The organism is Streptomyces sp. NPDC031265 (assembly GCF_055570295.1).
Map to the genome: position 1 here is coordinate 1 of NZ_JBVIHM010000010.1, position 57,671 is coordinate 57,671.

The window sequence follows — 57,671 nt, forward strand, 5'->3', positions numbered from 1 at the left end:
TCGATCGACGACGGGTAGGCAAGCACGCGAAGCTCCTGGCGGACATGGGTGATCTTGGTTGAGAACCCGTCTACCAGGAGCTTCGTCGTTGCGTACAGCCCTTGGCCCTCAACAGGCCGACACCGCAGTCAGATTGGAAAAGGCTCAGTGATACCGATCTCGAGGAGTGGTGATCGATGCCGGAGTTCATCCGTAGAGGAAGACTGTTCAGGGTTGTCAGCTTCAACCCTTCGCATCGTCAGCTGATGTTGTGGAGCGAAGCTACCGTGATCGACAAGACCACTACCCGAGTGGAGGTCTACATCGGTCACGTGGAGCTGATGTTCCTCAAGCCGTACTACGAGGAGGGCCTTCACATTCGCCGAGCCACCGAGGCTGAGTTCGCAGTGCTGCGTGAGCGGCACGGCATCGAAGCGGACAAGGCCCAGTGGACGTGGATGCTTGAGCCGGGCGACGGGGGTAGCTTCGTCGTAGGTGGTAAGCCGGGCTGGCGGGAGGCCGAGTTCGACCTTCTGGATCGTGAGTCGCTCTTCGACTTCTCCAAGACATGGCCGCCGGAGTATCCGGCCGAGTGGGGCACGGTGGACTGACCGGAGAGGGGACGGACGCAAGCGCGGGGCTGCACGCGGATAAGACAGACGTGCAGCCCCACCTTCTTGGGTCTCACCCCGACCTAACGGCCCCGTCGCCTTCTGCCATCACGATGGTCGGCCAAGCCGCTCAACTCGGTGGTACCTCTGGCAGACAATCCACTGGACAGTCCGGTACGGATCGCTTCCGCCATGGCTTCTGCCAGCGATGCGGGGATCATTCCGAGCTCCACCCACGGCGTCCCTCTGCCGCTGACGATGGGCCTGAGTCGTTCCCGGACTCCCTCTGCGGCTCCGAGATCGTCCAGCGCTTTCCTGAGCGCTTCCGTAGCGTCGGAGGCGCGGGCCCATCCGGCTCGCCATTGCTGCATTTCCCTCATCACGAGCACCCCCACTGGGGTGCTCCGGCACGGGCGGCGCGGATATGGTCGCTCATGTCGTCTGCTCCTACGAGTTTGGTCGACGTGTCCCGGTGACCGGTACCACGGTCGTCGGGGCGTTTTCGTTGGGTCCGGGCTGCGGTGGTCTGATCCGTAACTCGAACCAGACTTCCTTTCCGGTTGATGTCAGCGCCGCGCCCCACGCGTGGGCCGTGCGCTCGATCAGGAAGAGGCCCCGGCCGCTCTCGGCCAGGAAATCCGGTTCCCTCATGACCGGCAGAGCGTGTGCCGTGTCGCTCACTGTGGCGCGGACTCGGTCGCCGTGGTGGTGGACGGTGAGCTGGCACTCTGAGGAGTCGGTGTGTTTGCCGACGTTGGCCAGCAGTTCGGTCAGGCAGAGGTTTGCCGGGTCGGCCAGGTGGCCGAGTCCCCAGGAGTCGAGGTGCGCGCGAATGGCTTGGCGGACGGCCGCGAGGACTTCCGGTCGGGCGTGGAGGTGCTGCTCGTAACACTTTGGACTGTGGTCTGCCGTGGGGTGCATGGAGCCTCCAGGGCGGTGCAGTTGGCCAGGGAGCAGCACTCATCGAGTGCGCTCCATCGCAAGGCGTCGGTCAACTTACTCATCGTGCAAGGCTGTCGCTGTAGAAATGAAAATTTTCACTCTTCCGTGCCAGGGGTGTGTCGCAGTGCTCCTGCGCCGTTGGCATGGTGATCGCAGGACGGTGCAGACTTGCCGCATCGACACGGGGACGTGGAGGGAAGTTGTGGATGAGTGCACCTACGGTTCGGCGGCGCCGACTCGGCTCCAAACTGCGCGCGTTCCGTGACGAGGCTGGGCTCACGCTGGAGGAGGTCGCCGCCAAGGGCGCGAAGCAGAAGCTCAACACGCCCAAGATTTCGCGTATCGAGTCAGCCCGAACGGCGGCCAAGGCAGCGGATGTTGAGGCACTGCTCGACATTTACGGTGTCAGTGACTCCGACCTGCGGGCGGCCCTGCTCACCCTCACTCGTGAGGGCAGCAAGCGGGGGTGGTGGCACTCGTACAAGGGCGCTCTGTCGCCGCTCTACGAGGACTTGATCAGTCTGGAGGCGGAGGCGTCCCGGATCAGTACGTTTCAGTACGGGCTGATCCCGGGCCTGCTCCAGACCGCCGCGTACGCGAAGGAGGCGATCGGCAGCACCGCGATGACGGCCGCGATCGAGAACAGGGTGGACGCACTGGTTGAGGTGCGGCTGGCTCGGCAGGTGGTGCTGACGCGCGATGAACCGCTCGAACTGTGGGCCGTCATCCATGAGTCGGCACTCAATGCGACTTGCCTGAATCCTTCGACAATGCGTGACCAGTTGCAGCGGCTGATCGACCGCGCGTTGCTCCCGAACGTGAGCATCCAGGTGCTGCCGGACGGCACTGCTCTGCATCCCGGTGTGACGGGCCCCTTCACGATCCTCGGTTTCGCCGAGCACCGGGACCTCGACGTCGTGCACCTGGAGAGCTTGGCTGACGCCCTCTACGTGGAAGACCGGGAGCGTGTGCAAATCTATGGCCAGGGCTTCGAACGGATGCAAGCTGCGGCGCTCTCGTTCGAGGACTCCCTCGCCCTGATCGCCGAGCTGAAGGACGCGAACCATGAGTAAGGTCATCCCGAACGCTTCGACGCTGCACGTGACTTGGATGAAATCCAGCTACAGTGCGGCGCAGAGCGACTGCGTCGAGACGGCCGAGGTGGGCGCAGCCCATGTCGCCATACGTGACTCGAAACGTCCCGCTGGACCGGCTTTGGTGATCGGGCGGGCCGTGCTGCGGGACTTCGTCGACGGGCTCAGGGGTGGGGCGTACAGCCCCGCCGACCATTGGTGATCCAGCGCAGCCAAGCGCAGCCGGTGGGCGCGTCCCTCCTGGCCGAGCCCGGCCGGAACGGGGCTGCGCCGGTCACCCCCTACCCCCTCCGCCGCATCCGCACCGGCCGCCGCCTCAACACCACATAAGCCACCCCCGCCGCCACCGCGGCCCCCGCGCCCAAGCCCGTCCAGCCAAGGACGCCCATCCCGGACGAGTCCGTCTTCGCCGCCGCCGTGCCCGCCGGCTTGGGCGGGGCCGTCGGCTTCACCGCGTCCAGCGTCCCCACCGGCTTCGCCCTGCCCACCGCCGTGAAGCCCCAGTCCAGTAGCGCGCGCGTCTCCGTGTACACCTTGTCCCGCTTGTTCTCCTGGGGGTTCATCACCGTCACCAGGATCGTGTGGCCGTCGCGGGTGGCGGCCTCGGCCAGGGTGTTGCCGGCGTGGGTGGTGTAGCCGTTCTTGCCGCCGATCAGGCCCGGGTACTTGGCCACCCCGTCGATGCCCGACAGCATGCGGTTGGTGTTGGAGATGCCGAACGGCTTGCCCTTGGTGTTCGGGCCGCCCGGGAACTTCGCGTCCGCCGTCGCGCAGTACTCCTTGAAGTCCTTGTTCTTCAGGCCCGAGCGGAGGAACAAGGACAAGTCGTACGCGGACGACACCTGGCCCTCCGCGTCGTAGCCGTCGGGGCTGCGGACGTGGGTGTCCTTGGCGCCCAGCGCGTCCGCCCTCGCCTGCATGTCCGTCACGGTCTTCGGTACGCCGCCGTTCATCGACGCGAGGACGTGTACCGCGTCGTTGCCGGAGCGGAGGAACACACCACGCCACAGGTCCGCGCCCTGGTAGGTCTGGCCGGGGACGATGCCCACCGCGCTGCTGCCGTCGCCCATGCCTGTGATCTCCGTCGGCTCCACCTTGTGGCTCGTCGTGCCCGGCACCACGGGCAGCACCGTGTCCGCGAAGAGCATCTTCAGGGTGGAGGCGGGCGGCAGCGGCCAGTGGGCGTTGTTCGCGGCAAGCACCTGGCCCGTGTCCGCGTCCGAGACCATCCAGGAGAGCGCGGACAGGCCCGCGGGCAGCGCGGGGGCGCCCTCGCCGGCCTGCGGGCCCGGGCGGCCCAGCTGCTCGCCGCCCAGCGTGGACATGGACGCCGGGGGCTGCTTGGGGGCTCCGGCGCGCGGTACCCCGGGGCTCGGCTTCCCGGGCGACGGCGTGCCCGGCTTCCCTGGGTGGGCCGCCGCGGGGGCGACACCGGAGACCACCGCCGCCGCGGTGAGGGCCGCGATGGCCAGCGGGCGGCTGAACTGCACAGTTATCGGGGCGCGCATGAACGCGAACGTACCCCACGGAATGTGTAGATCCTGTTGCGGGCACTCCGCGAGTGGGCAACGGACTCCGGATGACGGTCCCCCGCCGCGTACGCGCGAGGGCGGCACCCCGGACAGTTCCGTGGCGCCGCCCCCGCCCCTCACGTACTGCTGAGGACGCGTCAGCCCTTCTGGCCGCCACCCAGATGGTGCACCCGCACCATGTTCGTGGTGCCGGGGACGCCGGGGGGCGAGCCCGCGGTGATGATCATCGTGTCGGTCTCGTTGTACCGCTTGAGCTTCAGCAGCTCCGCGTCCACGAGGTCGACCATCGCGTCCGTGTTGTCCACGTGCGGGACGACGAAGGACTCGACGCCCCAGCTCAGCGCCAGCTGGTTGCGGGTGCCGGCCTCCGTGGTGAAGGCCAGGATCGGCTGGGCCGCGCGGTAGCGCGAGAGGCGGCGGGCCGTGTCACCCGACTTGGTGAACGCGACCAGCGCCTTGCCGTCCAGGAAGTCCGCGATCTCGCAGGCCGCGCGGGCCACCGAACCGCCCTGCGTACGCGGCTTCTTGCCCGGGACGAGCGGCTGGAGGCCCTTGGAGAGGAGCTCCTCCTCGGCGGCCTCGACGATGCGGGACATCGTCTTGACCGTCTCGATCGGGTAGGCGCCGACCGAGGACTCGGCGGAGAGCATGACCGCGTCCGCGCCGTCCAGGATGGCGTTGGCCACGTCGGAGGCCTCGGCGCGGGTCGGGCGCGAGTTGGTGATCATCGACTCCATCATCTGGGTCGCCACGATCACCGGCTTGGCGTTGCGGCGGCACAGCTCGATGAGGCGCTTCTGCACCATCGGGACCCGCTCCAGCGGATACTCGACGGCGAGGTCGCCACGGGCCACCATCACACCGTCGAACGCCATGACGACGCCCTCCATGTGCTCGACGGCCTGCGGCTTCTCGACCTTGGCGATGACCGGCACGCGGCGGCCGACCTCGTCCATGACCTTGTGGACGTCCTTGACGTCGTCGGCGTCCCGGACGAAGGAGAGGGCGACCAGGTCGCAGCCCATCCTCAGGGCGAACCGCAGGTCCTCGATGTCCTTCTCGGACAGGGCCGGGACGTTCACCGCCGCGCCGGGCAGGTTGATGCCCTTGTGGTCGGAGATGACACCGCCCTCGATGACGATGGTCTTGACCTGGGGGCCCTCGACCGAGGTCACCTTGAGCTCGACGTTGCCGTCGTTGATCAGGATCGGGTCGCCCTTGGAGACGTCGCCCGGCAGCCCCTTGTAGGTGGTGCCGCAGATCGACTTGTCGCCCGGGACGTCCTCGGTGGTGATGACGAACTCGTCACCGCGCACCAGCTCGACGGGGCCCTCGGCGAAGGTCTCCAGGCGGATCTTGGGTCCCTGGAGGTCGGCGAGCACGCCCACCGCGCGGCCGGTGTCCGCGGCGGCCTTGCGGACACGGTCGTACCGTTCCTGGTGCTCTGCCTGGGATCCGTGGCTGAAGTTGAAGCGGGCCACGTTCATACCGGCCTCGATCAGAGCAGTCAGCTGCTCGTAGGAGTCGACGGCGGGGCCCAGGGTGCAGACGATTTTGGAACGGCGCATGAGGCGATCCTATCGGTTTGTTTCGCTCCGGAATATTCCGTCTGGTGGAATGTACAAATGGGCGGAGGGGCGCTCAGGCGTGGCCCGGGAACCGGTCCTTTTCAGGCGCCCGCACCGCTCGCGCCGTCACCGGACCGGACCAGCGCGTACGTCTGCGTCGCGATCTCCAGCTCCTCGTCCGTGGGTACCACCGCCACGGCCACCCGCGCGTATTCCGGCGAGATCAGCCGCGGCGCGTCGGACCGTACGGCGTTGAGCTCGCCGTCGACCGCGAGCCCCAGCTCCTCCAGACCCGTCACGGCGGCCTCGCGCACCGGCGCCGCGTTCTCGCCCACCCCGGCGGTGAAGGCGACCGCGTCCACCTTGCCCAGGACCGCGTAGTAGGCGCCGATGTACTTCTTCAGCCGGTGGATGTAGATGTCGAAGGCGAGCGCCGCGCGCTGGTCGCCCTCGTCGATCCGGCGGCGGATCTCGCGCATGTCGTTGTCGCCGCAGAGCCCGACCAGGCCGCTCTTCTTGTTGAGCAGGGTGTCGATCTCGTCCGTGGACATCCCGGCGACCCGCTCCAGGTGGAAGGTCACCGCCGGGTCGATGTCGCCCGAGCGGGTGCCCATCACCAGGCCCTCAAGCGGCGTGAGCCCCATCGAGGTGTCCACGCACACCCCGCCCCGGACCGCGGACGCCGAGGCGCCGTTGCCCAGGTGCAGCACGATGACGTTGACCTCGGAGGGGTCCTTGCCGAGCAGCTTCGCGGTCTCGCGCGAGACGTACGCGTGCGAGGTGCCGTGGAAGCCGTAGCGGCGGATGCGGTGCGCGTCGGCGGTCTCCACGTCGATCGCGTACCGGGCAGCGTGCTCCGGCATCGTGGTGTGGAAGGCGGTGTCGAAGACGGCCACCTGCGGCAGGTCCGGGCGCAGGGACTGCGCGGTGCGGATGCCCGTGATGTTCGCCGGGTTGTGCAGCGGGGCGACCGGGACGAGCCGCTCGATCTCCGCCATGACCTCCTCGGTGATGACGGTCGGCGCGCTGAACCTCAGCCCGCCGTGCACCACCCGGTGGCCGATCGCGGCGAGCTGCGGCGAGTCCAGGCCGAGCCCGTCCTTGGCGAGCTCCTCGGAGACCGCCTTCAGGGCCGCCCCGTGGTCCGCGATCGGGCCGGTCAGCTCGCGCTTGTCGCCACCGGTCAGCGGGGTGTGCACCAGGCGGGAGGTCTCCTCGCCGATCCGCTCGACCAGGCCCACCGCGAGACGCGCTGAGTCCGCCATGTCGAGCAGCTGGTACTTCACCGACGACGAGCCGGAGTTGAGCACGAGGACGCGCGACGGAGTCGGGTCGGTGCTGGTCATGCGGAGGTCTCCTGCCCCTTTGCCTGCGCCTGGGCCTGGATGGCCGTGATGGCGACGGTGTTGACGATGTCCTGGACGAGGGCGCCGCGCGAGAGGTCGTTGACCGGCTTGCGCAGACCCTGGAGCACCGGGCCCACGGCCACGGCGCCGGCCGAGCGCTGCACGGCCTTGTAGGTGTTGTTGCCGGTGTTGAGGTCCGGGAAGATCAGGACGGTGGCCTGCCCGGCCACCTCCGAGCCCGGCAGCTTGGTCGCGGCCACCGACGGCTCCACGGCCGCGTCGTACTGGATCGGGCCCTCGATCCGCAGGTCCTCGCGCGCCTCGCGGACCAGCTTGGTGGCCTCGCGGACCTTGTCGACGTCGGCGCCCGAGCCGGAGGTGCCGGTCGAGTACGAGAGCATCGCGATCCGGGGGTCCACGCCGAACTGGGCCGCGGTGGCGGCCGCCTGGACCGCGATGTCGGCCAGCTGCTCGGCGTTCGGGTCCGGGTTGACCGCGCAGTCGCCGTACACGAGCACCTTGTCGGCGAGGCACATGAAGAAGACGGACGACACGATCGAGGCGTCCGGCTTGGTCTTGATGATCTCGAAGGCGGGGCGGATGGTGGCGGCGGTGGAGTGCACCGAGCCGGAGACCATGCCGTCGGCCAGGCCCTCCTGGACCATCAGGGTGCCGAAGTAGTTGACGTCCGCGACCACGTCGTACGCGAGCTCCACCGTCACGCCCTTGTGCGCGCGCAACTCGGCGTACCGCTCGGCGAAGCGCTGGCGCAGCTCCGAGGTGTGCGGGTCGATGATCTCGCACTTGGTGACGTCGATGCCGAGGTCGGCGGCCTTCTTGCGGATGACCTCGACGTCGCCGAGCAGGGTGAGCTCGCAGACGTCGCGGCGCAGCAGGATGTCGGCGGCGCGCAGCACGCGCTCCTCGGAGCCCTCGGGGAGCACGACCCGGCGGCGGTTCGCCCGGGCCTGCTCGATGAGCTCGTGCTCGAACATCATCGGGGTGACGCGGCCGCTGCGGGCCACCGACATCCGGGCCAGCAGGTCGGCGGTGTCGGTGTGCCGCTCGAAGAGGCCGAGCGCGGTCTCCGCCTTGCGCGGGGTCGAGGCGTTCAGCTTGCCTTCGAGGGCGAAGAGTTCACCGGCCGTCGGGAAGGAGCCGCCGGTCACGGCGACCACCGGGGTGCCGGGCGCGAGCCGGTCGGCGAGCTTGAGGATGGCCTCGCCGGGCCGCTCGTCCAGGGTCAGCAGGATGCCCGCTATCGGGGGCGTCCCGGCGCTGTGCGCGGCCAGCGAGCCCACCACCAGGTCGGCGCGGTCGCCCGGGGTCACCACCAGGCAGCCCGGGGTCAGGGCGTTGAGGAAGTTCGGCAGCATCGCGCCGCCGAAGACGAAGTCGAGCGCGTCCCTGGCGAGCCCGGCGTCGTCGCCGAGCAGCACCGTTCCGCCGAGCGCCGAGGTGATCTGGGCGACGGTGGGCGCGGCGAGGGCGGGCTCGTCGGGCAGTACGTAGCAGGGCACCGGGAGCTGGGCCTTCAGCCGGTCCGCGATGGCCTCGCGGTCCTGCGGGTTCACCCGGTTGACCACCATCGCGAGCACGTCGCAGCCCAGTGCCTCGTAGGCGCGGTGGGCGTTGCGCGCCTCGGCCCGCACCGACTCGGCCGGCTGGCCCTTGCCGCCGACCACCGGGATCACGGACGCGCCGAACTCGTTGGCCAGGCGCGCGTTGAGCGACAGCTCGTCGGGGAGCTGGGTGTCGGCGAAGTCGGTGCCGAGGACCAGGACCACCTCGTAGTCGCGGGCGACCTTGTGGAAGCGCTCGACCATCTGCGAGACCAGCTCGTCGGTGCCGCGCTCGGCCTGGAGCGCGGAGGCCTCGTGGTAGTCCATGCCGTACACGGTCGCGGCGTCCTGGGACAGCCGGTAGCGGGCGCGGAGCAGGTCGAAGAGGCGGTCCGGCCCGTCGTGCACGAGGGGACGGAAGACGCCCACCCGGTCCACTTGGCGGGTCAGGAGCTCCATGACTCCCAGCTCGACGACCTGTCGGCCGTCTCCCCGGTCGATCCCGGTCACGTACACGCTGCGCGTCACGCGTGCTCTCCCCTGTCTGTGTCGTCTGTCTGTGGCGTCGTAGCTGGTGGGCGGCTCGGGCGGTGCTTGCGGCGGGCGGCTCCGGCGGACGAAAAAAATCGCGACGGGGCAGCCTCGCCCTCTTGACAATACCCCTGCGGGTGGTTAAAGCGCCCGCCGGGCGGAGGTGTGGACGAAGGTCCCGGACCCAAGGGACCAAAGGCCTCCGGCGGAGCAGCGCGGCGGCGCTGGGAGGGCGGGGGCCGTGAGGTGCGTGTGACAATCGGGGCGTCGGCCCGGTTCCTCGCGCCGGCGGGCACGGCACCACAGAGCAGGAGACTGAGTCACGATGCGCATCGGAGTCCTCACCGCGGGCGGCGACTGCCCCGGCCTGAACGCAGTGATCCGGTCGGTCGTGCACCGGGCCCTGACCGGCCACGGCGACGAGGTCATCGGCTTCGAGGACGGGTTCAAGGGCCTGCTCGACGGTCACTTCCGCCCGCTCGACCTGGACTCCGTCAGCGGCATCCTCGCGCGCGGCGGCACCATCCTCGGCTCGGCCCGCCTGGAGCGCGCCCGGCTGCGCGAGGCCGCCGAGAACTGCGCGGAGCTGGCCCGCCGTTACGGCATCGACGCGCTCATCCCGATCGGCGGCGAGGGCACGCTGACGGCGGCCCGGATGCTCTCCGACGCCGGGATGCCGGTGGTCGGCGTACCGAAGACCATCGACAACGACATCTCCGCGACCGACCGCACCTTCGGCTTCGACACGGCCGTCATGGTCGCCACCGAAGCCATCGACCGGCTGAAGACCACCGCCGAGTCGCACCAGCGCGTCATGGTCGTCGAGGTCATGGGGCGCCACGCGGGCTGGATCGCGCTGGAGTCCGGCATGGCCGGCGGCGCCCACGGCATCTGTCTGCCCGAGCGGCCCTTCGAGGTCGAAGACCTGGTCAAGATGGTCGAGGAGCGCTTCGCGCGCGGCAAGAAGTTCGCGGTGATCTGCGTCGCCGAGGGCGCGCACCCCGCCGAGGGCGCCATGCCGTACGAGAAGGGCGCGATCGACCAGTACGGTCACGAGCGGTTCGCCGGCATCGGCAACCGGCTGGCCATCGAGCTGGAGCGGCGCCTGGGCAAGGAGGCCCGCCCGGTCATCCTCGGCCACGTCCAGCGCGGCGGCGTGCCCACCGCGTACGACCGCGTCCTCGCCACCCGGTTCGGCTGGCACGCGGTGGAGGCGGTGCACCGGGGCGACTTCGGCAACATGACGGCGCTGCGCGGCACGGACGTGGTGATGGCGCCGCTGGCGTCGGCGGTCACCGAGCTGAAGACGGTCCCGGCGGAGCGGATGTTCGAGGCCGAGTCGGTCTTCTGAGCCGGTGCCGGGCGGGCCGGAAGGCCCGCCTCCGGCAGGTCGGACGAGCCGATCCGCCCCGGGACCGCTCAGGGCTGGGCCAGGGCCCAGAAGTGGTCGACTATCCGGTCCAGGAACTCGCGGCCCGCGTCGCCCGCCGTCGACTCGGCGGTGGAGCCGCTCGACCCCCAGCTCATCGTCGACACCATCCGGCCCTGGTAGTCGGTGTGCAGCTGCTCCAGGACGTCCTGGAGGTGGTGGCGCGGAAGCGGCAGGAGCTTGGACGCCGGGCGGACGTACGCCTGCCAGCGCGTGGTGACCGCGCTGCGCAGCAGCTCCGCCAGGTCCTCGTGCTGCCCGGTCGCCGTGACGTACTCGCGCAGCGACAGGCCGAGCGCCTCCGCCAGCGCCTCGGACTGGCGCTCGTTGCCGCGCCACCGGCCCGCCTCCTCCATCCGGAGGTACGCCCCAGCGTCGAGTCCCACGCGCCGGGCCAGGTCCTCCGGGCTGAGCCCGCGCGCCATCCGGTGCTCGCGCAGGGTGGCGGCCGCGGCCATCAGATCGCCGGGCGAGCACCACAGCACTCCCGCCAGCGCGGTCAGCTCACGGGCGTCGGGCGTTTCGAAGCCCCGTTCCCAGGAGGACACGGTCTCGGGGGAGACCCGCAGCCCGTACTGGGCGTACAGGCCGTAGGCGACATGGCCGGGCGCCATGCCCAGCGCCTCGCGCAGACGGCGCATGGCGGGGGCGTTGAACGGCGGGGTGGGGTGCACGCGCACACCGTAGGTGCACAGGGTGACGGCTGACCACGGTGTGTTCACCCAAATCTGTCAACTCGTAGGAATGTACGTCTCCGCTTATCGGTGACGGGTCGTCGGTGACGGCTTCTCGCGCGACGGATTCCGACGTCTCACCCCTTGACCGCCCCGCCCAGCGCGAAGCCGCCGCCGAGGCGGTGGGCGATGACCACGTAGAGCAGCAGCACCGGCGTCGAATAGAGGATGGAGAACGCCGCCAGCTCGCCGTAGGCCACCGAGCCGTAGTTGCCGAAGAAGGTGAAGATCGAGACCGAGGCGGGCAGCCGGTCCGGCGAGAGCAGCAGCATGAAGGGGACGAAGAAGTTCCCCCACAGCATGATGAAGGTGTAGATGGTCACCACCGTCACGCCCGGCCCCATCAGCGGCAGCACCACCCGCCACAGCGTCTGCGGCATCGACGCCCCGTCCGTCCACGCCGCCTCCTCCAGGACCCTGGGCACGCCGTCCATGAAGTTCTTCATCAGCCAGATGGCGAACGGGAGCTGCGCGGTGGCCAGGAACAGGGCCGTGCCGTACACCGTGTCGATCAGGTCGACCTGCACGAAGAGCCCGTACACCGGGACCATCACCGCCGTGATCGGCAGACACGTGGTGAACAGGACGGTCAGGAGGTACGGGCGGGTCAGCCGGGAGCGGTAGCGGGAGAGCGGATAGGCGGCGAGCACCGCGCACACCACCGTCAGGACGGTCGCGCCGCCGCACAGCACCAGGCTGTTCAGCATCGGCGTGAAGGTGATCTCGTCGGTCCACACGGCGGAGAAGTTGTCCAGGGTGGGGGAGCCCGGCACCCGGGCCCGCAGGTCCGCGTCCGTGTCGAGCGAGGAGAGCAGCAGCCACAGCAGCGGCAGCGCGAACGCGGCGGCGACCGCGAACAGCGCGGCGTCGGCGGCCAGCCGCTCCCGGGTCCGGCGGCGCGGCCCGCGTCGGGGCACGCGCCGGGGCACGCGTCCGGGCACCGTGCGTCGGGGCACCCTCACACCTCCACCTTCATCAGCCGCAGATAGACGACGGAGAACAGCGCCCCCACCAGGAGCAGCAGCAGCGCCACCGCAGTCCCGTACCCGATCAGGCTCTTCAGGAACGCCTGGTCGTACATGAACACCGGGAGCGTCTGGCTGCGCCGGCCCGGGCCGCCCCGGGTCATCGCCCAGATCAGCCCGAACACGGAGAGCGTCTGGAGGGTGTTGAGCATCAGGTTGGTGCCGATGGAGCGGCGGATCATCGGCAGCGTGATGTGCCACAGACGGCGAAGCCCGCTCGCGCCGTCCACCTCCGCCGCCTCGGTGATCTCCTGCGGGATCTCGGCGAGCGCGGCCGAGTAGATCAGCATGGAGAAGGCGGTGCCACGCCAGACGTTGGCGAAGGAGACCGCCAGGATGGGGAGGCTGAACAGCCAGTTCTGGGTGGGCAGATGGAGCCAGTGGAGGATGGCGTCGAGGGTGCCCTCGCGGCGGAAGAAGGCGTACAGCAGGAACGCCGCGACGATCTCCGGCAGCACCCAGGCCGCGATCACCAGCGTCCCGGTGAGCGTGCGCACCGGCCGTGAGGCGCGCCGCATCAGGGCGGCCAGGGCGAGGCCCAGGGTGTTCTGCCCCAGGATCGAGGAGACCACGGTGAACACCACCGTCAGCCACACCGCGTTGCGGAAGCCGGGGTCGGCGAACGCCCGCCGGAAGTTGTCGAACCCGACGAAGCTGGTGCCGGACGAGCCGGTCAGCTGCATGTCGGTGAAGGCGATGTAGACGCAGTAGCCGATGGGTCCGGCGAGGAAGATCAGCAGGAGGAGGGTGGCAGGGGCGAGCGGCAGCCAGCGGACCGGCCGGGCCCTCACCGGGTCACCGCCCCCTCGGCGATCGTCCGCAGCTGCCCGTCGTACGCCTTGGCCGCCTTCTCCGTCGACGAGTCGCCCGTGGTCACCGCCTCCATCGCCTCCCCGATCGCGGAGGAGACCTGCGGATAGACCGGCAGGGCCGGGCGGTAGTGGGTGTACTTCACCAGGCCGGTGAAGAAGTCGATGCCCGGCATGGACTTCAGATACGCGGGGTCCTTCGCCACGTCGTCGCGCACCGCGATCTGCGCGTCCGCCACATCCCACTTCACCGCGTTGGCCGGGGTCTGCATCTGCTTGAGGAACTCCCAGGCCAGCTCCGGGTGCCCGGCCTTCTGCGGGATCGCCCAGGTCCAGCCGCCGGAGAGGGAGACCCGGCCGGGCGCCTGCCCGTCCTTGGTCGGCATCGCGGCCTGGCCGAGCACGGCCGGCCAGTCGGGCCACTCCTTCGCGCCCTTGGCTCCCCAGAACTGGCCCAGCCACGAGCCGTCCAGCGCGATCGCGAGCTTGCCCTCGGGCAGCCACTCGGTGGCGACGCGGGTGTTCACATTGGGGTCGAGCGCGTCGGAGACGTCCGGGCCGAGCTTCTCCCCGTACACCGTCCGTACGAAGTCCAGCGCGTCCTCGAAGCCCTGCGAGCCGGTGACCCACTTCTTGGCGGCCGGGTCGTACAGCGGGTTCTCGCCGGTTCCGTACAGCAGCATCTCGAAGCCCTGCATCACCGCTGCCTCGCCGACCGCCTTGCCGGTCAGGACGTTGAGCGGGATGACGCCGGGGACCTTCTTCCTGACCGTGCGGGCGGCGTCGAGGATGTCCGCCCAGTTCCGGGGCTGCCAGTCGGCGGGCAGGCCCGCCTTGGCGAAGAGCTGCTTGTTGAACCACAGGCCCCGGGTGTCGGTGCCGTCCGGGACGCCGTACGTCCTGCCGTCCTCCGCCTTGGCGGCCGCCTTCGCCGTCGGGACGAAGCGGCTCCAGGCGTCCCACTGCGCCAACTGGTCGTCCAGCGGTCTCAGGTACCCGGCCTTGATGTCGGAGTTGATGCGGAAGGTGTCCTCGTAGACCAGGTCCGGCGCGGTCTTCGCCGAGCGCATCATCTGCTGGGCCTTGGTGGCGTAGTCGTTGTCCGGGGCCTGGATGGGGACGAGTTTGACCTTCTTGCCGGGGTGGTCCTTCTCGAACTGCTCCTTCACCGACTCCAGGAAGGCGTCCTTGAAGCGCACCTTGTTGTCGGTGGAGCGGTTGTAGGCGACCTTGACGGTGGCGGAGTCACCGCCGGAGCCGCCGCCGCAGGCGGCGAGCGAACCGGCGGCGAGCGCGGTGGCGAGGACCAGCGGGGCAACGGCGTTGGGGCGCACGGCACGACCTCCTCGGGCCACGAACGGCTGCCCGGTGAACGTAAAGCCGCCCCGGGGCAAGGTCAATGGGGCCCGTCGGCCGCCGTGATCGTCTGACGGATCGTCAAGTCACTTGTCAGCGGCGGGAGTCGACCCAGCGGTACTGGAGCTCCGGGCGGCCGATCTGCCCGTACTGCGGGGTCCGCTCGGCGCGGCCCGTGGTGACCAGATGCTCCAGATAGCGGCGTGCGGTGATGCGCGAGATGCCGACGGTCTCGGCGGCGGCCGACGCGGTGACGCCCGTCGGCGAGGACCGCAGGGTACGGGTCACCGCCTGGAGCGTGGGCGCGCTGAGCCCCTTCGGCAGGGCCGCGGGCTGCGGGGCGCGCAGGGTGGACAGCGCCCGGTCGACCTCCTCCTGACCACTGGCCTCCCCGGCGGTCGCGCGGAACTCGGCGTACCGCACCAGCCGGTCGCGCAGGGTGGCGAAGGTGAAGGGCTTCAGGACGTACTGGACGACGCCGAGCGACACGCCCTCGCGCACCATCGTCAGATCGCGGGCCGAGGTCACCGCGATGACGTCCGCGCCGTGCCCGGCGGCCCGCAGCGAGCGGACCAGCTGGAGGCCGTGCCCGTCCGGCAGATAGAGGTCGAGCAGGAGCAGGTCGACCTCGACGCGGTCGAGCACCCGCAGCGCCTCGGCCCGCGAGTGGGCGGCCCCGGCCACCGTGAAGCCGGGCACCCGGCCGACGTACAGCTGGTGCGCGTCGGCGGCGACCGGGTCGTCCTCGACGACCAGCACTCTGATGGGCCCGCCGGCGGACCCTCCGGCGGCCGTCATACCGCCACCGCCCCGCTGCGCAGCGGCAGCCGTACGGTGAACTCGGCTCCCCCGTAGGGCCCTTGCGTCAGCTCCACGCTTCCACCGTGCCGCGCGGCCGTCATACGCACGAGCGCCAGGCCGATGCCGCGCCCCGGGCTCTTGGTCGACCAGCCGCGCTCGAAGACGGCGTCCACGGCGGCCGGATCGACCCCTTGCCCGCTGTCCGCGACCCGCACCACCAGCTCCTGGTCCTCGGTGGTGAGGGTGACCGCGACCCGGGCGCCGGCGCTGCCCTGCGCCGCGTCCACCGCGTTGTCCACCAGGTTGCCCAGGACCGTGACCAGGTCGCGGGGTGGCAGGGTGGGCGGCAGCAGCCCGTCCTCGATGGCGCTGCCCTCGGTCAGCGTCAGCTCGACGCCGTGCTCGTTGGCCTGGGCGGCCTTGCCGAGCAGCAGCGCGGCGAGCACCGGCTCGCCGACCGCCGTGACGACCTGGTCGGTGAGGGCCTGGGCGAGCTCCAGCTCGGCGGTCGCGAACTCCACGGCCTCCCCGGTCCGGCCCAGCTCGATCAGCGAGACCACCGCGTGCAGCCGGTTGGCGGCCTCGTGCGCCTGCGCCCGCAGCGCCTGGGTGAACCCGCGCTCGGAGTCCAGCTCGCCCGCCAGCGACTGGAGTTCGGTGTGGTCGCGCAGGGTCACCACGGTGCCCCGGCGGCCGCCGCTGGAGACCGGGCGGGTGTTGACCACCACGATCCGGTCGGCCGTCATATGGACCTCGTCCGCCCTCGGCTCGCTCGCGAGCAGCGCCCCCGCGAGCGGCGCGGGCAGCCCGAGCCCGGCCACCGACCGGCCCACCGCGTCCTCGCCGAGCCCGAGCAGCTCCCGGCCGCCGTCGTTGATCAGCGCGATCCGGCGCTGCCCGTCCAGCATCAGCAGTCCCTCGCGCACCGCGTGCAGCGCGGCCTGGTGGTAGTCGTGCATCCGGCTCAGCTCGGCCGCGTTCATCCCGTGGGTGTGCCGCCGCAGCCGCGCGTTGATCACGTACGTGCCGAGCCCGCCGAACGCCAGCACCCCGGAGGCGACCGCGAGCAGCGCGGCCACCTGCTTGCGCACCTGCTCGCTGATCTTGTCGATGGTGATGCCCGCGCTGACCAGGGCGGTGATCCGGCCGTGGTCGCGCACCGGCGAGACGACCCGCACGGACGGCCCGAGCACGCCCATGTGCGTCTCGCTGAACGTCTCGCCGCGCAGCGCGGGCCGGATGTCGCCGAGGTACTTGCGGCCGATCTCGCCGGGCACCGGATGCGTCCAGCGGGTCCCGTCCGGCGCGAGGATCACCACGAAGTCGACGCCCGAGGTGTGCCGCAGGGTCTCCGCGTACGGCTGGAGGACCGCCGTCGGGTCCGGGGAGCGGACCGCCTCCACCACCGAGGGCGAGGTGGCGACGGCGGTCGCGATCGCGGTGGTCTGGCGCCGGGCGGTCTCCTCCGCCTGGGCCCGGTCCTGGACGTACGAGTAGAGCGCGCAGCCCGCCACGATCGCCGCGACCAGCACCACCTGCATGGCGAAGAGCTGGCCCGCGAGACTGCGGGGACGGGGTATGCGCATGCCGGACAGTGTGCACCCGCGCAGGTCACCGTTCGGACAAGCGGCGTGAACGAAATGCACGCAAGGGTGACCGGCGTCACAGCCTGATGGATAGTCGCGGGGATCCATCGAGCCATCGGGACACAGACGCACGTACGCGGGACGCGTACGGAATCAGCAGGAGGCACCCCGTGACCGCAGCAGCCGCCCGGCGGGACCGCTCCCAAGGCCTCAAGGGCCAGGGAGGTACCCCCACGCATTACCTGTATCTCGCCGTGATCGCCGCGGTGCTCATCGGCATCACCGTCGGCTTCGCCGCCCCCGGGGTGGCCGTCGAGCTGAAGCCCATCGGCACCGGCTTCGTGAACCTGATCAAGATGATGATCTCGCCGATCATCTTCTGCACGATCGTGCTCGGCGTCGGATCGGTCCGCAAGGCCGCCAAGGTCGGCGCGGTCGGCGGACTCGCGCTCGGCTACTTCATGGTGATGTCGACCGTGGCGCTCGCCATCGGCCTGGTCGTCGGCAACATCCTGGAGCCCGGCTCCGGCCTGCACCTCACCGAGGCGGCCCGGCACGCGGGCGCCAAGCAGGCGGCGGGGGCCAGCGAGTCCACCGCCGACTTCCTGCTCGGGATCATCCCCAAGACGATGGTCTCCGCCTTCACCGAGGGCCAGGTCCTGCAGACCCTGCTCATCGCCCTGCTCGTCGGCTTTGCGCTCCAGGCCATGGGCTCCGCCGGCGAGCCGGTGCTGCGCGGTATCGGCCACATCCAGAAGCTGGTCTTCCGGATCCTGTCGATGGTGATGTGGGCGGCGCCGGTGGGCGCGTTCGGCGCCATCGCGGCGGTGGTCGGCGAGACCGGCACGGACGCGCTGAAGTCACTGGCCGTCATCATGATCGGCTTCTACATCACCTGTGCGCTCTTCGTCTTCGTGGTCCTCGGTACGCTGCTGCGCCTGCTGACCGGGGTGAACATCTTCCGGCTGCTGAAGTACCTGGGCCGCGAGTTCCTGCTGATCCTCTCCACCTCGTCCTCCGAGACGGCGCTGCCGCGGCTGATCGCCAAGATGGAGCACCTGGGCGTGAGCCGGTCGGTGGCGGGCATCACCGTGCCCACGGGCTACTCGTTCAACCTGGACGGCACCGCGATCTACCTCACGATGTCCTCGCTCTTCATCGCCAACGCGATGGGCAGCCCGCTCGGCGCCGGCCAGCAGATCTCGCTGCTCCTGTTCATGATCGTCGCCTCCAAGGGTGCGGCCGGAGTGACCGGCGCGGGTCTGGCGACCCTGGCCGGCGGCCTCCAGTCGCACCGCCCCGAACTCGTCGACGGCGTCGGCCTGATCGTCGGCATCGACCGCTTCATGAGCGAGGCCCGGGCGCTGACCAACTTCGCGGGCAACGCCGTCGCCACGATCCTGGTGGGCACCTGGACCAAGGAGATCGACATGGCGCGGGTCGAGGAGGTCCTGGCGGGGCGGGTCCCGTTCGACGAGGTGACGTTCGCGACGAGCGACGCGCACGGACCGGCCGAACCGGCGCCCGCGCCGCAGAAGCAGGAGGTCGCGCCGGCCAAGGGCGCCCCCGCCCCGGAGGTTCCCGAGGCGCGGGAACCCGCCACCCCCTGAACGCGTCCGGACAGGTGTCCACTACCGTGCGGGGCGTCCGTCCGGAAGCGGGTGGCGGGGAAAGCGAGCGGAATGAAGATCGACTGGGACCGGCGCACCTGTGCGCGCCGGGGGCATGTGACGTACGAGCCGAGCGAGGCGGAGCTGCGCCAGCGGCTGCGCGCCCACACCGGGCTCGGCGAGGCCTGGCGCTGTCTGCGCTGCGGCGACTTCGCCCTCGGCGCCCCGCACGGCTCGGGGCCCGCCGAGGACGCGCCGCTGGTGCCGCGCGGCAAGGTACTGCGGGATCTGTTCATCCTGCGGTTCCTGGCCGTGGAGCGGCTGGTGCGCGGGGTGTTCATCGTCCTGGTGGCGGCCGCGGTGTGGAAGTTCAGCAACAGCCAGGACGCGGTGCGCCGGCTCTTCGACGAGAACCTGGACCTCCTGCGCCCGGTGTTCCGGCACTTCCACTACGACCTCGACCACTCGCCCGTCGTGGGCACCATCCAGAAGTCCTTCGGCTACAAGCACTCCACGCTGGTGGCGGTGGCGGCGGCACTGCTCGTGTACGCGCTGATCGAGATCGTCGAGGCCGTCGGGCTGTGGCGGGCCGAGCGCTGGGCGGAGTACCTGACCGTGGTCGCCACGGCGGCGTTCCTGCCGCTGGAGATCTACGAGCTCACCGAGAAGATCAGCTATCTCAAGATCGTCACGCTCGGGCTCAATGTCCTCGCCGTGCTCTACATCCTGCTCTCCAAGCGCCTGTTCGGCCTGCGCGGAGGGCGGGCAGCCTTTGAGGCGGAGAGGCACAGCGCGTCGCTGATGGAAGTCGAGGCGACGGCAGGTCTCGTGGTGGGGACGAAGTGAAGGGAACCGGAACGATGAGCAAGAAGTTCGCAGTGGTACTCGCCCTGATCCTGGGCACGGCCCTGGTCGCCCCGGCGGCGGCCGAGGCGGCGCCGAGCGCGGTGGTGCGGACGGTGTCGGCGCAGCCGGCGTCCGACGCGCTCGCGCCCGCCGCCGCACCGGCGGCGCACCAGACGGCCGGCCACGCTTCCCATGTGACGCTCGCCAAGCCGAAGAAGAAGAAAAAGAAGAAGAGCTTCCTCAAGAAGCTGGGCATCTTCCTCCTGGTGATCTTCCTGCTCTTCGTGGCGCTGGTCGTCCTGGTGATCTGGCTGATCGTCCGCAAGATCCGCAGGCGGCGCACGGCCTGACGCACGCGCCCCTCACGGCAGCAGCGCCAGCTCCTGCCCGGTGAGGACCAGATCGGCGGCCGCCGCCGAGTCCCGTACGGACTCGGGGCGGCTGCCGCCCGGAATGGGGATCACGTTCGGTGCGCGGTCGAGCAGCCAGGCCAGGGCGATCTGCTGCGGGCTGACGCCACGGGCGTCGGCGACCGCGTGGAACCCGGCGTACGAGGAGTCGGCGGCCATGCCCGAAGCCCCGTCGAGCGAACTGCGGGAGATGCCGCCGAGCGGACTCCACGGCAGGAACGCGATCCCCAGCTCGGCAGTGAGCCGCAGCTCGGGCTCGGCGTCGCGGACGGCCGGGGAGTAGCGGTTCTGCACCGCCACCAGCCGGTCCCCGAGGATCTCCTCGGCCTGCCGGATCTGGTGCGCGTCGGCGTTGGAGATCCCGGCGAGCCGGACCGTACCGTCGTCGAGGAGCTCGCGCAGGGCGCCGAGCGAGTCCGCGTACGGGATCGCCGGGTCCGGCTTGTGCAGCTGGTAGAGGCCGATCGCCTCGGTGCCGAGCCGCCGCAGCGACTCCTTCGCGGCCCGCTTCAGCTGCTCCGGCCGCCCGTCGACGCTCCAGTCCCCGTCGCCGGTGCGCCCGCGCCCGCCCTTGGTGGCGACGAGGACGCCGTCCGTGTCGCCGCCGTACGAGGCGAGGGCGCGGGCGAGGAGCAGCTCGTTGTGACCTGGCTCGCCGCCGGGGGCGTAGTACGAGTCGGCGGTGTCGAGCAGGGTCATCCCCGCGTCGAGCGCCGCGTGGACGGTGGCGAGGGCGCGCGCCTCGTCGGGCCGACCTTCGATGGACAGGGGCATGGCGCCGTACCCGATGGCGCCGACCTTCACGTCCCCAAGTGCGCGGTACCGCATGTCAGTTGCTCCCCTTGAGCGTCTCGGCCACGGAGGCCGTGAGCCAGTCCTTGGTGTGCGAGAAGGTGAACCCGAGCTGTTCGGCGCGGCTGTTGTCCATGCCGTACGAGCGCCGGAAGGAGAACGGCGAGACCTCCCCGACCTCCACCGCCCGGTACCGTGCGGGCCCGCCGCCGATCGCGGCCACGATGTCCTCGGTGGTGAGCGGACCGTGCGAGGCGGCGTTCACGGGCCCGGTGAAGTCCTGCCCCGCCGTCCAGAAGAGGAAGTCGGCGATCTCGTCGACGTTGATGTACGTGGCGGGGTGGTTGGGGGTTGGTACGGCGAGGGGTTCGCTGTCGCGGAGACGGTCCGCGTAGTGGCTGACGCGCCCGGTGAAGTCGTCGGCGCCGCCGAGGACGTGGGCGACGCGGACGGAGACGTACGGGAAGCCGGGCGCGGCGGCGAACACGGCTTCGGCCTGCCGCTTGCCTTCCCCGTAATGGGATGCGAGGAAGTCGCCCTCCTCCCAGGGGAGTTCAAGGTCGACGGTGATGCCGAGGGGGTCGACGGCGACTTCCCGCACCGGCTGGGCCGAGTCCTCGTACTCGTACACCTCCACCGTCGACGTCATCACGTACCGGCGGGTGCGGTGGGCGAAGACGCGGCGGGCGGCGGCGGCCTGGCGCGGGGTGTAGCAGACCTGGTCGAAGACCACGTCGAACGTCCGGTCGCCGAGGGCGGCTTCGAGGGCGGCCTCGTCGTCGCGGTCGGCGACGAGGTGGACGGTGCCGGGCGCGGGTGGTGAGGATCCCCGGTTCAGTACGGTGACGTGGTCACCGGCGGTGACGAGCCGGGCGATGAGCCGCTTGCCGAAGTAACGGTTGCCGCCGATGACCAGCACGTTTCGGGTGTTCTGCGTCATGTCGTTTGCCATGTACACAGTGTTACGTGGACGGGCGGCGTCCTGAAGGGGGAAACATGGGAGAACTGTCCGCTGTACCGAAGGAACCACGGAGTTCAAGGGCGTTGACCCACGATTCCTCACCGGCCTTCGATCAGGTGGACCGGCAGCTCCTCGAACTGGTCCAGTCGGAGGGCCGGATCAAGCTGAGCGAGCTGGGCCGGAGGGTGCGGCTGAGCCCCGCCGCCGTCACGGAACGGCTGCGGCGGCTGGAGGCGAGCGGGGCGATCACGGGGTACGGGGCGCGGGTCGACCCGGCGCGGCTCGGCTACGGCATCCAGGCGTTCATCCGGGTCAACCCGCACGGTGGCTACACCCTGAAGCACCCCAGGACGCTGGAGCTGATGGAGCGCGAGGAGATCCGGGAGGTCCACCACGTGGTGGGCGAGGACTGCTGGATCATCAAGGTCGCGGTCGCGGACACGGTCCACCTGGAGGAGGTGCTGGGGGAGGTGTCGGCGCTGGGGCGGACCACGACGTCGATCGTGCTGTCGTCCCCGGTGAGCGGGAAACCGCTGCTGCCGCCGGAGTGACGGGGTGGGCGCTGTGTCGGTCACGACGTCACCCGTCGGCCTGCCGGTGACGCGGCGTGACCGGCCCCGGCTCGCAGGACTTCGGCGACCTTCTCGGCCAGGCCGGCGGGGATCATGCCGACCTCGACCCACGGCGTTCCTCGGCCGCTCACGACGGGCCGTAGCCGCTCCCGGGAGCGTTCCGATGCCCCGACGGCCCCGAGCGCGCCCCTGAGCGCGTCGGCGGCCTCCGCAGCTCGGTCCCAGCCACCCCTCCACTGCGGCATCTCCATGTCGGACACCTACTCGCCGTCCCTTCGTACGCTTCGGTCCGGCGAGCCTCTCGCCGGTCACGACGAGTGGGAGCTTCTCGGCTGACGCCATCGCATGGGCGGAGAGGCACAACGAAACCGGAGTCGCCCCCTTTCGTCGTGCTCTGGCCCGAGAGCCACTTGGAGACGCTCCTTGCTCGAAGGCCCCGCCTCGTCGCTTCGCACGGCCTGCGGTGACGGCAGTCAGGATCGCCTGCCGCAGGCACCCCGACAGCACGCTCCCCCGAACGCGGTCGCCGGCAAAATGCTTGCCTTGACGTCCGCGTCAAGGATTACCGTCGCCGCATGCGAATCGGCGAGTTGGCCGCGCGGGCCGGGACCACCACCCGGGCGCTGCGCTACTACGAGGCGCGCGGGCTGCTGACCGCGCGCCGGGCGGAGAACGGGTACCGCGCGTACGACGAGGACGACCTGCGACTGCTCACCCAGATCCGGACCCTGCAGGACTTCGGGTTCGAGCTGGAGGAGACGAGGCCGTTCGTGGAGTGCCTGCGGGCGGGCCACCCGGCGGGGGACACCTGCCCCGCGTCGCTCGCCGTGTACCGGCGCAAGCTGGCCGAGCTCGACGGGCTCATCGGGCAGCTCCAGTCCGTACGCGACCAGGTCGGGGCGCAGCTGGCCCGGGCCGAGACGGCCCGCGCCGAGCTGGAGGCCGGTTCGCTGGTGCCCGGGGTCCCCGGGTGCGAAATGACGGGTATCGAGGAGGGTTTGGGATGAGCGTGCAGGCTGTGGGGGTGGACATCGTGACGGATGCGACCTTCGACGTGGAGGTGCTGGCGGCGGATCTGCCGGTGCTGGTGGAGTTCACCGCAGAGTGGTGCGGGCCGTGCCGGCAGCTCGCGCCGGTGCTGAGCCAGATCGCCTTCGAGGAGGGCGACCGGCTCAAGGTGGTGCAGCTGGACGTGGACAAGGACCCGGAGACGACCGTGAAGTACGGCGTGCTGTCGATGCCGACGCTGATGGTGTTCCGCGCGGGCGAGCCGGTGAAGGCGATGGTGGGCGCGCGCCCCAAGCGCCGTCTGATGCAGGAGCTCGAAGACGTGCTGTAGAAAGTGCGGGAGAAACCAAAAAGCCCCGGTCCGATATTGCGGCCGGGGTTTTTCTCTGCGTATAGTGAGTTCTTCGTGTGCGTTCTCTTGGAAACACACGAAAAGCCCTTACAGAAAGCACTGTATCGCGTCAGGAGCGGAATTGTCAACCGAGGAAATTCGGAAAGAACAGCAATTCATCGACGGGCTCTACGCGCGCCTCGAAGACCTGCGCGAGCAGGCCGAGGTGTCGGTGCGGCGCGCCCTGGCGCAGGTCGGCACCGGTCTCCAGGCGCGGCTCGAACGCGATGTGCTGGTGGCCGAGCAGTCCGGGCTGCTCAGCGCGCTCGACGGCGGTGAGAACGGGCTCTGCTTCGGCCGGCTCGACTTTTCCGACGGGCGCGCCCACCACATCGGCCGCATCGGAATCCGCCGTGACGACCGGGAACGTACGCCCCTGGTGATCGACTGGCGGGCCGATGTGGCGCGCCCGTTCTATCTCGCCACCGGGTACACCCCGATGGGGCTGCGCCGCAGGCGGCACCTCACCACCCAGGGGCGCACGGTCACCGCGCTGCACGACGAGATCCTCGACCTCACGGACGCGGCCCGCACCGGGCACGAGGGTGCGGACGCCGACGCCGTGCTGCTCGCGGCGCTGGACGCGGCCCGCACCGGCCGGATGCACGACATCGTGCAGACCATCCAGGCCGAGCAGGACAAAATCATCCGCGCCCCGCGGCGCGGCGTCCTGGTCGTCGAGGGCGGGCCCGGCACCGGCAAGACGGCGGTCGCGCTGCACCGGGCGGCGTATCTGCTCTATGCCTACCGCGAACAGCTGGCCCGGCGTGCCGTGCTGATCGTCGGCCCCAACCCGGCGTTCCTCGGCTATATCGGGGAGGTGCTGCCCGCGCTCGGCGAGACCGGCGTGCTGCTCGCCACCATGGGCGAGCTCTTCCCCGGTGTGCACGCCACCGGCACCGACACCCCGGCCGCCGCCGAGGTCAAGGGCCGGAGCGAGATGGCCGACGTGCTGGCGAAAGCAGTGCGCGACCGGCAGACCGTGCCGCACACCGCCGCCGAGATCGACCACGAGGGGTACGGGACGCTCAGCCTCGACCGGGCCATGGCCGAGGACGCCCGCTGGCGCGCCCGCGAGTCCGGGCTGCCGCACAACCTGGCCCGCCCGCACTTCGCCTTCCACGTCATCGACGCGCTCACCGCGCAGCTCGCGGAACGGATCGGCGCGGATGTGTTCGGCGGTGACAACCTGCTCGGCCCCGACGACCTCGCCCAGCTCGGCAAGGAGATCGCCACCAGCCGCGAGGTGCACGCCGCCATCGACGAGTTCTGGCCCGTGCTCACCCCGCAGGGGTTCGTCGCGGACTACCTGGCCGACCCCGTCCATCTGCCGGAATCCGACGCGGAGTTGATCCGCCGCGAGGGCGGTGACTGGACGGCGGCCGACGTGCCGCTGCTCGACGAGGCCGCCGAACTGCTCGGCGAGGACGACTCGGCCGCCCGCGCCGCCGCCGAGGCCGAGCGCCAGGACCGGATCGCGTACGCACAGGGCGTCCTCGACCTCTCCGCGGGCTCGGAGAGCTTCGAGTTCGAGGACGAGGAGTCCGAGGTGCTCGCGGCGCACAACATCATCGACGCCGAGAGGTTCGCGGACCGCCACGAGGAGAGCGACCACCGCAGCGCCGCCGAGCGCGCCGCCGCCGACCGCACCTGGGCGTTCGGCCACATCATCGTGGACGAGGCGCAGGAGCTCTCCGCGATGGCCTGGCGGCTGCTGATGCGCCGCTGTCCGACCCGCTCGCTCACCCTGGTCGGGGACCCCGCCCAGACCGCCGACGCGGCGGGCGTCGGCTCCTGGCGGCGGATCCTGGAGCCGTACGTGGAGGACCGCTGGGAGCATGTGCGGCTCGGGGTCAACTACCGTACGCCCGCCGAGATCATGGAGGTGGCGGCGCAGGTCTGCCGCGCGGTGGACCCGTCGTTCGAGCCGCCGAGCTCGGTACGGGCCACGGGGGTGCGGCCGTGGGCGCGTGAGGCGGCGCCGCACGCCCTCGCGCAGGCCGTCGCCGACGCGGTGAAGGCGGAGACCCCCGGGGCGGGGCGCCTCGCGGTCGTCGCGCCCCGCACCCTCCACCCCGCGCTGCACGCCGCGCTCCCGGAGGTCCCGCCGGGCGAGCCCGATCTGACCCGCCCGGTCGTCCTGCTCGACCCGCGTCAGGCCAAGGGGCTGGAGTTCGACACGGTCCTGGTGGTGGAGCCGGCCGAGTACGGGGTCAGCGACCTGTACGTGGCGCTGACCCGGGCCACCCAGCGGCTCGGTGTGCTGTACTCGGCGCCCCTGCCGAAGGCGCTGGCAGAGGCGCTGGACGGCTGATTCACACCGGCCGCAGCCACACCGTGGCCAGCGGCGGCAGGGTCAGCTGGATGCTGACCGGCTGCCCGTCGGCCGGCGTGGAGTCCGGCTTGAGGGGGTCCTCGTTGCGGATGTCGCCGCCGCCGTAGCGCGCGGCGTCCGTGTTGAGGACCTCCGCCCAGGCGGGGACGGTGTCGGGGACGCCGAGCCGGTAGTCGTGGCGGACCACCGGGGAGAAGTGGGAGACGGCGAGCAGCGGGGCGCCGGAGGCGTCGTGGCGCAGGAAGGCGAAGACGTTGTCCTCCGCCGCGTCGCCCGCCACCCAGGCGAAGCCGCCCGGGTCGGTGTCCCGCTGCCACAGCGGCGGGGCGTCGCGGTAGACCGTGTTGAGGTCGCGGACCAGGTCCCGTACGCCCCGGTGGTCCGGCTCGGCCGAGTACGACGGGTCGAGCAGCCACCAGTCGGGGCCGTGTGCCTCCGACCACTCCGCCCCCTGGGCGAACTCCTGTCCCATGAAGAGGAGTTGCTTGCCCGGGTGCGCCCACATGAAGCCCAGATAGGCGCGGTGGGTGGCTCGCCGCTGCCACCAGTCGCCGGGCATCTTGGAGACCAGCGAGCGCTTGCCGTGGACGACCTCGTCGTGGGAGATCGGCAGGACGTAGTTCTCGCTGTACGCGTACACCATCGAGAACGTCATCTCGTGGTGGTGGTACTTGCGGTGGACCGGCTCGTGGGCCGCGTAGCCCAGCGAGTCGTGCATCCAGCCCATGTTCCACTTCAGGCCGAAGCCGAGCCCGCCGAAGCCGCCGGGGCCCACGTGGTGGGTCGCGCGTGTCACACCGTCCCATGCCGTGGACTCCTCGGCGATGGTGATCACGCCCGGGCAGCGGCGGTAGACCGTGGCGTTCATCTCCTGGAGGAAGGCCACCGCGTCAAGGTTCTCCCGGCCGCCGTGCTCGTTGGGCGCCCACTCGCCCTCCTCGCGCGAGTAGTCCAGGTAGAGCATCGAGGCGACGGCGTCCACCCGCAGCCCGTCGACGTGGAACTCCTCGCACCAGTACGTGGCGTTGGCCACCAGGAAGTTGCGGACCTCCTTGCGGCCGTAGTCGAATTCGAGGGTGCCCCAGTCGGGGTGCTCGGAGCGCGCCGGGTCCTCGTGCTCGTACAGGGTGCGCCCGTCGAAGCGGGCCAGCGCCCAGTCGTCCTTCGGGAAGTGCGCGGGCACCCAGTCGACGATCACCCCGATGCCGGCCCGGTGCAGCGCGTCCACCAGGAAGCGGAAGTCGTCCGGGGTGCCCATCCGGGCGGTGGGTGCGTAGAAGCCGGTCACCTGGTAGCCCCAGGAGCCACCGAAGGGGTGCTCGGCCACCGGCAGGAACTCGACGTGGGTGAAGCCCAGGTCGCGTACGTACGCCGGGAGCTGCTCAGCCAGTTGACGGTATGTCAGACGCGGTCGCCAGGACGGCAGATGCACCTCGTACACCGAGAACGGGGACTCGTGGACCGGCCGGTCGCCCCGCGCCGCCATCCACAGCTCGTCCTGCCACACGTGGTGCGACTCGGTCACGATCGACGCGGTCGCCGGCGGCACCTCGGTGCGCCGGGCCATCGGGTCGGCCCGCAGGGTGTGCGAGCCGTCGGGGCGGGTGATGTCGAACTTGTAGAGCGCGCCGTCGCCGACGCCCGGCAGGAAGAGCTCCCACACACCGGTGGAGCCGAGCGAGCGCATCGGGTACGCGGTGCCGTCCCAGTAGCAGAAGTCGCCGGTGACGCGGACGCCGAGGGCGTTGGGGGCCCAGACGGTGAACCGGGTGCCGGGCACGCCCTGGTGGGTCATCGGGCGCGCGCCCAGCGCCGTCCACAGCTCCTCGTGGCGGCCCTCGCCGATCAGATGCAGATCGAGGTCGCCGAGCGCGGGCAGGAAGCGGTACGGGTCCTCGGCCTCGATCTCGTTGTCGTCGTAGGTGATGAGCAGCGAGTACTCGGGGACCTGGCGCAGCGGCAGCACCCCGCAGAACAGGCCGTCGCCCTCGTCGTGCAGCTCGGCGCGGAGCCCCTTGGCCAGGACGGTCACGGCCTGCGCGTACGGGCGCAGCACCCGGAACACGACGCCGCCGCGCACGGAGTGCGCGCCGAGCAGTGCGTGCGGGTCGTGGTGCGCCCCGGAGAGCAGCCGGGCGCGGTCGTCGGCGGCGAGCGGCCGCGCGGCCCGGACGCCGTGGCTCCCGCCGCGCTTCGGCTTCGACGGCGCGGCGGCGCGGGCGGGCCGGGAGGGATCGGGGTTCTGCGGGCGGTCGCCGGTGGGCGGGCGGGCGGTCACGGGTACGGCCTCCTCGGGGGGTGGTGCGGGGGTCGGGGTCAGTCCTGGGCCAGTCGGCGGACCGCCGCCATCGGGACGGCGAGCCAGTCGGGGCGGTGGCGGGCCTCGTAGAGCACCTCGTACACCGCCTTGTCGGTCTCGTACGCCCGCAGCAGCTCGGGCTCGTCGCGCGGGTCGGTGCCCGCGGTCACCGCGTAGCCCGTGCAGTACGCGTCCCGGCAGGACTCGGCCCACTCGGGGCGCCACGGCGGCTGGGTGCGGGCGGCGTAGTCGAAGGAACGCAGCATCCCGGCGACATCGCGGACCGGCGGCTGCGGGCGGCGGCGCTCGGCCAGCGGCCGGGCGGGCTCGCCCTCGAAGTCGATGACCGCCCAGTCGCCGCCGGCGGTCCGCAGGGTCTGGCCCAGGTGCAGATCGCCGTGGACGCGCTGGGCCGGCCGGGACCCGGCCACCCGGGTCACCGCGTCGAACGCGGCGCGCAGCCCGGGCACATGGGGCAGCAGCGTCGGCACCGCCTGCGCCGCCACCTCCAGGCGCTCGCGCATCGCGGCCGCGAGCAGCTCGGTCTGGGCGCGGCCGAGCGTGACCACCGGCAGCGCGGCGGCGAGCGCGGTGTGCACCTCGGCGGTGGCCCGGCCGAGCGCGTGCGCCTCCCGGGTGAAGTCGCGCCGGTCGGCGAGTGCGCGCAGCGCCAACTGCCAGCCGTCCTGGGAGCCGCGCAGGAAAGGCTGGAGCACGGCGAGCGTGGCGTGCTCGGGCCGCTCGGTCTGGATCCAGGCCGCGGGCGCGGGCACCCGGGGGCACCCGTACCGGGCCAGGACCAGCGGAAGCTCCAGGTCCGGGTTGATCCCGAAGTGGATCCGGCGGAACACCTTGAGGATGAACGTATCTCCGTACACCAGCGAGGAGTTGGACTGCTCGGCGGCGAGGAGGCGGGGCGTGAGCCCGGCGGGGACGGGGATGCCCGCGTCGCAGCCGAAGCGCAGCGGGCCGAGCCGCCCCGGCGTGCGCAGCCGTTCCAGGAGCAGCGCGGCGACCTGCGGGTCCTGGAGCGCGTCGTACACGGTGAGCCCGGTCAGCGGTCCGGCGGTGGCGTGGCCGACGAGCGCGGGGGCGAGCGGCGGCGGCAGCATCTTCCGTACGCCGAGCAGCAGCTGGTAGACGTCAGAGGGCTCGGGGGCGGCGCCGGGCTGTTCGGCCCGTACGAGCAGGTGCAGACAGCCCGGGAGCAGCTCGGTGACCGAGGCCAGCGAGAAGCCGGTGACCGGGCGGCCCTTGCCCGCGAACCAGCGCTGTCTGGGGAGCCATTCGTGCAGCAGCGGCGCCAGCGAGGGCAGCAGCGCGACAGGAGTCAGGGTGGGTGCGGCCTTGGGCATGGCAGCGCGTCCTTTCCCCGGGCTCACAGCAGGATGTGCGCAGAGTGTCCCGGATTGCGGCATTAGCTGTCCGGCGGCGCGCGGAGCGTCCGGTGTGCCACTGGGAGCGGTCCGGAGCGTCGCTGAGGAGAGTGCCCCGGGCGGGCCGTAGGAAACCGGCCCGCCCGGGGCCGCCCGGAGGCGCCCCTCGGCGGGGTGGAACTAGCCGATCACGATGCAGTCCTTGCGCAGCCGGAACCAGTAGAAGCCGTGACCCGCCAGGGTCAGCAAGTACGGCCACTGGCCGATGGCCGGGAAGCGCACCCCGCCGATCAGCTCCACCGGATGGCGTCCGGCGAAGGCCCGCAGATCGAGTTCGGTGGGCTGGGCGAACCGCGAGAAGTTGTTCACGCAGAGCACCAGGTCGTCCTTGTCCTCCCGGAGGAACGCGAGGACCGCCGGGTTCGAGGACTGGAGTTCGGTGTACGAGCCGAGTCCGAAGGCCGGGTTCTGCTTGCGGATCTCGATCATCCGCCGGGTCCAGTGAAGCAGCGACGAAGGCGAGGCCATGGCGGCCTCGACGTTGGTCACCTGGTAGCCGTAGACCGGATCCATGATCGTGGGCAGGAAAAGCCGTCCCGGATCACAGGACGAGAAGCCCGCGTTGCGGTCGGGCGTCCACTGCATCGGGGTGCGCACCGCGTCCCGGTCGCCCAGCCAGATGTTGTCGCCCATCCCGATCTCGTCCCCGTAGTAGAGGATCGGCGAGCCGGGCAGGGAGAACAGCAGGGCGGTGAACAGCTCGATCTGGTTGCGGTCGTTGTCCAGCAGGGAGGCGAGCCGGCGCCGGATGCCGATGTTGGCGCGCATCCGGGGGTCCTTGGCGTACTCCGCGTACATGTAGTCGCGCTCTTCGTCCGTGACCATTTCGAGGGTCAGCTCGTCGTGGTTGCGCAGGAAGATGCCCCACTGGCAGGTCTTGGGGATGGCCGGGGTCTTGGCGAGCACCTCGGAGACCGGGTAACGGCTCTCGCGGCGCACGGCCATGAAGATGCGCGGCATCACGGGGAAGTGGAACGCCATGTGGCACTCGTCGCCGCCCGCCGCGTAGTCGCCGAAGTAGTCGACGACGTCCTCCGGCCACTGGTTGGCCTCGGCGAGCAGCACGGTGTCCGGGTAGCTCGCGTCGATCTCGGCGCGCACCCGCTTGAGGAACTCATGGGTGGCGGGCAGGTTCTCGCAGTTGGTGCCCTCCTCCTGGTAGAGGTACGGGACGGCGTCCAGGCGGAAGCCGTCGATCCCCAGGTCCAGCCAGAACCGCAGCGCGGCCAGGATCTCGTCCTGGACGGCCGGGTTCTCGTAGTTGAGGTCGGGCTGGTGGGAGAAGAAGCGGTGCCAGTAGTACTGCTTGCGGATGGGGTCGAAGGTCCAGTTGGAGGTCTCGGTGTCGACGAAGATGATCCGGGCGTCCTGGAACTGCTTGTCGTTGTCGGCCCAGACGTAGTAGTCGCCGTACGGGCCCGCGGGGTCCTTGCGCGACTCCTGGAACCACGGGTGCTGGTCGCTGGTGTGGTTCATCACGAAGTCGATGATCACGCGCATGCCGCGCTGGTGGGCGGCGTCCACGAACTCCACGAAGTCGGCGAGGTCGCCGAACTCCGGGAGCACCGCGGTGTAGTCCGAGACGTCGTAACCGCCGTCCCGCAGCGGGGACTTGAAGAAGGGCGGCAGCCAGAGGCAGTCCACCCCCAGCCACTGCAGGTAGTCGAGTTTGGCGGTGATGCCCTTCAGATCCCCTACGCCGTCGCCGTTGCTGTCCTGGAAGGACCGCACGAGCACCTCGTAGAAGACGGCCCGCTTGAACCATTCGGGGTCGCGGTCCTTGGCGGGAGTGTCCTCGAAGGTGTCGTGGACGGGCTCGTTGACGATCATGGTGTGGGTGACCCTCCGATCGGCGGGGACGGTCGCAGGACCAGCACGTGCGCGGGCGCGCGGCCCGGCTCTAGGCGCACGTAGTTGGTCCTGCCCCAGTGGTAGGTCTCACCGGTGAGCTCGTCGCGCACCGGGACGGACTCGTGCCACGAAAGGCCGAGTTCCGGCATGTCCAACGAGACCGTGGCCTCCTGGGTGTGGTGGGGGTCGAGGTTGGCGACCACCAGAACGGTGTTCGACCCCGAGCGCTTGCTGTACGCGAGCACCGCGTCGTTGTCGGTGTGGTGGAAGCGCAGCGAGCGCAGCTGCCGCAGCGCCGGGTGGCGGCGGCGGATCCGGTTGAGCGAGGTCAGCAGCGGGGCCAGCGAGCGGCCCTCGCGCTCGGCCGCCTCCCAGTCCCGGGGCCGCAGCTCGTACTTCTCCGAGTTCAGGTACTCCTCGCTGCCGCCGTGCAGCGCCGTGTTCTCGCAGAGCTCGTAGCCCGCGTACACACCCCAGCTGGGCGAGAGCGTCGCGGCGAGCACCGCGCGCACCTCGAAGGCGGGGCGGCCGCCGTGCTGGAGGTAGGCGTGCAGGATGTCCGGCGTGTTCACGAAGAAGTTGGGGCGCATGTACGCGGCCGCCTCGCCGGTCAGCTCGGTGAGGTAGTCGGTCAGCTCCTGCTTGGTGGTGCGCCAGGTGAAGTACGTGTACGACTGCTGGAAGCCGATCCGGGCCAGTGTGTGCATCATCGCGGGCCGGGTGAACGCCTCGGCCAGGAACACCACGTCCGGGTCGGTCCCGTTGACCTCGGCGAGCACCTGCTCCCAGAACACCGCCGGCTTGGTGTGCGGGTTGTCGACGCGGAAGATCCGCACCCCGTGGTCCATCCAGAACCGCAGGAGCCGCACGGTCTCGGCGACCAGGCCCGGCATGTCCCGGTCGAAGGCGAGCGGGTAGATGTCCTGGTACTTCTTGGGCGGGTTCTCGGCGTAAGCGATGGTGCCGTCGGCCCGGTGGTGGAACCAGTCGGGGTGCTTGTCCACCCAGGGGTGGTCCGGTGAGCACTGGAGCGCGAAGTCGAGGGCGACCTCCATGCGCAGATCGCGGGCCGTGCGTACGAAGTCGTCGAAGTCGTCGAGGGTGCCGAGGTCGGGGTGGATCGCGTCGTGCCCGCCGTCCGGCGAGCCGATGGCCCAGGGCACGCCCACGTCGCCGGGGGCGGCCGACAGACTGTTGTTGGGGCCCTTGCGGAACGTGGTGCCGATGGGGTGCACGGGCGGCAGATAGACCACGTCGAAACCCATCGCGGCGACCGCGGGCAGCCGCTCGGCGGCGCTCCGGAACGTGCCGCTCACCGGCGGCTTCCCGGCCTGCACCACCGCACCCTCGGAGCGCGGGAACAGCTCGTACCAGGAACCGAAGAGCGCCCGCTCGCGCTCGACCAGGAGCGACAGCGGCTCCGAGGCGCTGAGCAGTTCGCGCAGCGGGTACCGGGCGAGGGCCGCGTCGGCCCCGGGGGTCAGGGCCGCGGCCAGCCGGGCGGCCGGCGGGCGGGAGCCGTCGCGCAGCGCGTCCACCGCGGCGAGCACCGCCTCGCGGCCCTTGGTCTTCGGCACCCCGCGCGCGGCCCGCTCGTACAGCGCCGCGCCCTCCGCGAGGACGAGCTCGGTGTCCAGACCCGCCGGGATCTTGATCCCGGCGTGCCGGCGCCAGGTGGCCACCGGGTCGCTCCACGCCTCGACCGTATACGACCAGCGCCCTTCGGCCGCCGGAGTGACCTCGGCGCCCCAGCGGTCGCTGCCGGGCGCCAGCTCGCGCATCGGCGTCCACGGCCCGGGCCGCCCGCGCGGGTCGCGCAGGACCACGTTGGCGGCCACCGAGTCATGGCCTTCGCGGAAGACGGTGGCGGTGACCATGAAGGTCTCGCCCGCCACCGCCTTCGCCGGCCTTCTGCCGCAGTCGACGGCGGGGCGGACGTCCAGGACGGGGATACGGCCGATGGGCAGATTCACGGGCTCACCTGGTGGCTGGTGGGTGCGGGGCGTGGCGGAGTCTGCTCTTTGTAACTGCTCCGTTGGCGTTTGACGGGCTGCGGGCATGGCCGCTCCTGTCCGCGTTCACTCGGGTGGCGGTTAGCGGTTGCACAGACGGCGTCCTACCGATGGAGCCTTCCACAGGCTCCGAGTGGGCATTCCGGTGGTTTGTTAACTACCTGGGCGTAACGGTTCAGACAAGGAAACGGCCCCGTCTTTCGGCGGGACCGCACCAGAATTTGCCTACCCACAAGTTCAGTTGGCCCGGTACGGGTGAACCTCCCGGTGGCGGCCCGCACGGTCAGGGCCGCGCCCGTCTCGGCCGGATCCGCCGCCGGGTGCCCGTCGTCCGTGTTCCACGCCGAGGCGGCGCCCACACCCGGGGCGAACAGATCGTGTCGCTCCCATGCCGCGGTCCCCCTCCCCGGCCTCGGCCGGCCGGCGCCCTTCGCAGCCTCCCGCCCCCGGGGGACGCCCACAAGGGCGCACGCCGGGGGCGGTCGCTTCCGTGCGCCGTGGTGGTGCGGGGCGTCCGCCCACTACCTTCGAGGGTGAAGGACAGTCGAACAGAGCTGTACGTCCACCCTGTTGCGTACATCCCCTGCGAAGGTGGAACACGTGAAGGCAATCCGTCGATTCACCGTCCGCCCCGTCCTCCCCGAGCCCCTGCGGCCGCTGAGCGAGCTGGCCCGCAATCTGCGCTGGTCCTGGCATCCCGAGACCCGCGAACTCTTCCAGTCCGTCGACCCCGAGGGATGGCGGGCGGCCGGAGAGGATCCCGTGCGCCTGCTGGGGTCGGTCTCCGCCGCCCGGCTCGCCGCGCTGGCCGAGGACCGCCGCTTCGTCCGTTCCCTGACCGCCTGCGCCGACGACCTCGCCGACTATCTGGGCGGGCGGCGGTGGTACCAGCAGCAGCCCGAGGGGCTGCCGCACGCCATCGCCTACTTCTCGCCGGAGTTCGGGATCACCGCCGCCCTGCCGCAGTACTCGGGCGGGCTCGGCATCCTGGCCGGCGACCATCTGAAGTCCGCGAGCGACCTCGGCGTGCCGCTGATCGGCGTCGGGCTCCTCTACCGGCACGGCTACTTCCGCCAGTCGCTCTCGCGCGACGGCTGGCAGCAGGAGCACTATCCCGTGCTCGACCCCAATGAGCTGCCGCTCGCGCTGCTGAGGGAGGCCGACGGCGAGCCCGCCCGGATCTCGCTGCACCTGCCCGGCGGCCGCGCGCTGCGCGCGGTGGTCTGGATCGCCCGGGTCGGCCGGGTCCCGCTGCTGATGCTCGACTCGGACGTGGAGGGGAACGGCCCGGGCGAACGCGACATCACCGACCGGCTGTACGGCGGCGGCAGCGAGCACCGGCTGCTCCAGGAGATGCTGCTCGGCATCGGCGGGGTGCGGGCGGTGCGCGCGTACTGCCGGATCACCGGGCACCCCGCCCCCGAGGTCTTCCACACCAACGAGGGCCACGCGGGCTTCCTCGGCCTGGAACGCATCCGCGAACTCGCCGGTGAGGGGCTGGAGTTCGACGCGGCCCTGGAGTCGGTGCGGGCCGGGACCGTCTTCACCACCCACACCCCGGTCCCCGCCGGGATCGACCGCTTCGACCGCGAGCTGGTCGCCCACCACCTCGGCGACGACGGCGAACTGCAGGGCGTCGACGTCTCGAAGATCCTCCAGCTCGGTATGGAGACCTACCCCGGCGGCGAGCCCAACCTCTTCAACATGGCCGTGATGGGGCTGCGCCTGGCCCAGCGCGCCAACGGCGTCTCCACCCTGCACGGCGAGGTCAGCCGGGAGATGTTCGCGGGCCTGTGGCCCGGGTTCGACCCCTCGGAGGTGCCGATCACCTCCGTCACCAACGGGGTGCACGCGCCGACCTGGGTGGCGCCCGAGGTGTTCCGGCTCGGCGCCAGGCAGATCGGTGCCGGGCGCTCCGAGGACGCGCTGACCGTGGGCGGCTCGCCGCGCTGGGACGCGGTCGCCGACATCTCCGACACGGAGATCTGGGAGCTCCGGCGAGAGCTGCGCGAACAGCTGGTCCTCGAAGTGCGCGAGCGGCTGTACGCGTCGTGGCGCACCCGCGGGGCCGGCACGGCCGAGCTCGGCTGGGTGGACGGGGTGCTCGACCCCGACGTCCTCACCATCGGCTTCGCCCGCCGCGTCCCCTCGTACAAGCGGCTGACCCTGATGCTCCGCGACCGGGACCGGCTGATGGAGCTGCTGCTCCATCCGACCCGGCCGGTGCAGATCGTGGTGGCGGGCAAGGCGCACCCCGCCGACGACAGCGGCAAGCGCCTCGTCCAGGAACTGGTGCGGTTCGCCGACGACCCCCGGGTGCGCCACCGCATCGTCTTCCTGCCCGACTACGGGATGGCGATGGCCAAGAAGCTCTACCCGGGCTGCGACGTGTGGCTCAACAATCCGCTGCGGCCCCTTGAGGCGTGCGGGACCAGCGGGATGAAGGCCGCGCTGAACGGGTGCCTCAACCTGTCGGTCCTGGACGGCTGGTGGGACGAGTGGTTCGAGCCGGACTTCGGCTGGGCCATCCCGACCGCCGACGGCTCCGCCACCGACGAGGACCGCAGGGACGAGCTGGAGTCGACCGCCCTGTACGACCTGATCGAGGACAGGGTGGCGCCGCGCTTCTACGACCGGGGCGCGGGCGGGCTGCCCGGCCGCTGGATCGAGATGGTCCGCGAGACCCTGGCCTCGCTCGGCCCGAAGGTGCTGGCGGGGCGGATGGTGCGCGAGTACGTGGAGCGGCTGTACGCGCCCGCGGCCCACGCCCACCGCGACCTCGGCCCGGACACGGCCCGGGAGCTGGCGGCCTGGAAGGCCCGGGTGCGGGCGGCCTGGCCGCAGGTGACCGTCGACCATGTGGAGGCGGTGGCCGCGACGGCGCCGAACGGTCACGCGGAGCTCGGCTCCACGCTCTCCCTGCGGGTGCGGGCCGGGCTCGGCGGGCTCCAGCCGGACGATGTGGAGGTGCAGGCGGTCGCCGGGCGGGTGGACGCCGCCGACACGCTCGCGGAGGCCCGTACGGTCGCGCTGAAGCCCGCGGGCGGCCCGGACCTGGAGGGGCGCTGGGTGTACGAGGGCCCGCTCGCCCTGGACCGGACCGGCCCCTACGGCTACACGGTCCGCGCCCTGCCGGCCCACCGGCTCCTGGCCGACGGCGCCGATCTCGGCCTGGTCGCGCTGCCGACCGAGGCGACGGGGGAGGGGGCGGGGGTGCTGATGCGCTGAGGGCCGATGGGTTGTACCGTACGTCGGCCGCTGCCATGCGCCCCGTACGGAACTGCGAGGTCCGATTGTGAACCCTGCCGAGAATGCCGCCGCTCGTCCCATACGTCCGTATGGGGCCTGGGTGGCGCGCACGGGCCTCGCGCTGCTGCCCTTCGCGACCCTGGGGCTGCTGTGCCCGGTGCCGTCGCTGGTGATCGCCATCAAGCGGCACCGGAGCGCGGACTGGGTCGCCTTCGCGGTCTTCTGCGCGGTGTGGGTGTCCTGGGTGCTCCAGCTGGCCACCACCCCGGACACCACGCACGGTATGAAGTTCGCGGCCGACGTGCTGCTCATCGGGCTGTCGACGGCCGGGGCGGCCGCGCACGCCTGGAAGGCGTGGCCGGCGGCCCGGCGGTCCCCGAACGAGAACGGCAAGAGCGCGTGAAGCAGGTCAAGCAGGTACGTAAGGCCCAGGCGGCGAAGGCCGCCCGGGAGGAGCAGGAAAAGCAGGACAGATACGCGCGCTACCGGGTGCGGTTCGCCCGGCTCACGGCGCTGGCGCGGGTGCACCGGCGCCGGATCTGGATCGCCGCCGGCGCGGCGGTGGCCGTCGCGGTCGCCGCGGTGCTCGTCTCGGTACTGGGCGGGGACGACAAGCCGGGGCCGCCGGATCCGCGGGCCCGCCAGTACAAGAACGTCGACGCCTGTCTGCTGACCGGGGACAAGGGCGTCACCGAGGGCACGGAGGGTGCGCCGGTGTGGGCGGGGATGCAGGACGCCTCGAAGGCCACCCACGCGCGCGTCAACTTCGTCCCGGTGACGGGCGAGCAGACCGCCGCCAACGCCACTCCGTTCGTCAACAGCCTCCTCCAGCGCTCCTGCGACGTGGTCGTGGCGGTCGGCGAGGCTCCGGTGGCGGCGGCCGAGGCGGCGGCGAAGGCCCACCCCAAGGTGCGTTTCGTGGTGGTCGGCTCAGAGGCCGAGGCGGCCAATGTGACGGCCGTGAAGCCGGGTGACGGAGTGCGGGCCGATGTCGCCCGGGCCGTCGAGCAGGGAGTCAATACACCCGGATAGCCCGGATTTTGTTGTTCCGCACCGCATGAACATGGCAAAGAAATGTCAAAGGATCATGGGGCGGAAGCAACCGCTGTAAAGCCGTGGGGCACGATCGCGAGGCTTTGTCTTCTGTAAGCCTCGCGTAAGTAAAGGCTGTCTCAATGCGCGCTCGATGGGCCCGAACGTCCCGTCTGTTGTTCCCGCCCGGTAGTACCGGGCGCCGCAGGGCCAGGAGGACCGCTCTCCTGGTCCTGCTGGCTTTCTCCTTCATGCTGACGACGGAGACCGCGGAAGCCACCGGGGCCACGCTGCCCCGTCTGTCCATGCCCAAGTGGTCCCTGTCGGGTCTGTGGGAGTGGGCCAACAAGTCCCCGCTCGACACCCCGGACCAGCAGAGCGGCACCGCGCGCGGCAAGAGCCACACCGCCGCCGCCAAGCAGACCCGGGCCAAGGGCGGCAACGGCCACCGGCCCGGCAAGGGCAAGGGCGAGCTCGGCGCGTACGAGCGGCCGCAGGACAAGGCCGAGCCGGTGAAGACCGGCAAGGCGGCCGGGAACGCCAAGAGCTTCGACGCGCGCACCAGCCGGCGCGACGCCAAGAAGTCGACGGCGACCTCGGACTTCTACACCAACGCCGACGGCTCCACGACGGTGCGCCACTACACCGGCCGCTCCAACTTCAAGGGCGCCGACGGCAGCTGGAAGCAGATCGACACCGAGCTGCGCGAGGAGAAGGGCGGCCGCCTCGTCGAGAACGCCAACTCGCTCGACGTCGCCTTCGCCCCCGACGCGGTCACCCCCGACCTCGCCTCGGTCGACTTCGGCTCCGGGCGGGCACTCTCGTACGGGCTGCACGGCGCCGCCAGGAGCGAGCCGGTGGTCGACGGCGACTCCACGGCCACGTACGACAACGTTCTCAAGGACACCGACCTCAAGCTGTCGCCGCTGACCGAGGGCTTCAAGGAGCGCATCGTCCTGCGCTCCAAGGCGGCGCCCAACACCTGGCTCTTCCCGCTGAAGACCAAGGGGCTCACCCCGGAGATCGCGGCCAACGGCGACGTGGTGTTCACCGACGCCGACGGCAAGGTGACCGCGACCGTCCCGCACGCCTTCATGGAGGACTCGAAGGTCGACCCGCGCTCGGGCGACGCCGCCCAGTCCCGCGCGGTCACCTATGAGCTCACCACGCTGGACGGCGCCCCCGCGCTGCGGATGACCGCCGACCGGGCCTGGCTGGACGACCCGAAGCGGGTCTTCCCGGTCACCGTCGACCCGACGGTGACGGCCAGCAACTCGACGTACACCCAGAACACCATCGGCGGGGACCACTCCACCGAGAACATGATCAAGGTGGGGTCGTACGACTCCGGCACCAACAAGGCGAACTCGTTCCTGCAGTTCTCCTCGCTCGGCACCACGCTGGCCGGCCAGAAGGTCACCGCGGCGACCCTGAACGTCTACGCGGTCTGGTCCTCGACCTGCACCGCCGAGCCGTTCAACGTCCACCCGGTCACCAAGGCCTGGACGCCCTCCACGGTCACCAGCTACCCCGGCCCGACCTACGGCGCGGCGATCGGCTCGGCGACGCCGGCGCCCGGCGCGTCCTGCACCAACTCCTCCAGCTCCACGAGCGTCGGCGTGAAGATGCCCGTCCCGCTCAACACCGGCTGGTTCAACACGGTCGCGGGCGGCGGTGCCAACTACGGCCTCGCGATGACCGCGATCACCAGTGACATGCTGCACTGGAAGAAGTTCCACTCGGACAACTCCACCACCGCGGGCTTCCGCCCGGCGCTCGACCTCACCTACACGGCCAATGCGGCCCCGCAGGTCAACGCCCAGTACCCGCCGGAGAACTTCCAGGCCAACACCCTGAGCCCGGAGCTCACGGTGTACGCCAGCGACGCCGACCACGGGCCGAGCGCGCTCTCGTACTCCTTCGACGTCTTCGACGCCGACTCCACCAGCCAGACCCCGGTGGTCAGCTCCGGCACCCTGACCAAGGGCGCCTGGGCGATCCCGGCGGGCAAGCTGAAGTGGAGCAAGAACTACCTCTGGTTCGCCACCGTCAGCGACGGCACCAACTCGGTGTCGTACGACAGCCGGTTCACCACCGCCGTGCCGCAGCCGCCGGTGACCTCGGGGCTCTCCCAGAACACCGACGGCCACGAGTTCGACCCCAGCGACGGCAACTACACCACCGACGACACCGACGCTGACGTCGAGGTCACCGGGCCCTCGCTCTCCATCGAGCGCTCCTACAACAGCCTCGACCCGCGCCAGGACAGCGCGTTCGGCGCGGGCTGGGCGACCATCGCGGACATGAAGGCCGCCGAGGTCAAGGACAGCTCCGGCGCGGTCACCAGCGTGGTCATCACCTACCCCGGCGGTGAGCAGGTCGCCTTTGGCCGCAACAGCGACGGCACCTTCGTCCCGCCGCTGGGCCGGTACGCCCGCTTCCAGGCAGTCACCGGCGGCTACACGCTGGTCGACAAGGACTTCACCACCTACAGCTTCACCCAGACCACGGCGAAGGCCGGGGTCTACGCGATCAAGACCATCACGGACTTCGCGAACCGTGGGGAAACGTTCCTCTACACCAACAACCAGCTGACCAAGATCACGAACACCACGTCCAACCGTTCGCTGACCCTCAGCTGGCAGACCCCCGCGGGCGCCACCGCCGCGCACGTCAACACGGTCGCCACCGACGCGTCGACCGCGGGCGACTCGGCCACCGCGCAGACCTGGCAGTACAGCTACACCGGTGACCAGCTCACCAAGGTCTGCCCGCCCGCCGACTGGTCCAAGTGCATCACCTACGGGTACGCCACCGGCAACCACTACCGCACCACGGTCCTGGACGAGGACCCGTTCGCGTACTGGCGGCTCGGCGAGGCGGCCGGTGACGGCGTCGCCAAGGACGCGGTCGACCTCAACCAGGGCAAGTACAACGGCATCTACCACAACGTGACCACCGGTGGTACGGGCGTGCTCGCCGGGTCCACCCAGCCGGCCGCCACGTTCAACGGCACCAGCAGTTACGTGGAGATACCCAGCGCCCCGGGCGCGACCCCGTCGTACGCGACGGTCTCGCTCTGGTTCAAGACCTCCCAGGCGGGGGGTGTCCTCTTCTACTACGGCGACAAGCCGCTGAGCGACCCGGACCCGGTGGGCACCACGACCCACAACACCCCGGCGGTCTACGTCGGCACCGACGGCAAGCTGCACGGCTGCTTCGCCTCGTCGCCCGGCTGCAACACCACGATCGTCTCCACCGCCGCCGTCAACGACAACAAGTGGCACCAGGCCGTCCTCACCGGCGCCGCCACCACCATGTCGCTCTACCTCGACGGCGTCGCCCAGGGCACCAAGGCCGGCACCATCAACGACTGGGCGCAGCCCTACCTCACCCTCGGCGCCGGGGTGAACACCGACGGCTGGCCGAACATGAACGCGGCCGACCCGCTCGGCCACTTCAGCGGCCAGCTCGCCGAGGCGGCGATCTACTCCGAGCCGCTGAGCCAGGACGTCATCACCGCCCAGTACCAGGCGGCGACCCGTCCGGCCGGACTGCTCAACAAGATCACCACGCCGAACGGCAAGAACCAGAGCGCCGTCACCTACTCCACCGCCGACGACATGGTCACCCAGGCCGTCGACGGCGACGGCGGCACCTGGAAGCTCAACCCGGCCACCGTGACCGGCTCCTCGCAGGTCTACCGCTCGGCCGTGATGGGCGCCGCCCCCTCCGGGTACTGGCGCCTCGGTGACGTCCAGGGCGCGCCGCAGGCCGCCAACGAGGTGCACACCGGCTTCGGTACGTACAACACGGTCACCCAGGGCGCCGAGGGTCCGTTCGGTCCCGACGACGCGACGGCGGTCGACTTCGACGGCGCCACCTCCTTCGCCGAGCTGCCGTACGCCCCGCTGCACCGCTCCGGCAACCGGGCGATCGAGCTGTGGTTCCGCACCGCGAAGCCCGGTGTGATCGCCGCCGACCAGGCCCGGGTCCCCAATGACCCGGCGGGCGCGGGGGCCGCCTACTCGCCGCTGATGTACGTGGGCGCGGACGGCAAGCTGCGCGGCCACTGGTGGAGCGCCACCGGCAGCGGCACGACCGACTTCGGCTCCAAGTCGACGGTCACCGACAACACCTGGCACCACGCGGTCCTCTCCGCCTCCGGCACCACCCAGACGCTGTACCTGGACGGCGAGAAGCAGGCCGACTACACCGGCGCCGCCGGTGACCAGACGACCACCCGCACCTTCATCGGCGCGGGCTTCACCAAGGGCTGGATCAGCTCGCCCTCCGACGTCAGCTACTTCGACGGCTCGATCGCCGAGGCCGCCTTCTACGCGGAGCCGCTGACCGCGGACGAGGTCGGCCGCCACTACGCGGCCGCCAAGGCGTCCTCGGGCACCGCCCCGGTCCGCACGGTCAAGCTGACCGACCCGACCGACAAGACGCTGACGTACGTGTACGACGCGGAGCTCGGCAACCGCCTGCTCGCGGCGACCGACACCAACGGGCAGCGCACCACGTACGGCTACGACACGTCCGGCTTCCTGCACACCGTCACGGACGCCAACGGCAACCGCTCGGTGACCGGCCACGACGTACGCGGCAACACGGTCTCCACGACCACCTGCCAGAACACGGCGGCCAACACCTGCGCCACCGAGTACTACACCTTCTACCCGGACGCGACCACGCTGTTCCCGGTGATGGACCCGCGCAACGACCTGGTGCTCACCGAGCGCGACGGCCGTTCCTCGGGCCCCACGGACAACACGTACCTCACCAGCTACACCTATGACACGGGCGGAAACGTCACTTCGGTGACCACCCCGCCGGTGCCGGGCTCGCCCGCGGGCCGTACGGCGTCCACCGTGTACACCACCGCGACCACCGTCGCGGCCGAGGGCGGCACCAACTACGCCCCGGCCGGACTCGTCGCCGAGGTGCGCACACCCGGTGGCCGCAGCACCAAGTACACCTACTTCAAGAACGGCGACCTGGCGCAGATCACCGACGCCAACGGCGCCTCGGTGAAGTACACGTACGACAACCTGGGCCGCCAGATCACCAAGACGGAGGTCTCCGACTCCTACCCGGCGGGTCTGACGACCACGCTGGCATACGACAAGGACGACCAGGTCGTCTCGGAGATCAGCCCCAAGGTCACCAACCGGGTCACCGGCGCCGTCCACCAGGCGAAGTCGACGACCGTCTTCGACCCGGACGGCAACGTCCAGTCCCAGACGGTCGCGGACACCACCGGCGGCGACACCGACCGGGTCACCTCGATGACGTACGACGCGTACAACCGGGTCGCGACCCGGACGGACCCGGGCGGCGACGTCACGGCGTTCGAGTACGACGTCTACGGCAACAAGGTCAAGGAGACGGACCCGGTCGGGAACGTCAACGAGTACACCTTCGACGCCGAGGGCCGTCCGCTCACCACCAGCCTGCTCAACTACACCGGCGACCCGAACAGCCCGTCCTCGCCCACCAAGCTGGTGCAGGAGTCGCGGGCGTACGACCCGGCGGGCCGGCTCGCGTCGATCACCGACGCGATGGGCTGGGTCACCGAGTACACCTACACCGACGACGGCCTGTCCGCGTCCGTGGTGCGCAGGGACCCGCAGAACAACAAGGCGTTCACCGAGCAGGCGAACACCTATGACGCGGCCGGGAACCTGACCAAGCAGGTGACCAACGACGGCACCACGACCACCTCGTTCACGGTGGACGCGGCGGACCGTACGACGTCGACGACGATGGACCCGGGCGGGCTCGCCCGTAGCACCAAGGTCTCGTACGACCCCGATGACAACGTGGTGTCGGAGACGGACTACGACCCGACCGGCGACACCAGCACCACCGACACGCGCTACGACGCGCTCGGCAACGTCACCGGCAACACCGTCCACGACGGCACCACCGCGCCGGTGGGCCGCTGGAAGCTGAACGAGACCAGCGGCACGCTCGCGGCCGACTCCTCGGGCGGCAACAACAAGGTCACCTTCGGCAGTGGCGTCACCCGCTCCACCGAGCAGGGCGGCAGCGCGGTCTTCGACGGCACTGCCAACGCGTACGGCCAGGGCACCGGCCCGGCCGTCAACACCAACGGCAGCTTCTCCGTCTCGACCTGGGTGAAGCTGGCCGACACCACCGCCAACCACACGTTCGTCTCCCAGGACGGCACCGCCGACCACGGCTTCCAGCTGTACTACTCGACGGCGTACGGCTGGTCGTTCAACCGGACCTCCGGCGACGTGGCGGCCCCGACCCTGGCCCGTGCCACCTCCGGCACGGCGGCGGTGACGGCCAACACCTGGACGCATCTGACGGGTGTCTACGACGCCACGGCCGGAGAGATCCGGCTGTACGTCAACGGCGCGCTGAAGGCGACCACCCCGTACAGCGGCTCCTGGGAGGCCACCGGCCCGCTCCAGATCGGCCGCCGCATGTCGGGCGGGACGCAGGGCGAGTACCACAAGGGCTCCCTCGCGGACGTCCAGGTCTACGGCGAGGCGCTCACCGCGTCGCAGATCTCCGGCGTCTACGGCAAGACCCTGCCCGCGGCGGGCAGTTCGGTGCGCTCCACCAGCTGGAAGCTGGACCAGCGCGGCATGCCCGTGTCGATGACCGACGCCAACGGCGCGACCACCGACTACGGCTACGACGAGTCGGGCCAGCAGACCAGCGTCACCGAGCCGGCGGTCAACGCCGAGCAGAACGGCGGCACTCCGGCCTCCGTCCGCCCGATCTCGCTCACCGGCTACAACACGTACGGCGAGCAGACCGAGTCCTCGGACCCGCTCGGCAACGTCACGGTCACGGCCTACGACGGCGAGGGCCAGGAGGCGTCGACGACGCTCCCCGACTACACCCCGCCGGGTGCCTCGACGCCGATCAAGGCGGTGTCCTGGAACGAGTACAACCACCTCGGCCAGGTCTCCGCGGAGGTCGACCCGCTGGGCAACCGCACCGAGTACACCTACACCCAGCTCGGCGACCTCGCCTCGGTGAAGGAGCCGGGCGGCGACACCACCAAGTACACCTTCGACACCAACGGCGACCAGCTCTCGGCGACCCGCCCGAACGGCGCCCGCCAGGAGTCGACCTTCGACTACCTGGGCCGCGAGGTCACCAACACGGACATAGTCCGCCAGCCGACGCAGCGCGCGTTCACGGCGATCAACTACTACGACGCGCCGGGGCAGCAGCTGTCCCGGACCGTGAGCCCGGCGGGTGTCACGCAGTCGTACGCCTACAACGCGCTCGGCGAGGTCACGTCCACCACGGACGGGGCGAACAACACGACGCGGTTCACGTACGACATGGACGGGCAGATGCTGACGTCCACGGATCCGGACGGGACGAGCACCAAGAACACGTACGACGGGTTCGGCCAGCTGGTCTCGATGAGCGATCTGGACGCGACCGGGAAGGTGCTGCGGACCACCAGCTCCACATATGACCGGATGGGCGCCCCGTCGACGCTCACCGACTTCCGGGGACACACGACCTCGCTCACCGTGGACGCCACCGGCATGGTGACCAAGGCGGTGCAGCCGGTCTCCGCGACGGAGTCGATCACCACGACCTTCGGCTACGACACGGCGGGCAACCAGACCCGGTTCACCGACGGGCGAGGGAACCCGTTCATCACCACGTACAACACGTGGGGCATGGCGGAGTCGGCGATCGAGCCGTCCACACCGGCGGCTCCGGCCCCGGCCGACCGCACCTTCACCACCGTGTACAACGCCAATGGCGACGTGGTGGAGGAGCGTTCGCCCGGCGGCGTGAAGATCGTCGACGAGTACGACGCCAAGGGTCGGCTCAGCCGTCAGACGGGTACGGGCGCCGAGGCCGCCACGGTCGACCACACCTATTCCTACGACTCGGACGACCGCGTCATCTCGGTGACGGGGACCGACGCGGACACGGGGAAGGACACGTTCGGGTACGACGACCGCGGCATGATGCTGTCGGCCGGCGGCCCGTCCGGCACCAGCTCCTTCGCGTACAACGGGGACGGCGCCGTCACCTCCCGGACGGACGCCTCCGGTACCTCGACGTACGGCTACGACACCGCTGGACGCCTGTCCACGGTCAACGACGGCGCCACCGGCTCCACGCTGACCTACGGCTACGACGTCAACAGCAACGTCAAGTCGATCGACTACGGCACCGGCAAGGCCAAGCGCACCTTCGGCTACGACGCCCTGGAGCAGCTCAAGTCGGACACCCTGACCTCCCCGACCGGCAAGACGCTGGCCTCGGTGGGTTACGGGTACGACGAGAACGGCAACGAGACGTCGAAGGCGACGACCGGGGTCGCGGGCGCGTCCGCCAACACGTACACCTACGACTGGGCGAACCGCCTGTCGTCCTGGAACAACGGGACGGCGACGGAGAGCTACGGCTACGACGCCTCCGGCAACCGGACGCGCGTGGGCGGCGACACCTACACCTACGACGCCCGCAACCAGCTCAGCTCGGACGGGCACAACAGCTACACCTACACGCCTCGCGGCACGCTGAGTTCGATGACGGACGACGCGGGCAAGCAGACCGTGATGAAGTCGGACGCCTTCAACCGCGTCATCAACGAAGGGGACCGCACCTACAGCTACGACGGCCTGGACCGGGTGCTCGCCGCGTCCGATCCGGGATCCGGTCCGCTGTTCACCTTCCAGTACAGCGGGGCGGGCAACGAGGTCGCCTCCGACGGCACCGCGACCTACAGCCGCAACGCCGACGGAACGCTTCTCGGCGTCAAGGCGGGCACGCAGTCGGTGCTCGCGATGACGGACCTGCACGACGACGTCATCGGGCAGTTCACCGCCGACGGAGAGGCGCTGGCGGGCTCGACCTCGTACTCGCCCTTCGGCAAGGTCGCGCAGAGCGCCGGGATGGTCGGCCACCTCGGCTACCAGTCGGGCTGGACCGACCCGGAGACGGCCAAGGTCAACATGGCGGCGCGCTGGTACTCGCCGCAGACCGGCCAGTTCAACAGCCGGGACACGGCGGACGTGGACGGGCTGCCGGCATCGGTCGGCGCGAACAAGTTCGCCTATGCCAACGCCAACCCGCTGACCATGACCGACCCCACCGGTCACTGGAGCCTCGGCGGAGCCTGGAAGAAGTTCAAGAAGAAGGTCAAGCACGTAGCCAAGTCCGCTTGGCACAAGACCAAGAAGGCCGTCAAGCACGTCGCCAAGGCCGTCAAGAAGGCCGCGAAGAAGATCAAGCACGCGGTCAAGAAGGCGGTCAAGCGGGTCAAGCACGCGGTCCGCAAGGCCGTGCACTACGTGCACGACGCCGTCAAAAAGGTCAAGAGATACGTCAAGCGGACCTACAAGCGCGTCAAGCACTACGTCCACAAGGTCGCCAAGGCCGTCAAGCACGCGGTGAAGCGGGTCGCCAAGGCGGTCAAGCACGTCGCCCACAAGGTGGTCAAGGCCGCCAAGAAGGTCGGCAGAGCGGTCAAGAAGGCCGTCAAGGCCACCGCCAACTATGTGAAGCAACACGCGGCGACCATCGTGCCCATCGTGGCCGGCATCGCTGCCGCGGTGGCGTGCACGGCCCTGACGGCGGGAGTCGGCGCGGTCGCCTGCGCCGTCGGCGCCGGAGCGCTGATCAATTCGCTTGGCTACGCCATGAGCGATGGTCCGCACACGCTGGGCGGCTTCCTCGGAGCCGCGGCGGTCGGCGCGGCCACCGGTCTGATCGGCGCGGGCGCGGGCGCGGTCGCCGGGCGGGCGCTCGGCACCGCGGTCGGTGCCGTGGCCCGTGGCGCGGCCACGGGAGCCGCGGCCGGGGCGGCCGAGAGCGCTGCGTACTACGGTGTCTCCTGCTCCAGCAGCGAGGAGGGCTGCAGCGTCAGCGGCGCGGCGAAGGCCACCGCGGCCGGTGCGGCATTCGGCGGTGTCTTCGGAGCCGCGGCCGGCAAGTACGGGCCCAAGCCGAAGCCCACGGCGGAGACCGACGGGGTGCCGTCGCGGGGCCGGGGCGGCAGCTGCCCGACCCGGCACAGCTTCGTCGGCTCGACTCCCGTGCTGGTGGGCCCCGGCGTCTCGAAGATGATCTCCGAGATCAAGGTCGGGGACTACGTCCTCACGGCAGAGCCCGGCAAGAAGGGCACGGAGAAGCACCGCGTCAAGGAAGTGATCGTCACCAAGACCGACCGCGACTACGTCGATGTGACGGTCGCGACCAAGTCGGGCGCGAAGACGATCCAGACCACGCAGCACCACCAGTTCTACGAGGCCACCCGGAACTCCTGGACCCAGGCGGGCGACCTCAAGACCGGTCAGCGGCTGCAGCTGGACACGGGTGAGACGACGAAGATCGTCGGCGTCAAGCCGTACAAGGCGACCCGGATCACCTACGACCTCAGCATCGAGGGCCTGCACACCTACCACGTGATGGCCGGCGGTGAGGGGTTCCTCGTCCACAACCAGGACGGTCCGGCGTCCATCCCGCAGGTGGACAACGCGCGGCTGCAGAAGACGGTGGACGCGCTCTACCACGGCATCGGCAACGAGAGCCTCGTCGGTGACGGATCGGCGATGGCCGCGGCCAACCACGAGTTCCTGGGCGGCGACGGAGTCGAGGGCAAGAACCACCTGGGCAGCACCGCCCAGTACCGGAGCGCGCTCAACAACTTCCTCACCAAGGACGTCATCAAGCCGAAGGGCGGAAAGAAGGAGACCGTGGTGCGGACCGCCAGGGACATCCAGGTCGCGAAGAGCCTCATCAATGCTATTGATGATGCCCATCAAGGCCAGTACGAAGGCGCGCACAACTACCCGGGACTGAGTTGCTGATGACGAGGGACGTACAACTGGTGAAGGACCTGGTCGCCCGGGTCCCCGCCTTCGAGGATCACTACGAGAGCCATGTGTTCAACGAGGACGGCGTGCTGCCGCACGTCTTCTTCTGGGACGTGACCCAGGCGACCGTGGACTCCTTCCTCGGGAACGGGGACGAGCCGGACTGGCGCAGCACGCTGGAGTTCCTTGAGGAGCAGAGCGCGCTGGGCGTACCGGAGATCGACGAGGTCATCGTGACGTCGTTCCTCAACTCCCTGCCGTTCCCGGGCAAACCGGGGCATGAGCTGGTGGAGCACCTCGGCCCGGTCCTGGCCGCGAAGTTCGCACGGGTCCGCCCCGCGGGCTGAGCGGTACACCAAGGGAGGCCCCCTCACAGGGGCCTCCCGGACCGCGCACCACAAACGCACGGTGCCCGGACCCCTTGTGGGGGCCCGGGCACCTTTTTCACGTCCTAGTCAGCCGCCTGACCGTTCAGAACGTGAGCTTGAAGTTGTCGATGTAGCCGGTGTCGTACCGCGCCTTGTCCTGGACCTTCAGCTTCCAGGTGCCGTTGGCGACCTCGGAGGAGGCGTTGACGGTGTACGTGGTGTCGAGGTTGGCCGTCGAGCCGCCGGTCCCGGTGGTCTTCAGCGAGTACACCGAACCGTCGGGCGCCACCAGGTCGATCTGGAGGTCACCGATGTAGGTGTGGACGATCTTCACGCCGACCTTGAGGGTGCTGGGCGCGTTGCCGGTGACACCGGTGACGGCGACCGACGAGGTGACCGCCGCTCCCGGGGAGTCCGGGATGTTGACGTTGGTGCCGCTCTCGAAGACCTTGCCGCCCGGGTCGCCACCGCCGCCGTGGCGGGCGCCGACCGCGATGGCCGCCCACGCGTCGGTGATGTTGTTGACCTCGGCGCTGCCCGCACCGTAGAGCTCGGTCGCCGCGGCGATGGTGCCGTCGCGGGCGCCCTTGTAGTCGGTGCTCGAGTTGAACTTGGTGGTGAGCGCCTTGTACCAGATCAGCTGGGCCTTGTCGCGGCCGATGCCGGTGACCGGCAGGCCGTCGGAGGTCGGCGAGTTGTAGGTCACGCCGTTGATGACCTTGGTGCCGCTGCCCTCGGAGGCCAGGTAGAACCAGTGGTTCGCCGGGCCGGAGGAGTAGTGGACGTCCAGGTTGCCGAGGCCGGAGTACCAGCTGTCCTTGGAGCCGCCGTCCTTGCTCGGCTTGTCCATGTAGCGCAGCGGGGTGCCGTCGCCGTTGATGTTGATCTTCTCGCCGATGAGGTAGTCGCCGACGTCGGACGCGTTGTTGGCGTAGAACTCCACCGCGGTGCCGAAGATGTCCGAGGTCGCCTCGTTGAGGCCGCCGGACTCGCCGCTGTACTCCAGGCCCGCCGTGTTGGAGGTGACGCCGTGCGTCATCTCGTGGCCGGCCACGTCCAGCGAGGTCAGCGGGTCGTTGTTGCCCGTGCCGTCGCCGTACGTCATGCAGAAGCAGCTGTCGTCCCAGAACGCGTTGACGTACGCGTTGCCGTAGTGGACGCGGGAGTACGCGCCGACGCCGTCGCCGCGGATGCCGCTGCGGCCGAAGACGTTCTTGTAGAAGTCCCAGGTCTCCCCGGCGCCGTAGGCGGCGTCGGCGCCCGCGGTGGCGGCGTTGGAGTTGGTGCCGTCGCCCCAGGTGTCGTTGGTCTGGGAGAACAGCGTGCCGGTGCCGGAGGAGCCGTGGTTCAGGTTGTACGTCTTGTGGCCGCCGCGCCCGCCGTCGGTCAGCGTGTAGTTCGAGCCCGACTGCGTGGTGCCGAGGGTGACCTGGCCGCTGTAGTGGGTGTTGCCGACACCGGTCTCGATGCCCTGCCACTGGTACAGCTTCGCGCCGGTCGCCGCGTCGGTGATGACGTGCAGCTGGTTCGGGGTGCCGTCGTCCTGCAGACCGCCGACGACCGTCTCGTACGCGAGGGTCGGCGTGCCCTTGGCCATCCAGACGACCTTGCGCGGGGCGCGGTCGGCGGTGGCCTTCTTGGCGCCCTTGTCGGCGGCGGCCGCGAGGGCCTGCTTCTGCGCGCCGGCCGGGCCCTGCTTGGCCGTGGTGGCGATGTTCTTCAGCTGGGCGCCGTTCGCCTTGATGACGCCCTGGGTCCGGCCGCCGGCGGCCGTGTCGACGACGAGGTCGCCGCCGAGGACCGGGAGCCCGGCGTAGGTGCGCTCGTACCGCGTGTGCTGGGTGCCGTTCTGGTCCTTGATCACATCGCGGACGACGAGCTTCTCCTGCGCGCCGAGGCCGAGGGTCTTGGCGGTCTCCGCCGTCTTGTCGCCGGCCTGGCGTATGAGCTCGGCCCGCTGCGAGGGCGAGAGCTTGGCGGGCAGAGCGCCCGGGTTGCGTACGGCCTGCGCCTTGAGGGCGTTGGCGGACGCGGAGTTGTCGGGGCGTGCGCTGGCGCTACCTGCCTGGACTCCGACGGTGAGCATGGCGGCTGCGGAGAGCAGGGCGGCGGTGGCGGTGGCACGACGACGGTGCGTGGATCTCACGCGAACTCCTTCTGCGAGGGGGGTACCGGCGGCTGGGTAGGGCCGTCCGGGCGGAGCATGCGGAGCGGTGATTCTTGGATCGGGGAGAGAGTGCCAGCAGTGGCCGACCGCTGTCAGGAGCGCGTCAAGAAGTTGGCCGGAAATCGTTCGTTGTACGAAGGACGCCGTTCGTTAAGCGGACGTTTCCTTTGTCAACACCGTGTGTCCAGTGAGCAGTTGGGTGCGTCGCGATCGACGGGAGTGTCCGGATACGCACCCTGTCCCACCAGCAAGAAAGGCGTCCGGAGCGGTAGCGGAAACCGCTTGCGACAATGGCCGCAATGCGACTCCGCACTTGTCGCTCCGGAGCCCCGCCCGGCGTCCGCCAGGCGGACAGTGGGACGGATGGGGCGACGAGTCGGTTCCCGTCGCCCCGCCCCTTCCGGCTATGCCAGGCTCTCCCGCCACGCCCGGTGCAGATCCGCGAACCGGCCGGTTCCCGCGATGAGTTCGGCGGGCGAGCCGTCCTCGACGACGCGCCCGTGCTCCATCACCAGCACCCGGTCCGCGATCTCCACGGTCGACAGCCGGTGGGCGATGACGACGGCGGTACGGCCGTGCAGCACCGTGTGCATCGCGCGCTGGACCGCCCGCTCGCCCGGGATGTCGAGCGACGAGGTCGCCTCGTCGAGGATCAGCACCGCCGGGTCCGCGAGCAGCGCGCGGGCGAAGGCGACCAGCTGGCGCTGGCCCGCCGAGATGCGCCCGCCCCGCTTGCGCACGTCCGTGTCGTAGCCGTCCGGCAGCCGTGCGATGAAGTCGTGCGCGCCGATCGCCTTCGCGGCCCGCTCGATCTCCTCGCGGGTCGCCTCCGGGCGGCCGATGGCGATGTTGTCGGCGACCGTGCCGGAGAAGAGGAACGCCTCCTGGGTGACCATCACGACCCCGCGCCGCAGCTCGGGCACGGCCAGCTCGCGCAGATCGACGCCGTCGAGCAGGACCCGGCCCGGTTGGGGCGTCCCCTGCTCGGAGCTTGTCGGAGAGCTTGGGGAAGGGTCGTAGAAGCGGGCGAGCAGCTTGGCGAGGGTGGACTTGCCGGCGCCGGTCGAGCCGACCACGGCCACGGTCTGCCCGGCCGGGATCGTCAGGTCGAAGCGGGGGAGCACCTCGCCGCCCGTACGGTACGAGAACCCGACGCCGTCGAACTCGACGCGCCGCCCCGGGAGTTCACCGGACCGCTCCGGCAGCGGCACCGGATGTGCGGGCTCGGGCACGGTCGGCGTCTGGGCGAGCAGCCCGGCGATCTTCCCGAGGGACGAGACGGCCGCCTCGTACGAGTTGAGGAACATCCCGAGCCGGTCGATCGGGTCGTACAGCCGCCGTAGATACAGCACCGCGGCGGCGAGCACGCCCAGCGCGAGGGTGCCGTCGGCGACCCGGGAGGCACCCCACAGCACCATCGCGGCGACGGCGGTGTTGGCCACCAGGCGCGAACCCACCACGTACTGGGCCATTTCGAGGATCGCGTCGCCGTTGGTGCGCTCGTGGTGGCGGTTGAGCCTGCGGAACTCCTCGTCGTTGGCGCGCTCGCGGCGGAACGCCTGGACCGGCCGGATGCCGTTGAGGGTCTCCGCGAACTTGACGATCACGGCCGCGATCGCCGTCGAGCGGGCGTCGAACGCGCGCGAAGCACGGCGCCGGTAGCGGCGGATCAGCAGGTGCAGCGGCGCGTACGAGGCGACGGCGAGCGCGCCGATGCCCCAGTCGAGCCAGAGCAGCATCGCGCAGATGTACACGGCGGAGAGCACCACGCCGATGAGCTCCTGGAGCCCCTCGTTGAAGAGTTCGCGCAGCGACTCCACGTCGGAGGTGGAACGGGAGATGAGCCGGCCCGAGGTGTACCGCTCGTGGAAGTCGACGCTCAGCGCCTGCGCGTGCCGGAAGATCCGCCCACGCAGATCGAGCAGCACGTCCTGGCCGACGCGGGTGGACGCGCTGATGAACGCGTACTGCAGCAGCCCGGCCCCCAGGGCGCAGACGAGGTACCCGGAGCCGACGGCGATGAGGGGTCCGTATTCGTGCTTGCGGAATGCGGGCACGCCCCGGTCGATGGCGTACGCGACGAGCATCGGCCCCGCCTGCACGGCGGCCTGCTGCAACAGGATGAGCAGCGCGGTGACGACGACGCGGCGCCGCATGGGGCGCAACAGGTCGAAGAGGAGGGCGCGGGTGGCGCCGGCGGGGGAGGGGAGGGCGTCGCGATCGAAGGGATCGGTAGGGGGCGGCGGCCCCTCTGCCCCCTTTGCCTTTTCTGGCCCCTCCGGCTCCTCCGGATCGGCCTGGCGCTCCGCACCCATGGTGGTCGTCATCGGTCCTCCCCCTGATCCCCCGCGCCGGACATCAGCCAGGCGTACTCGGCGTTGCTGCGCAGCAGTTCCTGATGGGTGCCGACGGCGGCGACGCGGCCGGCGGAGAGCAGCGCGACCCGGTCGGCGAGCATCACCGTCGACGGGCGGTGGGCGACGACCAGCGCGGTGGTCTCCCGCAGGACGTCGCGCAGGGCCGCCTCGACGCGGGCCTCGGTGTGTACGTCGAGGGCGGAGAGCGGGTCGTCGAGCACCAGGAACCTGGGCCGCCCGACGACCGCCCGCGCGAGGGCGAGCCGCTGGCGCTGCCCGCCGGAGAGGCTGAGCCCCTGCTCGCCGACCTGGGTGTCGACGCCGTACGGGAGCTCCCGTACGAACCCGGCCTGCGCGACGTCCAGCGCGCGGTCGAGGTCTTCGGGCCCGCCGCCGCCCATCAGGACGTTCTCGCCCACGGAGGCGGAGAAGAGGGTGGGCTCCTCGAACGCCACGGCGACGAGCTCGCGGAGCCGCTCGCGGGGCATGGTGGTGATGTCGACCCCGTCGAGCGTGATGCGCCCACCGGTCGCGTCGTACAGGCGCGGCACGAGCGAGGTGAGCGTCGTCTTCCCGGACCCGGTCCCACCCACGATGGCCATGGTCTCGCCGCTCCGGATGTGGAGATCGATCTCGGAGAGGAGGGGTGGGGTGTCGGCGGGGGCGTCGGGGTAGCGGAAGGCGACGCGGTGGAATCTGATGCCGAGGTGGTGGGGCGCGGGTTCGTCTGCGGGTCGTGTGTGGTTGCTCGCGCAGTTCCCCGCGGAGCCCTCCGGGGGGTTGCGGTGTCTGTCCGCGGGTTGTGTGTGGCTGGTCGCACAGTTCCCCGCACCCCTTGAAGCGCCTCCAGCCCCTCCGGCGTCGGAGGAGCGGGGTTCGGGGCGGAGCCCCGTAGCGGGGTGCAGGGGCCGCAGGCCCCGCTCGGGGTCCGGGGGCGTAGGCCCCGGGAGATCACCCTCGTCCCCACCCACCCCCGGAGGGTTTGGGGAACGGGCGGGGTGGGGGCCCTCATCCAGGACCTCGAAGAACCGCTCTGTCGCCGTCCCCGCCTCCTGGCTCATCGCCAGCAGGAACCCGATCGAGTCCACCGGCCACCGCAGCGCCAGGGCCGTGGACAGGAACGCCACCAGCGTCCCGGCCGACAGGTCACCGTCGGCCACCCGCACGGTCCCCAGCACCAGCGCCGCCCCGATGGCGAGTTCGGGTATCGCCGTGATCACGCCCCACAGCGCCGCGAGCAGCCGCGCCTTGTGCAGTTCGGTGCCCCGCAGCCCCCGCGCCAGCTCCCCGAACGCCCGCGCCTGGCTGCGATGGCGCCCGAACCCCTTGATGATCCGGATGCCGAGCACGCTCTCCTCGACCAGCGTCGTCAGATCGCCCACCTGGTCCTGCGCCCGCCGCGCCGCCACCGAGTAACGCGACTCGAAGAGCGAACACAGTGCCACCAGCGGCACCACGGGAAGGATCAGCACCAGCCCCAGCGTCCACTCCTGCGAGAGCAGGATGATGAAACCCACCAGGATGGTCACCCCGTTGACCAGCAAGAACGTCAGCGGGAACGCCAGGAACATCCGTACCAGGCTCAGATCCGTCGTCCCCCGCGACAGCAACTGGCCCGACGGCCACCGGTCGTGGAAGGACACCGGCAGCCGTTGCACATGCCGGTACAGATCCGCCCGCATCGCCGCCTCGACCCCCGCGAGCGGCCGCGCCACCAGCCACCGCCGCAGGCCGAAGAGGAGCGCCTCCGCGATCCCGAGCAGCAGCAGGACGAGCGCGCCCAGCCAGACCCCGCCGGGGTCGCCGTCGCTGACCGGGCCGTCGACGATCCACTTCAGTACGAGCGGGATCACCAGACCCAGGCAGGACGCGACGACGGCGACTAACGCCGCGCTGAACAGGCGAGTTCGGACGGGTCGTACGTACGGCCAGAGCCTGAGCAGCGTACGGACCGTCGACTGGTTCTTGGTGGGTGCATGTATGTCTGGCATCAATCATCGAGCCTAAACTTCACCACCGACAACGCCCACCGGCTTTTTGACCGAGTGCCTCGTCTGCGGGTCGGTGGGGGCTGGTCGCGCAGTGCCCCGCGCCCCTTGGGCAACTCCGGCCCGGCCAAGTCCAGCCGTTCCGGCGTTTGAGGCGGGGCGGGGCGGGGTGGGGGATCTCACCCCGTAACCCGCAGCACCTGTAGCGACCGCGCCCCCACTCCCACCTCCACCCCACCCCGGTGCACCCGCCCCGGCACCCCCGCCTGGTCCTCCACCGCCGTGTCCACCAGCACCTCGTACCCCTCCCCCCACGGCGCCCCCGGCACCACGAACCCCGTCGGGCGGCTGTCGGCGTGGAGGACGATCAGGAAGCTGTCGTCCACCACGGGCGTGCCCCGGGCGTCCCGGCCGGGGATGTCGCGGCCCGACAGGTACAGGCCGAGCGTGGCCGTCGGCGCGTACCAGTCCCGCTCGGTCATCTCCGTCCCGCGCGCGGTGAACCACGCCAGGTCCCGCAGCCCGTCCGCCCCCTGCGCCCGGCCGGAGAAGAACGCGCGGCGGCGCAGCACCGGGTGGCGGTGGCGCAGCGCGACCAGGCGGCGGGCCAGTTCGAGCAGCCCGCGGGGGCCCGGCTGTTCCAGGAGGGACCAGTCGATCCACCCCACCTCGCCGTCCTGGCAGTACGCGTTGTTGTTGCCGCCCTGGGTGCGCCCCATCTCGTCCCCGGCCACCAGCATCGGCACCCCGGTGGAGACCAGGAGCGTCGTCAGCAGGTTGCGCAGCTGGCGGCGGCGCAGGGCGTTGACCCGGGGGTCGTCCGTCTCGCCCTCCACTCCGCAGTTCCAGGACCGGTTGTCGTCCGTCCCGTCCCGGTTGCCCTCCCCGTTCGCCTCGTTGTGTTTGCGCTCGTACGAGACCAGGTCGCGCAGCGTGAAGCCGTCGTGGGCCGTGACGAAGTTGATCGACGCGTACGGGCGGCGGCCGCCCCACGCGTACAGGTCGCTCGACCCCGACAGGCGGTAGCCCAGGTCGCGCACATCGGGCAGCGCGCCGCGCCAGAAGTCCCGCACCGCGTCCCGGTAGCGGTCGTTCCACTCCGTCCACAGCGGCGGGAAGGCGCCGACCTGGTACCCGCCGCGCCCCACGTCCCACGGCTCCGCGATCAGCTTGACCCGGCGCAGCACCGGGTCCTGGGCGATGACGGCCAGGAAGGGGGAGAGCATGTCGACGTCGTGCATCGAGCGGGCGAGCGCCGCCGCCAGGTCGAAGCGGAAGCCGTCCACCCCCATCTCCGTCACCCAGTACCGCAGCGAGTCCGTGATCAGCCGCAGCACCTGGGGCTGCACCACGTGCAGTGTGTTGCCGCAGCCCGTGTAGTCCGCGTACCGGCGCGCGTCCGACTGGAGGCGGTAGTACCCCTTGTTGTCGATGCCGCGCAGCGACAGCGTCGGGCCGCGCTCGCCCGCCTCCGCCGTGTGGTTGTAGACCACGTCGAGGATGACCTCGATGCCCGCCGTGTGCAGCGCCCGCACCATCCGCTTGAACTCGCCGACCTGCTGGCCCGCCGTCCCCGAGGCCGAGTACGCCGCGTGCGGCGCGAAGTAGCCGACCGAGTTGTAGCCCCAGTAGTTGCGCAGGCCCCGGCGCAGCAGATGGTCCTCGTGGGCGAACTGGTGCACCGGGAGCAGTTCGACCGCTGTCACCCCCAGCCGTACGAGATGGTCGAGCGCCGCCGGGTGCGCGAGCCCCGCGTATGTGCCGCGCAGCTCCTCCGGGATCCCGGGGTGCAGTTTGGTGAAGCCGCGCACGTGCAGCTCGTAGATGACCGAGTCGGCCCACGGCGTCTTCGGGCGGCGGTCGTCCGACCAGTCGTCGTCATCGTGGACGACGACCCCCTTGGGGACGTACGGCGCCGAGTCCCGGTCGTCGCGGACGGTGTCGGCCACCTGCTGCTGCGGCCAGTCGCGTACATGTCCGTACACCTGCGGCGGCAGCCTGAAGTCTCCGTCGACCGCGCGCGCGTAAGGATCGAGCAGCAGCTTCGACGGGTTCCAGCGGGCCCCCGTCCAAGGGTCCCAGCGGCCGTGCACCCGGTAGCCGTACCGCTGCCCGGGCCGTACGCCCGGCACGAAGCCGTGCCAGATCTCATGGGTGAGCTCGACCAGGGCGAGCCGGGTCTCGGTGCCCGCCGCGTCGAACAGGCACAGCTCCACCGACTCCGCCCCGCCCGCCCACAGCGCG

38 protein-coding genes (1 of these 38 running past the window's edge) are annotated in these 57,671 nt (G+C 70.7%); 16 read left to right on the top strand and 22 right to left on the bottom strand.

Annotated features, from left to right (window positions below; all coding sequences use genetic code 11):
- Positions 1 to 176 precede the first annotated feature (176 nt).
- Complete coding sequence (locus ACZ499_RS17205; protein ID WP_468675817.1) at positions 177 to 590, top strand: hypothetical protein; 414 nt, start codon at positions 177 to 179, stop codon at positions 588 to 590.
- 447 nt (positions 591 to 1,037) lie between these two features.
- On the opposite strand, the gene ACZ499_RS17210 is transcribed toward ACZ499_RS17205, so the two are convergent.
- Positions 1,038 to 1,511, bottom strand: coding sequence for an ATP-binding protein (locus tag ACZ499_RS17210; protein WP_468675819.1), 474 nt, complete (start codon positions 1,509 to 1,511; stop codon positions 1,038 to 1,040).
- Positions 1,512 to 1,738: 227 nt separating this feature from the next.
- On the opposite strand from ACZ499_RS17210, the gene ACZ499_RS17215 reads away from it, so the two are divergent.
- Both ACZ499_RS17215 and ACZ499_RS17220 read left to right on the top strand, forming a co-directional pair.
- Positions 1,739 to 2,605: a helix-turn-helix domain-containing protein gene (locus ACZ499_RS17215; RefSeq protein ID WP_468675821.1), complete on the top strand. Its 867-nt coding sequence runs from the start codon at positions 1,739 to 1,741 to the stop codon at positions 2,603 to 2,605.
- On the top strand, positions 2,598 to 2,828 hold the full coding sequence (locus ACZ499_RS17220; RefSeq protein WP_468675823.1) for a DUF397 domain-containing protein: 231 nt from the start codon (positions 2,598 to 2,600) through the stop codon (positions 2,826 to 2,828). Before ACZ499_RS17215 ends, ACZ499_RS17220 begins: the two co-directional genes overlap by 8 nt.
- A gap of 79 nt (positions 2,829 to 2,907) precedes the next feature.
- Here the strand turns inward: ACZ499_RS17220 and ACZ499_RS17225 are convergent, their stop codons facing one another.
- The 4 genes from ACZ499_RS17225 to pta form a co-directional block, all read right to left on the bottom strand.
- Positions 2,908 to 4,134, bottom strand: coding sequence for a D-alanyl-D-alanine carboxypeptidase family protein (locus tag ACZ499_RS17225; RefSeq protein WP_468675824.1), 1,227 nt, complete (start codon positions 4,132 to 4,134; stop codon positions 2,908 to 2,910).
- Positions 4,135 to 4,295: 161 nt separating this feature from the next.
- On the bottom strand, positions 4,296 to 5,726 hold the full coding sequence (gene pyk, locus ACZ499_RS17230) for a pyruvate kinase (RefSeq protein ID WP_468675826.1): 1,431 nt from the start codon (positions 5,724 to 5,726) through the stop codon (positions 4,296 to 4,298).
- Positions 5,727 to 5,827: 101 nt separating this feature from the next.
- Positions 5,828 to 7,072: an acetate kinase gene (locus ACZ499_RS17235; RefSeq protein WP_468675828.1), complete on the bottom strand. Its 1,245-nt coding sequence runs from the start codon at positions 7,070 to 7,072 to the stop codon at positions 5,828 to 5,830.
- Positions 7,069 to 9,162: a phosphate acetyltransferase gene (gene pta / locus ACZ499_RS17240; RefSeq protein WP_468675830.1), complete on the bottom strand. Its 2,094-nt coding sequence runs from the start codon at positions 9,160 to 9,162 to the stop codon at positions 7,069 to 7,071. The genes ACZ499_RS17235 and pta overlap by 4 nt, the downstream gene beginning before the upstream one ends.
- A 328-nt stretch (positions 9,163 to 9,490) precedes the next feature.
- Here pta and ACZ499_RS17245 point away from each other — a divergent pair, with 328 nt between their 5' ends.
- The gene (locus ACZ499_RS17245) at positions 9,491 to 10,516 is read left to right on the top strand and encodes an ATP-dependent 6-phosphofructokinase (protein ID WP_466972508.1); all 1,026 of its coding nucleotides are present in this window, start codon (positions 9,491 to 9,493) and stop codon (positions 10,514 to 10,516) included.
- Positions 10,517 to 10,584: 68 nt separating this feature from the next.
- Here ACZ499_RS17245 and ACZ499_RS17250 read toward each other — a convergent pair whose 3' ends face one another.
- From ACZ499_RS17250 to ACZ499_RS17275, 6 genes are all read right to left on the bottom strand, one after another.
- Positions 10,585 to 11,235 (bottom strand): helix-turn-helix domain-containing protein, encoded by a 651-nt coding sequence (locus ACZ499_RS17250; RefSeq protein WP_468676120.1) that lies wholly within the window; start codon positions 11,233 to 11,235, stop codon positions 10,585 to 10,587.
- A gap of 170 nt (positions 11,236 to 11,405) precedes the next feature.
- Positions 11,406 to 12,284: a carbohydrate ABC transporter permease gene (locus tag ACZ499_RS17255; protein WP_468676121.1), complete on the bottom strand. Its 879-nt coding sequence runs from the start codon at positions 12,282 to 12,284 to the stop codon at positions 11,406 to 11,408.
- A gap of 2 nt (positions 12,285 to 12,286) precedes the next feature.
- Complete coding sequence (locus ACZ499_RS17260) at positions 12,287 to 13,144, bottom strand: carbohydrate ABC transporter permease (protein ID WP_468675832.1); 858 nt, start codon at positions 13,142 to 13,144, stop codon at positions 12,287 to 12,289.
- Positions 13,141 to 14,496 carry an extracellular solute-binding protein gene (locus tag ACZ499_RS17265; RefSeq protein WP_468675834.1) on the bottom strand — a complete coding sequence of 452 codons (1,356 nt, stop codon included), beginning with the start codon at positions 14,494 to 14,496 and terminating at the stop codon, positions 13,141 to 13,143. Before ACZ499_RS17265 ends, ACZ499_RS17260 begins: the two co-directional genes overlap by 4 nt.
- 115 nt (positions 14,497 to 14,611) lie before the next feature.
- A complete protein-coding gene (locus tag ACZ499_RS17270) occupies positions 14,612 to 15,316 on the bottom strand; it encodes a response regulator (protein WP_468675836.1) in 705 nt (234 codons plus the stop codon).
- Positions 15,313 to 16,905 (bottom strand): sensor histidine kinase, encoded by a 1,593-nt coding sequence (locus ACZ499_RS17275; protein WP_468675839.1) that lies wholly within the window; start codon positions 16,903 to 16,905, stop codon positions 15,313 to 15,315. The genes ACZ499_RS17270 and ACZ499_RS17275 overlap by 4 nt, the downstream gene beginning before the upstream one ends.
- Positions 16,906 to 17,075: 170 nt before the next feature.
- Between ACZ499_RS17275 and ACZ499_RS17280 the strand changes: the two genes are divergently transcribed.
- From ACZ499_RS17280 to ACZ499_RS17290, 3 genes are all read left to right on the top strand, one after another.
- On the top strand, positions 17,076 to 18,515 hold the full coding sequence (locus ACZ499_RS17280; protein WP_468675842.1) for a cation:dicarboxylate symporter family transporter: 1,440 nt from the start codon (positions 17,076 to 17,078) through the stop codon (positions 18,513 to 18,515).
- Positions 18,516 to 18,587: 72 nt separating this feature from the next.
- The gene (locus ACZ499_RS17285) at positions 18,588 to 19,361 is read left to right on the top strand and encodes a DUF2127 domain-containing protein (protein WP_468675844.1); all 774 of its coding nucleotides are present in this window, start codon (positions 18,588 to 18,590) and stop codon (positions 19,359 to 19,361) included.
- Between the two features lie 14 nt (positions 19,362 to 19,375).
- A complete protein-coding gene (locus ACZ499_RS17290; protein WP_468675846.1) occupies positions 19,376 to 19,711 on the top strand; it encodes a hypothetical protein in 336 nt (111 codons plus the stop codon).
- 12 nt (positions 19,712 to 19,723) lie between these two features.
- Here ACZ499_RS17290 and ACZ499_RS17295 read toward each other — a convergent pair whose 3' ends face one another.
- Positions 19,724 to 20,599, bottom strand: a complete 876-nt coding sequence (locus ACZ499_RS17295; protein ID WP_468675848.1) for an aldo/keto reductase — start codon at positions 20,597 to 20,599, stop codon at positions 19,724 to 19,726.
- A gap of 1 nt (position 20,600) precedes the next feature.
- The gene (locus ACZ499_RS17300) at positions 20,601 to 21,515 is read right to left on the bottom strand and encodes an NAD-dependent epimerase/dehydratase family protein (RefSeq protein ID WP_468675849.1); all 915 of its coding nucleotides are present in this window, start codon (positions 21,513 to 21,515) and stop codon (positions 20,601 to 20,603) included.
- 44 nt (positions 21,516 to 21,559) lie between these two features.
- Here ACZ499_RS17300 and ACZ499_RS17305 point away from each other — a divergent pair, with 44 nt between their 5' ends.
- Positions 21,560 to 22,075, top strand: a complete 516-nt coding sequence (locus ACZ499_RS17305; protein WP_468675852.1) for an Lrp/AsnC family transcriptional regulator — start codon at positions 21,560 to 21,562, stop codon at positions 22,073 to 22,075.
- A 20-nt stretch (positions 22,076 to 22,095) separates the two neighbouring features.
- Here the strand turns inward: ACZ499_RS17305 and ACZ499_RS17310 are convergent, their stop codons facing one another.
- Positions 22,096 to 22,356 (bottom strand): hypothetical protein, encoded by a 261-nt coding sequence (locus ACZ499_RS17310; protein ID WP_468675854.1) that lies wholly within the window; start codon positions 22,354 to 22,356, stop codon positions 22,096 to 22,098.
- A 315-nt stretch (positions 22,357 to 22,671) separates the two neighbouring features.
- On the opposite strand from ACZ499_RS17310, the gene ACZ499_RS17315 reads away from it, so the two are divergent.
- From ACZ499_RS17315 to ACZ499_RS17325, 3 genes are all read left to right on the top strand, one after another.
- Positions 22,672 to 23,103 (top strand): MerR family transcriptional regulator, encoded by a 432-nt coding sequence (locus tag ACZ499_RS17315; RefSeq protein ID WP_468675855.1) that lies wholly within the window; start codon positions 22,672 to 22,674, stop codon positions 23,101 to 23,103.
- Complete coding sequence (trxA, locus tag ACZ499_RS17320) at positions 23,100 to 23,435, top strand: thioredoxin (RefSeq protein ID WP_468675858.1); 336 nt, start codon at positions 23,100 to 23,102, stop codon at positions 23,433 to 23,435. Before ACZ499_RS17315 ends, trxA begins: the two co-directional genes overlap by 4 nt.
- Positions 23,436 to 23,577: 142 nt before the next feature.
- On the top strand, positions 23,578 to 25,809 hold the full coding sequence (locus ACZ499_RS17325) for a HelD family protein (RefSeq protein ID WP_468675859.1): 2,232 nt from the start codon (positions 23,578 to 23,580) through the stop codon (positions 25,807 to 25,809).
- A gap of 1 nt (position 25,810) precedes the next feature.
- Here the strand turns inward: ACZ499_RS17325 and glgB are convergent, their stop codons facing one another.
- The 4 genes from glgB to ACZ499_RS17345 form a co-directional block, all read right to left on the bottom strand.
- On the bottom strand, positions 25,811 to 28,108 hold the full coding sequence (gene glgB / locus ACZ499_RS17330; RefSeq protein WP_468675861.1) for a 1,4-alpha-glucan branching enzyme: 2,298 nt from the start codon (positions 28,106 to 28,108) through the stop codon (positions 25,811 to 25,813).
- Between the two features lie 38 nt (positions 28,109 to 28,146).
- A complete protein-coding gene (locus ACZ499_RS17335) occupies positions 28,147 to 29,484 on the bottom strand; it encodes a maltokinase N-terminal cap-like domain-containing protein (protein WP_468675863.1) in 1,338 nt (445 codons plus the stop codon).
- Positions 29,485 to 29,685: 201 nt separating this feature from the next.
- A complete protein-coding gene (gene treS, locus ACZ499_RS17340; protein WP_385536579.1) occupies positions 29,686 to 31,395 on the bottom strand; it encodes a maltose alpha-D-glucosyltransferase in 1,710 nt (569 codons plus the stop codon).
- On the bottom strand, positions 31,392 to 33,476 hold the full coding sequence (locus ACZ499_RS17345) for an alpha-1,4-glucan--maltose-1-phosphate maltosyltransferase (protein WP_468675864.1): 2,085 nt from the start codon (positions 33,474 to 33,476) through the stop codon (positions 31,392 to 31,394). Before ACZ499_RS17345 ends, treS begins: the two co-directional genes overlap by 4 nt.
- A 552-nt stretch (positions 33,477 to 34,028) precedes the next feature.
- On the opposite strand from ACZ499_RS17345, the gene glgP reads away from it, so the two are divergent.
- The 5 genes from glgP to ACZ499_RS17370 all read left to right on the top strand — a co-directional run bounded on the left by glgP (position 34,029) and on the right by ACZ499_RS17370 (position 48,894).
- A complete protein-coding gene (glgP, locus tag ACZ499_RS17350; RefSeq protein ID WP_468675866.1) occupies positions 34,029 to 36,656 on the top strand; it encodes an alpha-glucan family phosphorylase in 2,628 nt (875 codons plus the stop codon).
- 121 nt (positions 36,657 to 36,777) lie between these two features.
- Positions 36,778 to 37,080, top strand: coding sequence for a hypothetical protein (locus ACZ499_RS17355; RefSeq protein WP_468406090.1), 303 nt, complete (start codon positions 36,778 to 36,780; stop codon positions 37,078 to 37,080).
- Positions 37,077 to 37,709 (top strand): type 1 periplasmic-binding domain-containing protein, encoded by a 633-nt coding sequence (locus ACZ499_RS17360; protein ID WP_468675868.1) that lies wholly within the window; start codon positions 37,077 to 37,079, stop codon positions 37,707 to 37,709. The genes ACZ499_RS17355 and ACZ499_RS17360 overlap by 4 nt, the downstream gene beginning before the upstream one ends.
- Positions 37,710 to 37,960: 251 nt before the next feature.
- Positions 37,961 to 48,541, top strand: coding sequence for a LamG-like jellyroll fold domain-containing protein (locus ACZ499_RS17365; RefSeq protein WP_468675870.1), 10,581 nt, complete (start codon positions 37,961 to 37,963; stop codon positions 48,539 to 48,541).
- A complete protein-coding gene (locus ACZ499_RS17370; protein ID WP_468675872.1) occupies positions 48,541 to 48,894 on the top strand; it encodes a DUF7674 family protein in 354 nt (117 codons plus the stop codon). Before ACZ499_RS17365 ends, ACZ499_RS17370 begins: the two co-directional genes overlap by 1 nt.
- A gap of 124 nt (positions 48,895 to 49,018) precedes the next feature.
- Here ACZ499_RS17370 and ACZ499_RS17375 read toward each other — a convergent pair whose 3' ends face one another.
- The 4 genes from ACZ499_RS17375 to glgX all read right to left on the bottom strand — a co-directional run.
- On the bottom strand, positions 49,019 to 51,061 hold the full coding sequence (locus ACZ499_RS17375; protein ID WP_468675874.1) for a M4 family metallopeptidase: 2,043 nt from the start codon (positions 51,059 to 51,061) through the stop codon (positions 49,019 to 49,021).
- A gap of 425 nt (positions 51,062 to 51,486) precedes the next feature.
- Positions 51,487 to 53,409, bottom strand: a complete 1,923-nt coding sequence (locus ACZ499_RS17380) for an ABC transporter ATP-binding protein (protein ID WP_468675875.1) — start codon at positions 53,407 to 53,409, stop codon at positions 51,487 to 51,489.
- On the bottom strand, positions 53,406 to 55,430 hold the full coding sequence (locus tag ACZ499_RS17385) for an ABC transporter ATP-binding protein (RefSeq protein WP_468675877.1): 2,025 nt from the start codon (positions 55,428 to 55,430) through the stop codon (positions 53,406 to 53,408). The genes ACZ499_RS17380 and ACZ499_RS17385 overlap by 4 nt, the downstream gene beginning before the upstream one ends.
- Before the next feature lie 176 nt (positions 55,431 to 55,606).
- On the bottom strand, positions 55,607 to 57,671 hold the 3' portion of the coding sequence (glgX, locus tag ACZ499_RS17390) for a glycogen debranching protein GlgX (RefSeq protein ID WP_468675879.1). 197 nt of this gene lie beyond the right edge of the window; the window shows 2,065 of its 2,262 coding nt (coding positions 198-2,262); its start codon lies beyond the right edge, outside the window — the gene reads right to left on this strand; its stop codon occupies positions 55,607 to 55,609.

What these genes read in the sequence shown, in the direction of transcription:
- ACZ499_RS17205 (WP_468675817.1), top strand. Translation starts at nt 177, where the DNA reads ATGCCGGAGTTCATCCGTAGAGGAAGACTGTTCAGGGTTGTCAGCTTC.
- ACZ499_RS17210 (WP_468675819.1), bottom strand. Translation starts at nt 1,511, where the DNA reads ATGCACCCCACGGCAGACCACAGTCCAAAGTGTTACGAGCAGCACCTC.
- ACZ499_RS17215 (WP_468675821.1), top strand. Translation starts at nt 1,739, where the DNA reads ATGAGTGCACCTACGGTTCGGCGGCGCCGACTCGGCTCCAAACTGCGC.
- ACZ499_RS17220 (WP_468675823.1), top strand. Translation starts at nt 2,598, where the DNA reads ATGAGTAAGGTCATCCCGAACGCTTCGACGCTGCACGTGACTTGGATG.
- ACZ499_RS17225 (WP_468675824.1), bottom strand. Translation starts at nt 4,134, where the DNA reads ATGCGCGCCCCGATAACTGTGCAGTTCAGCCGCCCGCTGGCCATCGCG.
- pyk (WP_468675826.1), bottom strand. Translation starts at nt 5,726, where the DNA reads ATGCGCCGTTCCAAAATCGTCTGCACCCTGGGCCCCGCCGTCGACTCC.
- ACZ499_RS17235 (WP_468675828.1), bottom strand. Translation starts at nt 7,072, where the DNA reads ATGACCAGCACCGACCCGACTCCGTCGCGCGTCCTCGTGCTCAACTCC.
- ACZ499_RS17245 (WP_466972508.1), top strand. Translation starts at nt 9,491, where the DNA reads ATGCGCATCGGAGTCCTCACCGCGGGCGGCGACTGCCCCGGCCTGAAC.
- ACZ499_RS17250 (WP_468676120.1), bottom strand. Translation starts at nt 11,235, where the DNA reads ATGCGCCGTCTGCGCGAGGCGCTGGGCATGGCGCCCGGCCATGTCGCC.
- ACZ499_RS17270 (WP_468675836.1), bottom strand. Translation starts at nt 15,316, where the DNA reads ATGACGGCCGCCGGAGGGTCCGCCGGCGGGCCCATCAGAGTGCTGGTC.
- ACZ499_RS17275 (WP_468675839.1), bottom strand. Translation starts at nt 16,905, where the DNA reads ATGCGCATACCCCGTCCCCGCAGTCTCGCGGGCCAGCTCTTCGCCATG.
- ACZ499_RS17285 (WP_468675844.1), top strand. Translation starts at nt 18,588, where the DNA reads ATGAAGATCGACTGGGACCGGCGCACCTGTGCGCGCCGGGGGCATGTG.
- ACZ499_RS17290 (WP_468675846.1), top strand. Translation starts at nt 19,376, where the DNA reads ATGAGCAAGAAGTTCGCAGTGGTACTCGCCCTGATCCTGGGCACGGCC.
- ACZ499_RS17295 (WP_468675848.1), bottom strand. Translation starts at nt 20,599, where the DNA reads ATGCGGTACCGCGCACTTGGGGACGTGAAGGTCGGCGCCATCGGGTAC.
- ACZ499_RS17300 (WP_468675849.1), bottom strand. Translation starts at nt 21,515, where the DNA reads ATGGCAAACGACATGACGCAGAACACCCGAAACGTGCTGGTCATCGGC.
- ACZ499_RS17305 (WP_468675852.1), top strand. Translation starts at nt 21,560, where the DNA reads ATGGGAGAACTGTCCGCTGTACCGAAGGAACCACGGAGTTCAAGGGCG.
- ACZ499_RS17315 (WP_468675855.1), top strand. Translation starts at nt 22,672, where the DNA reads ATGCGAATCGGCGAGTTGGCCGCGCGGGCCGGGACCACCACCCGGGCG.
- trxA (WP_468675858.1), top strand. Translation starts at nt 23,100, where the DNA reads ATGAGCGTGCAGGCTGTGGGGGTGGACATCGTGACGGATGCGACCTTC.
- ACZ499_RS17335 (WP_468675863.1), bottom strand. Translation starts at nt 29,484, where the DNA reads ATGCCCAAGGCCGCACCCACCCTGACTCCTGTCGCGCTGCTGCCCTCG.
- treS (WP_385536579.1), bottom strand. Translation starts at nt 31,395, where the DNA reads ATGATCGTCAACGAGCCCGTCCACGACACCTTCGAGGACACTCCCGCC.
- ACZ499_RS17345 (WP_468675864.1), bottom strand. Translation starts at nt 33,476, where the DNA reads ATGCCCGCAGCCCGTCAAACGCCAACGGAGCAGTTACAAAGAGCAGAC.
- ACZ499_RS17365 (WP_468675870.1), top strand. Translation starts at nt 37,961, where the DNA reads ATGCTGACGACGGAGACCGCGGAAGCCACCGGGGCCACGCTGCCCCGT.
- ACZ499_RS17370 (WP_468675872.1), top strand. Translation starts at nt 48,541, where the DNA reads ATGACGAGGGACGTACAACTGGTGAAGGACCTGGTCGCCCGGGTCCCC.
- ACZ499_RS17380 (WP_468675875.1), bottom strand. Translation starts at nt 53,409, where the DNA reads ATGACGACCACCATGGGTGCGGAGCGCCAGGCCGATCCGGAGGAGCCG.
- ACZ499_RS17385 (WP_468675877.1), bottom strand. Translation starts at nt 55,430, where the DNA reads ATGCCAGACATACATGCACCCACCAAGAACCAGTCGACGGTCCGTACG.